The following is a 57,671-nucleotide window of genomic DNA, read 5'->3' on the forward strand; positions in this document are numbered from 1 at the left end:
AATGAAAGAATACCAATATCTGCTTAAGAAAAAAGGAATAAGACAAAGTATGTCAAGGAAGGGGAACTGTTTGGACAACGCGGTCATTGAAAACTTTTTTGGAACGTTAAAATCTGAACTTTTCTATCTTAAAAAGTATAATGATATCAACCAGTTAAAACAAGATATCGAAGAGTATATCTATTACTATAATAACGACAGGATCAAACTAAATCTAAATGGAATGAGCCCGATAAAATATCGAGCTCACCAATGTAATTAATTTTTAACTTGTCCAACCTTTGGGGGTCAGTCCAAAAGGTGGCTTTTGTTTAGTATTTATTTCAGATTAGAACACTTGTTATTTTCGTACCATTCTAACCATTTTTTCTTATCTACCTCATAATCCTCAAACTTTGCGTACGAGTTATTATAATTAAGCATCTTATTATAAGAAACTTGAGTATACTTAGAAATAAACTTTAGTGATGATTGAAAAGATTTTTTATTTCCTTTCCCCAAAACATAGTCTTCAACTCTCTTGATAGAAGTAAAATATTTCTTTTTAAACACCTCATTTTCTATACAATCTTTCGCTATGTTTTTTTTAGTTGCACTACAAGAAAAAAGCATCAGCAATACTAATATATTAAGCCCTATCTTCATTATGGTATTTTTTGTTTTTGAATATTGAGCCCCCTGTTGAAGTAGGCGTTAAAGTTTGCTGAGTTTTTGTGCCGTCCTTCTCTTTAAATACATCTTCATTACCACCAACACCTCTTTTATTTCCATTTACCTTATTTTCAGCTTTCACAGCCTTATTATGAGATTTTTGATAATCTGTATACGTCACATTTCCACTGGCATCAGTTTTTGTAGCGCCTAAATCTCCTGCACCTAATCCTCTGTTTAAGCTCTAATTGGTGAGCATTGATACCGTTTAATGTGCTCACCGAATTGCTCACCTTTTTCTTGCGAAAAAATGAATAATTTGGTGTTTCCAGAAAACGAAAAATCCTGTAAACATTTAGTTTACAGGATTTTAGTTAAATTTAAAACTATTTTTGCGGAATGGACGGGACTCGAATCCTATCTATATATCTTTAATAGTTAGCTTTTTAAATTATACCGACGTAGCCTGCTCACTATATGCTCACCATTTTTTTTTGCCTATTCGACTGTAATTAACTTATTAAAGATAGTGAATAATATTATTTGATGCAATTTTAGGTGACTTATAAATACAAAACCTAATATTTATGATTGATTTTGTTTATTTTCCCAAGCTGGAAAAACATAAACTATCTACCCTCATCGCACTAAAAGTAATTATTCGATAACATACTTATTAATAATTATTCAACTCATACCTTAATTAATGAAACTGGGGTCGATGAATACGATCTTGCAAACGACATGCTGGTCAGATTTGACTAATAGAAACAGAAAGTTGAAAAGGTCTGCATGGTTCACACATCGTACTTTAAACCGATCATTAGTAAACTTTATAAATGGGCGCTAGTAATAAACTCGTTAGACGGAATTAGGTATAGGGCTGGGATACTAGCCACTGTTCAACATTTTCGTTATGTTCCTAAAAAACCTTTGTAGTAGCGAGCTTTCCTCTGTAATAATTTCTGCGTCTGCCTGCATCCCGTTCTTCAGGACTATTTTGCGATCTGCATCTTTATTCTCAAAATGTTCGAAGCTTACTTTTGCAACAAATACACTATCCCGAAAAGCCACATCTGAAATATACGTTAGTCTTCCCCTAATGATACCATATTGTTCATAGGGATAGCTATGCATTTTGACCAAGGTTTTTGCGCCTTTTTTAATTTTTCCCATATTGTATTGCGGAATCTGTATTTCACCGAAGAAGTCTGTATCGCCCGGATTGACAATAAAAATCTCTTGACCTGCTTGTATATTTTGATTTTGTTGGACAATGCCTGCAAAACTAACCTTGCCGTCAACAGGGGCAATTAAAATGTGCTGCATCATCCAGGTATCACTCTCGGTAATACATTGGTTTAAGGCCTGAACAAATTTTGCCTGCTCTTCCGATATTGTATGACGCAAGTCTAAAAGCTCTTTTTCTTTAGCGCTATAAGTTCCCGAGTTATTAAGGATCGCCGTTTCACTCTGCTGCAAAGGGTATTTGGAAGCTAAATATTTGTTTTCCTGCTGTGCAAATTCACTTCGCGAAATGACCTTGTTCTTATACAGCTTCTTATAGGCTTCGTACTCCTCTTCCTGGTTATTATATTCCTGTTGCTGGATTTTCTGCTGTTTTACGATCTGGCTGTTCAACGCTTTGATATTTTTCAGGTCTTTTTCAAGAAACGCCATACGGTTAAGATAATACCCATTTTTGGTGGTAGCCTGAAATTGCAGGTACTGCCCGTAGAAGTTCTGATAGCTGCTCTGCATCTCACCGATATTCAGTCCTTCCGGTAGCACAATTGCTTCAAATTGGTGTCTTGAAATCCGTAACTGCACTTTTTTTAACTCGTGATTCAGCCTCAACACATCCTTAGCGTTTGCAGTACTTTCCAGATACGCCAAAGCTTCTCCGGATTTTACAGTCTGGCCTTCTGAAACAAGCAAATCAGTCAGCTTTCCTGTCTGTTTAGCAAGTACAGTCTTTGGGGCATTAAGGCAGTTAATCTTCAGGCTGGTTTTAACAACATCGGGATAATTAATAAATGAGGATAGTAAGATTATACTGCCCAAAATGCCGAATACCAAGGTAATTCCCCACTTTAATATCCATGAAGGCACCGCAGTAATAATTTCGTCAATTTCCTCGCTGTTAACCTGCGGTTGTAATCTAGTCTCTGGCATAACAATAAAAATTAATCCCCTAATTCCAATTGGTTTTTCACAAGCTGATAATACTCGCCTTTCAAGCTGGTCAATTCAGCGTGTGTTCCCTGTTCTATAATGATACCCTTGTCCAGTACCACTATATTATCGGCGTTTTTGACGGTGCTCAGCCGGTGCGCCACAACGACGACCGTCCGCCCCTTGAAAAAGTTTTCCAAATTCTGCATAATTACCTTTTCATTATTGGAATCCAGGGCGTTGGTGGCCTCATCAAAAAAGATATATTCGGGGTCTTTATATACTGCCCGCGCTATGAGTATCCTTTGCCGTTGCCCCTGGCTGATGCCATTTCCCTCGGTGCCGATCTTTGTATTCAGGCCAAGAGGCAGGCTTTCTATAAAATCTGTAATATTTGCCATGTGGACGGCGTGCCTAAGTTTGACCATATCCGGATATTCATCCCCGACAGCGATATTCTTGGCAATGGTATCTGAAAAAATAAAGCCGTCCTGCATCACCACTCCACATATGCCGCGCCAATAACGAAAGCTGATCTGGTCAAGGTAACCGCTACCGACTTTAATATCACCTTTCTGCGGTTCGTAAAAACGCAGCAATAGTTTTAATATGGTTGTTTTACCGCTTCCGCTCATGCCGACAATAGCCGTGGTTTTACCCTGTGGTATAGTTATGTTTATCTTTGAAAGGACAGCTTCGTTCCCCGCTCCCGGATAAGTAAATGTGATATTGCGTAGAGATAAGCTCATATTATCAGGAAGCTCTTTGACAAAGCTCTTTTCAACCGGCTCCTCGTCTGCGAGTTCTCTTACTTCATTCAAACGTTCCAGCGAAATCTTAGCATCCTGAAGCTGCTGTACAAAGCCCAGCATCTGCTCAATAGGACTGTTAAGCTGGCCGATAATATATTGAACTGCCATCATAGCCCCCAAAGTCAATTGCCCGTCAATAACCGACTTGGCGACCAGAAAGGTGATCAGGATATTTTTACCTTCGTTGATAAAAAAAGTACCCGCCTGTTGGTACTGCCCAAGCTTCAGGCTGGAAATACTAAAACGAAAAAGACCGGCCTGTAGATGCTCCCATTCCCAGCGTTTCTGTTGCTCACAATTATTAAGCTTAATCTCCTGCATCCCATTGATGAGCTGAACTATTGAACTTTGATTTTTGGCAGAGAGATCAAATCGTTTGAGGTCAAGCTTTCGCCTTTTCTTGAGAAATAGTACAACCCAGACACTATATAAAATCGTACTTACCAAAAAAATAAGGAAAATAGTCATGTTGTAATAAGCAAGTACGAAGCTAAACATCACCAGGTTGAACATGGAGAAAATAACACTCAGTGTAGAACCTGTCAAAAAAGATTCTATCCGTTTTTGGTCGTTCATGCGTTGCATGATATCTCCGGTCATTTTCGTGTCAAAGAAGCTGATTGGTAATTTCATCAATTTGATAAGAAAATCGGTCAGGATAGAAATATTGATGCGTGTACTGATATGCAACAGTATCCAGGACCTGATAAAGTCTACACTCATCCGGCCAATGAAAAGCATGGTCTGGGCAATTAAAATAATATAAATAAAATTCAGGTTTCTTGTATTGATCCCGATGTCCACGACAGACTGGGTAAGAAAAGGCAAGATCAACTGTAAGAGACTCCCAACGCCAAGACCGACTAAGATCTGGACCACCAATGCTCTATGCGGCTTTAGGTAACCAAGCAGATAAGAAAGATCTAATTGTTTCGCACCATCTCCCTGTTGCTCATAGAATTCCGGCGTGGGGGTAATAATTAGCCCAAACCCGTCAAGACTGCCATCATAAGCTTTTCCAATCCAGTATTGCATCAATTCACTTTCAGAGTACGTTATCAGCCCATTTCCCGGGTCGGCAACATAATACCGGCCATTCTTTATCTTATAAAGTACCACAAAATGGTTTTTATTCCAATGCAATATAATCGGGAGCTCAACTTCATTTAAAAGTTCAATGTCCAGACGTGCGCCGTTAGCCCTGAAGCCAATCTTCTCTGCCGCCTCGCTGATGCCCAAAAGCGAAACACCCGCACGGTTGATACCAGAGAGGTCTCGCAGCTTTTGCAGGCTAAAGTTTTTGCCATAATGCTTCGCTATCATGCGCAGACATGTCGGGCCACAGTCCATTTGATCGGGCTGCTGGTAGTAGACGAAGGACTTCAATATAGGGTAGTTTACAGGTAAATAAAACTTAAAATAAACGTTTGTAAGGACGTGCGATCATCATTTGGGAAAAAGCTCCTGGAGCTTCTTTTCCAGCATCTCACCTCGCAGGTCCTGCGCAATGACCTTTCCTGTAGGATCTACGAGAAAATTTGATGGAATCGCTGTGACGCCGAAAAGTGATTTAGCCCTTTCATCGAAATCACTGACATTCGACCATAAATCTATACCATCTTTGTGCACGGCAGTGATCCACTTATTCCTGTCTCTTTCGTGATCAAGGGTCACGCTTAAAATATCAAAGCCTTTCAATTTATATTTTTGGAAAGCTTTAATCAGAGCGGGATTTTCATCCCTGCATGGACCACACCAGCTCGCCCAGAAATCCAGCAATAGATACTTTCCTTTGTAATCTGTCAGCGCAATCCCTCTTTTCCCTGTTGTATCCTGCAAAACAAGATCAGGTATTTTTTCCTGTACTTTTACGAATGCTTTTGCTTCAACAATTTTAACAGACAATATCTTCGCAGAAGGGAAACTTTTTATTCCTGTATCAAGCGATTGATAGAGTGAACGGATAAAATCGGGCTTAGACTTTATTCTTGGAGACGCGATTGGCGTCATCGCATATTTCCAAAGGGCATATAACCCAAGTGGTGATGATTTATACTCGAGAGCATTTTTTTTATATACGTTTTCTTCAATAACAGTAGCAAGGGAATCTTTTAATCGGGATATTTCACCTTCGACCTGTTCAATTGACCTGTTTTCATAGCTAACATTTTTGAGTAAGGAATCCCTTTTAGATTTAATGGAACGCTCCTGCCTTTCCATTTCCAAAAATTGCCGGGTGATAGATGTTTTGTTCCTAATTTCGGGCCGTAAGCCATCTTTAAAATAGAGCTCTTGTGTGGAAGGTCCCGTCCAGAAACTTATCGACGTTGACTTCGATTTTTTCCAATGAAAAATAAAGCTGAGGAGCATCGGTTCCTCCAGATCCATCGCAAAAGACAGTTTACCACCGTTAATGCCGCCAGTATCATATCTCGTGGGAGCACCGCTGATGGTATTGATCACAACACCTATCTTTTGAACAGAGTCCTGCAAATCTCTTAAATCCGCAGTGACGCTCAAAGAACCTTGATTACTTGGCTGAGCAAATAAAAATGGTGATTGGAAATAGATCAGGAAACATAACGTTAATAATCGCATGCTACTTACTTATTTTGCAAAAAGGCGGTCCATTCTTTTCTTTAATTCGACTCCCTGCCTAGTCTCTCTTAATTTTGGGGAAAGCAATTGATAATATACCCTGGGATCTCTACCCTGAGCCTCAAGCCGTTGACGCAGGGGAAGTTCGTACATCATTACAACAGCTTGTACCTGAAGAAGACTCATGGGTGAATCGGGATATTTTTTAAAAAATCCAGCTTCTTTATCATTATCTAACATCTGGTAATATTCTTCCATTTCTTTGGTCAGCTTCCCATCCTTTGTAATGCTTGCAGATCCTACAGAATCCTTATTCTTTATTTCGAGGGTTATATCTTCCACAACGATATGACGTGCCTTTACAGACCAGATGCCCTCCCTTACCTTGGAAATTGTTTCCGGCATTGTGATGTTTGCCCTATCATCAACGAAAATATACGCAGTCTTTAAAATATCATCACCCAAGTCAACTGTCCCCCTGAATTCCGCAGACCCATCTTTAACCGGGACAATCACGAACTTTCCCGGATCTTCAGTCGAGCTCAGATTTTTAGGTATTGCTAAATAAGCATACTTGGCCTTAACATTAGCCCCCAGGAGTGCCTTGACATGATAGTTGACCATTTGGCCACACGTGACAATAGGCAAGAGCAACAGGAAGAGGATTTTGATACATTTCATATTACTTATAATTTATTTATTAAGGTAGGAAAAATAACAGGTCATGCGACCTGTTATTTTTTTTAATTTAAGTAGTTGAAACGGCACTGCACACACGATCTGCTTGATCTAAACTTATTCCGTACGCAAGGCTGCAATTAAAACAGATTTCGTAACTGTTCCAATTACCAGTTGCGCATACATTTCCTCCGCTTACATTTTTCATCTCAACTTTGCTGAGCAACTTTACTTTTTTCATTTTTTAAAGGTTTAGGTTGTTTGCCCTCCGGAAGTGAAAGCGCACACACGAGCCGCTTGTTCTGGAGCTGTTCCGTACAGAATACTGCAATTATAACAGATATCATAACTGTTCCAATTACCTGTTGTACATACATTTCCACCGGTTACATTTTTCATCTCAGCTTTGCTGAGTAACTTTACTTTTTTCATTTTTTAAAGGTTTACGTTGTTGTAAATATTTTTGTCGTCCATCACGCAGGAGCAACTTCAGCGATGCAGGTAAACGCCGGCATTCGTTTTTCGGACAGCTTCGTTGCAACTTATCTGCCCTTTTTGCGCAAAAATTTCTTTCAACTTCGATTCGCTATGTCTCTATCAGATATTTCAGTTCAGAAGAAATCTGAGATCTTCAGGACTATATACACTCGGCAACTTATAACCGTTTATGAGAATGGTCGGCGTAAAAGTAATATCCGCCATTTCACACCACTCTTTTTGTATTTTCCTCACATTGTGACTGTTATCATTGTCAGCTATTGGATATTTAACAGACCAGTTTTCATAGGTTTCTTTTTTCGAATACCAGTGTGCCAACGCCTGTCCAGCAAGCTCCTTGTCATCTGCTAAGGTCAGTGCCGATAAATGCCGCGCGGCTTTCGTGCGAAAATCATCATCCCGGTCGGGTGTTGAAAAAAGGACTTTTACCAGTATATCCTTTTTAGTTTTCAATAAGTCTTCCATAAGGGTGTGTGCTTTAGCACATGGATCACAGTATGGATTGCTGACCATAGTAATTACTGTTGAAGCGGTTGGATTTCCCAATAAAATAGGAAAAAGCTCATCACCGACTGCATATCTAGGCTGGCTGGTTAAAACCTGTCGGAACAGGAAAGTATTATATTTAAACTTATTCAATTGTTGCTTGAACGGTCTCACTGCTCGCTTAAATGACATTTTCAACAATGACCATACGACAATGGGCGTCAAAAAAGAAATGGGCAGCATATATAAGAGCGCTACGTCAAATGTTTTACCGAAAGAATGAAAACTCACATTCACCAGAAACTCAGCCCAAAGCACAATTTGGATAAGAGAACATAAGATACACCACTGCTTATTCCAAAACTGGTAGCTTATTGACCAGATGGTATACGGTAACGCGAGCACATTCAACCATCCCAGTAAACCGATAGAAGAAGGATATATCAGCAATAGTAAGAACGAGCCCGTAAAATAATATAATCCGATCTCACTCCAGCTCAACCAGGAAGACAATTGCGCGAACTTCGATTTTAAGATGGTATCACAACCGCCCTTACCGCCTAGGCTGCATAGATTTTGTACAAATGAATTTCTTGGGTTTACACGCTGGATAAGCAATAACATGCTAATTGCGCAGCCAATACATTTGATCAGGCACACAGCGAGATAACCTTCTGAAAAAGAATGAGAAATAATTGTTAATCCAAGGATTGAAAGTCCTAAAACAAAAGCAGCAGGATAAAGCATTTTTTGTAGAAAACCAAATACATACTGTCCCAGATAGCCCTCCTCACCGCTCCGATCGGTTTTTTCCGCGTAAAGTGCAACCCCATCCCATCTTTCAAGAAAAATATTTTCATTCATTAAAGCATGTTTCTGGTATTCATCGCTATAATGGACATGCTCTCCTTCAATACGATGTACAAGGATAAACCTTCCGCCCTGCTCCGGGAAATGTGCTGTAAAAGGAAATAATAGGTCATCACGGTCATAATCCGTTTTGTCAATTTTATAGGCGTCGTTTTTTACATTCCACTTATCTAAACAGTCACTCAATGATAAAATACTGGGATATTCAGGATGTTCCTGTACACAATTCTCCGTCGTCAGGTTGGTCACCCTAACCTGCAAGTGTTTTACAAGGTCAGTAGCAATACTTTCCAGGTTTTGTTTCTGTGTTGTAAAGAGATTCATGTTAAGTTGTGCTCGCTTATATTGTTCAGGTAATTTATAAGAAGGCTCCAAATAAAATTTTTGTAGAATAGGCCACGCTTGCCTCCCTCTTTGCTTTCACTAAGTTTCTCACTTTTTATCTCTAATCAAAGGGGCCAGAACCACAATTACACCAAACCGCCTCTCAGATGGACGACATACCTACTATTGATTGACCAACACGAAAAAAAACTGATAAGAAATGCTTTTTTTATGATGAAATCGAAGCGCCCAGGCGTTCTTTATCGAACAGAAATTTCGAAAAAAAATCCTAAATGACACTTTCGACTCACAAAAACTACGTGGAATCGCAGAAAATCTGTAGCGCAATTGGATCAGGTCAGATATATTTTTTTATAGCCGTTGGAATTTCTATTTAAAAGATGTACCGACCATACACGTATTTCGTCCTGAAATATAACCGTTTGGTGTATTACACTTGGAAACTATACTAATAAATTATACTTTTAATTAATTTCACAGATACTTTATACCTATTATTATGAACAACAAGAAACTAATAAAAAGAGTACAATTCGTTTTCAAAAGAAAGTCGATCATGAACCTTACAAAAGAGCAAATGCGACAAATTTACGGTGGAGACACTACGGTAACAACCGGTCTATCTAGCGAACCTACTTGTGTGGAAAACAAACCAACGGTTGGTACTGTCAGCAACTAATAAAGTTAGGCACGCATTATTAAATCATAAAAACTGAATACTGATAAAAATCACTATGTCCAAATATCTAAGGAAGCTCGTTCCATTTTTTTTTATTTTCATTTTTTTTTCTTCAAAAGCCCAAAACTGCAATTGTGGGGACAATTTTAAGTTCGTTGTCGAAAGAATAAAAAAAAATTATGCTGGTTATAGCGACAAGGTAAATTTATCAAACAAACACAAATTTGAAAGATTTACCGATAGTCTACAGAATGAAGCCAATAAAGCAGCTACCTATCAGTGCCTGCCGGTTTTGAGGATATGGCTTGCTTTCTTTAATGATAAGCACCTTGGTGTCACTTACGACGATAGTGGCTACAGCAAGGAACAAATTAGAGCCTATTATTCGAAAGAGGAGAAAACGAATTGGACAGATTCGCTCTTCGCTTCTTATCTAAACAAAAAGCAAAGTGGTCGGGACAGCTTGGAAGGCTTGTGGAAAGATCAGTCTGGAGCTTACCAGATAGGGATAGTCAGGGACAAAGGAAACAAAAATGATTTCATTGGCTTTATTATTAAGGCTGACGGTGCGCGATGGGTGCCCGGGCAGGTAAAACTAAAGATTTCCAAAAAAGGCAGCCAGTATTTCCTTAAGTATTATAGAGCTGTTGATCACTCGCTTAATTCTCTTTCATTTAATAAAAGAAAAGATACATTAATACTTGGCGATGCCAATGTTACTGCAAAATGGTATAGAAACTCAGTTATTGTTCCTCAGTCCTCTCAAAATGAGCAGAACTCTGCCGTATCTTCGGTGTTTAGGATTTTGGATGACAAAACCTGTTTATTTGAGATGCCTGCATTTGCATCATTAGAGAATGTAAAAGTGATGGATAGTCTTATCAAAAAAAACGCTGGTGAACTGGACAAACGAGATCATTTAATAATCGACCTTAGAAACAATTATGGCGGCTCAGTGCTCGGTTATGATAAATTGATTCCGTATCTCTATACAAATCCTATTTTAACTGAAGGCGCAAACGTACTGGCCACCGAAGAAAATATCCGGGATTATTATGGCAAGATCCCATCAAATGCTTCCGACACCAGAAAAAAGGTACTGGAGAGAAATCTCAGTATTCTCAAAGCACACGTTGGTGAGCTTTATCCTTTATATCCTGTAGATACGGTCAGAATGCCTAAAGTCTTAAGTTATCCAAAATATGTATCTCTTATCGTCAACAAGAGCACGGCGAGTGCTGCGGAACTTTTCATCTTACAGGCAAAACAAAGCTCTAAGGTAAAAATTTACGGCACTAACTCATCCGGGGCTATAGACTATTTGGAAGTGGTAAGGGCTGAACTGCCTTGCGGTTTTTATCGCCTTGGTTATCCGGCCTGTAAATCATTAAGATTGCCCGGGCAGCCACTGGATAACATTGGAATCAAGCCTGATATAGAAATTCCACTCAAAATATCTGACTGGATAGATTTTGTAAGAACGAACAGGACAAAATAAAAAACATGAAAAAAAATCACAGAATAATACTATTCCATGTCATTTTTTGGTTGGTGTATATGCTGATAAGTACCCTTATTGAATTTGCCCTTAATCCGAAAGACTATGCATTTAGTATCGGAGATTTTTTCTTTAGCCAGTTTGCCAATATCTGTACCTTCTACCTATGCATTTTTGTATTCGCTAAATATGTCAGTCCGTTAAAAATCATTCCCCTAATAATTGCGATAATTGCTGTTTACCTGTTTTCATATGTACACTGGTTTGTAACAGCGTACCATATCCGGCCTTTGATAAAAGCCAATGGCGGCCCTACCACCACTTTTCATGTTTGGACGTTTGCAATTGCCGTTCTTTGGTTATACATTAAATATTCATTTTTTGCCTTCGGGTATTATTACTCCAACGAAACCATTAAACATCAAAAAAGGCTTCGCATTATCGAAAAAGAAAAGCACCACGCGGAGTATGCCTTCCTCAGAGCCCAGATCAATCCCCATTTTTTAAACAATACGCTTAATTTTTTCTATGCTAAATCATTGCCGCTGTCTTCAGAACTGGCCGACGGAATTATGACGCTGAGTGAGATCATGCACTATTCTTTAAAACAAGACAGGGAGGACGAGACCACATTGATCGAAGAAGAGATTGCACACATCAGGAATGTGATCAACATTAACCAGCTCCGTTTTAACCATGAACTGCAAGTACTTTTCGAGGTAAACGGCCGTACTGCAAATGCACGTATTATCCCCCTGATCCTGATTACCATCGTCGAGAATGTATTAAAACACGGTAATTGTACCGATGAGTCAAACCCAGCGAAAATCATCCTGAACATTAGTGAAGAGGAAGGTTATGTACAGTTGAAAACCTATAACGCAAAGAAAAAAGGCCCTAAAGAGTTATCCAGTGGCATAGGCATGGAAAATATCAGAAAACGGTTAAGCCATCATTACGGAAAAGATTCTCAGCTCTGTATCCAAGAAACAGAAACTGATTACACGCTTGAAATGATTTTATTTCAGATCTACCACAACAAGGCAACAGCATACAATACCAGTAAACATTCCCCTTTATTTCCGGCAGTACTTACCAAGCCACAATATCCTTTACCATGATAAACTGTATTATTGTTGATGATGAAGCGCATGCTATAGAAGTTTTACAGCATCATATCAAATCTATTCCCCAGCTTAACTTAATTGCCAGTTTTACAAAACCCACTGAAGCCATTACCTTTCTGAGTGGACAGCAGGTGGACCTGATATTTCTGGACATCCATATGCCGGAAATATCCGGGATAGAATTCATTCAAACCGTCCGCCACGAAAATTATCATTTTATCCTGACCACCGCGTACCGTGAATTTGCTCCTGATGGATTTGATCTCGATGTTGTGGATTACCTTATTAAACCCATACCCCTGACCCGATTTTTGCAGGCTGTTACAAAAGCCCAAAAGGCAATCAGCCAGTCTAAAACAGATTGGGTTAAAAACCCCATAGAAACTGAATATTTCATGGTGAAAGGACAGATTAAAGGCAAGATGATTAAAATCAACCTCATCGATATTGATTACATCGAGGGTATGAAAAATTATGTGGCGTTTCATCACAACGGCATTCGTACAGTCGCCCTGACCACCATGAAGGACATCGAAGGAAAGTTACCTAAGCAATATTTTATCAGGGTTCAAAAGTCTTTCATCATTGCCATAAATAAAATCACTGCCCTTGATGGGAACCGCGTTATACTTAAAGATGTCTCTTCGGAAATTTTAATTGGTGAAACCTATAAGCAACATTTCCTGGAAACAATCAAGAAAAAGCAGATTATATGATTATTCGCTAAGGGAATACATTTTAACCAGAATCTTTTACATTTAACTATGGAACTGACCTATTACATTGTTGATGATGAAAATCATTGTATCGCTTCAACTACTGACCACATTAGGCAGGTTTCATAGCGCTGAAGGGTACTTCTTTCATATTCCCTTCCGATGAGGCTTTTGATTTTTGAGTTGTGATCTTCAAATACGGCGACGAGCGTCTTTGACTGAAGAGCTTTACCAATAAATCGGTTTTTAACCGTTTCTGCTGTAACGTGTTCGTCTCCTACCGACATTACCTGATGAAGTTCCTGGGCCTTCGACTGTAACTTATCCAGATAAGCATTCAAAAGCCTGGTATCTTCTTTAGTACCTGAAGCCCGCCCAGCCTGTGCGTTCCAGCGATTGGGATCACAGGACTTACTTGTTGAGGTTTCTGCCCGTTTACATTCAACCGTAAACCTTAAATAAATGGTTACCGGACCGTTTTTGTAAGTGGAGCGCTTTTTTAAATAAAAAAGCAGATTCATGTTTGTTCTCATGACAAATGAATAAAGTGAAACAAAATTGTTAATTCTGTCACTTACAGTCAAGATTTTTGATGATTGAACTAGCTTATAAACAACTATTTAAGCTACAATTGGTGAGCATTCATATCGTTTAATGTGCTCACCGAATTGCTCACCTTTTTTTTGCAAAAAAATGAATATTTTGGTGTTTCAAGAAAACGAAAAAGCCTGTAAACATTTAGTTTACAGGCTTTTAGTTAAATTTAAAACTATTTTCGCGGAATGGACGGAACATTATTGGATTTCGGGCTGCAAAAAAGACGGAGATGACAGGCTCTACGGAGAAAGAATCCCAATTCATATTGACGAAGATGTAAGGGAAGAATATTGGAAAGATATTCGAAACCGCCCAAACAATACGAATACCAAAGCAATAAATACAAAATGATCTAGGGGCAGTACCGTACCTTTAACAGCGGTTTTGCAAAATTGGCCCATAATCATCTAAATCTTTCCAGTTTTTTAATAAATTTATCCTAACCAGCAACTTCGCAAAGCCATGGGAAATGATAACATTTAACCCTACCGAAGTTCATAGGAAGAAGTCTAATTAAAAATAAATATAATGAGTTTAAAAACAACAATTACAAATAGCGTTGATTATAATGTTTGGGTAACAGAACAATTAGTAGCCTGGCTACAAAATTACCCCGAAGCATTACTGCAAAAAGAATGTCCATCCAGTTTTAATAGCATAGCAAAAACACTTAAGCATATTAGCGACACCCAATTGTATTGGTCATCAATGATTCGTGAAACGACAACACCTACTTTTGATTACATTGCTAATGAAGTGAATCTTAAAACTGAAATGGTAAATTTGGTAAGTGAAGCTAAAATTTTAGCAACATATGTGAAGGAGAACAACGAAGCCATGGGTGAAACCTATTTAATAGAATCGGAATGGTTTTCATCAAATTTTCCAAAATACGAATACTTGCAACATTTAATAATTCATACAACCTATCATCGTGGACAAATTGTAAGCATTGGGCATAATATAGGTGTTACAAAAGCACCTATGATGGATTATAATTTTTGGAATGTAATCAACCAATAAAATAGAACATACAAAATAACATTATGGATGATAAAGCAAAAAAAAAGTATAGCATTGGCTCGATAGTATCAGCAGATTTAACAGTGCCAAATGCAACTGTGTTAAAAGATTTTTATAAACAGGTAATCGGATGGACTTCTGAAGAACTAAAAATGGAAGGCAATCAAGAGTATTCTGACTATATATTGAAAGACTCCGATGGCAATTGGACGGCTGGGATTTGTCATGCCCAAGGGGTAAACTCGGGCATTCCGCCACAATGGATAGTGTACATTAATGTTAAGGACATAAAAGACAGTGTAGAAAAATGTAAAAAATTGGGCGGAAAGGTAATCAAAGAAACCTTTGACAATAACGGCAATTACATATACGCTATGCTGGAAGACCCTTTTGGAGCTGTACTGGCTGTTACTCATGTAGCCAATGAGTAAAATACTGTTTAAAAATATTTTATTTTTACTGACGAATATAATTATGCATATAGATTATATAATTATACGAAAAATGAGAAAACAGCGAGCCATTACGGGTTAGGCAAAGGCAGGCTTAAGTGCAAAATTCAAGTATAGTTCTTCAATTGAACTTTAGTTATAATATCGGCTTTTGTACTTCGATTTCTCACCCGAACGCAAGGTGCCAATACCTTAGTTTCAATTTTAACAGGCAAACCATAAAATGACACACCCGCAAAATTTCACTTTTATAAAAACAGACAAAAAATTAATAAAATTAAATTTTGACGACATTTTGTTTATAAAAGGACTGGGAAACTATGTAGAAATATTTGTAAAAAACAACAAAAAGTATGTTTACTACAAAACTTTAAAAGACCTTATTGACAAATTGCCTGATGAATTTATGAGGGTTCATAACTCAAACATTGTGAATCTGAAAAATGTGGAATATTTAGAAGATAATCATTTAATTATTGGCGAACATAAAATCACAATAGCAAAAAGTTACAAAGATTGTCTGTTAAGCAGCATTGACGAATTGTTACTCTAAATAAGAAATTTGATGGATTACATAAAAATTTAAGCGAACTAAATAACTTATTTTTTTGGACAAAATTATCTGAGTTGCTTTGTAAAAAAAGATTATGAAACGATTTTTATTTTACTTAACGACTTTGGCATTTATGACAACAGGGGATTTAAAAGCACAAAACAAATCATTTGAAAATGATGTAAAAACAATTGACGCATTAATGAAAGCAAGCTATGAAGTTGTTTCAGGCGAAAAGGGAGCAAAACGACAATGGGAAAGAGATAACTATTTACATCATCCAAAAGCAGTATATTCACATTTTGACAGAGAACAGAAGAAGCAAGCAACTATGACGTTAGAAGAATTTCATAAAGAAACTGATGAAATGGTTTTTGGCACAGCTTTTTATGAAAGTGAAGTTAATCGAGAGGTTAACGTTTTTGGCACTATTGCACAGGTTTGGAGTACTTATGAAACGAGATTAAAAAAAGGCGGAACAATTGAAAGAAGAGGAATAAATAGCATTCAGCTAATTTTTGATAATAATCGCTGGTACATCATCTCTTGGACATTTTGTGGAGAAACGGACAAAAATATAATTCCGAAAACATTTGACAGAAATTAACAAAAAAACTGCCACTAACATGGGTTTAACTTACCCCCCATAATAAAAGAGATACCATATCAACCTAACGGATACAAAAACAGGCTGACCGTGATTTGCTATTCGGGCAGGTGACAGAAAAAACAAAAAGCCAACCCTTCGCATTTTCTAAGGTTTCTTTCATCCAGCTAGACAAATGGCACATTTGGTTTTGCCCCAACACAGGAGCAAATGCTTCACGAAACCAAAAAAGCCGTTTTTTTTCCGGAGCGCCAAAGAACTCCTGGTTAAATACCTCAAAGGTCAATGCCTGTAACCAAGAAAAAGCTACCTGAACTTCAGAAAGAGTTTAGCGCCTTCTTTTTAGAGCGGAGGAGAATTATGGAATTAAGTCAATGTTAAATAAAGACCAGAAACAATCCAGGTTTGAATTAGAAATGATTTAACAAAATTTAACTAAAAAATTAGGTGTAATGCCGTAATTTAGTTTTAACTAATCGTTTTCAAATTAACAACTGGAAAATTTATGCTCAAATTCCTCCTCTTCTCTCCTATAACACTAAAAGTGCATCAACTTTTTGGTAATCGGCTTTTTGCTGCTCAAACAACACCTCAATTTTAAAAGAATTATATAAAAGTACTTCCCTGTTAACCATAACATTGAACCAGGGAAAATAATATGCGCTCTCCAGGAAGGTACTCAAGGGTACTTTCCTTTTATTATTTTATAATGATCTTTTGTGCACAGGGCAAACCATCTGACCGTTTTTGATGTTATATTTTTCTGAAACTAATTCCTTTATCAAAACGGGTTAACATGAAAAATAGAATTTTCTGCACAGCAATACTTTCATCCATTATTCTTTTCGGATGCCAGTCTGATTCAGGTTCGAAAAAGCAAGGAGAAGATACAACACTTACTACTAAAAGCGGAACCATAGATTTACCTGCACCCGATACCAATGCAGCCAAAAATAAATTTAGCAAGGTTATCGATTGGCCTGAAGGTAAAACACCCATTGCCCCAGGTGGTTTTGTGGTAACCAGATTTGCTTCAAACATTAAAAGTCCGCGCAATACTTATATTACCCCAAATGGGGATGTACTGGTAGCGCTTTCTAATTCGGAAAGGAGTACTGCAGAAGCGGTTGCCAATGCAGTAACCGGCAAAGCTAAATCTGAAGTACCCGGTAAAAGTGCCAACACGATTTTACTATACCGCGATGAGAATAAAGATGGCAAGCCCGAAACTGTTACCACTTTTTTGAACGGGCTCAACCAGCCTTACGGAATGCTGATTATTGGCAATTCATTTTATGTAGCCAATACCGATGGCTTGTGGCAATATCCATATAAAACCGGCGAGACCAAAATCACCGCTACTGGCAAAAAAATCCTGAGTCTCCCAGCCGGTGGATATAACAATCATTGGACGAGAAATTTAATTGCCAATATGGATAAAAGCAAAATTTATATTACCGTTGGGTCGGGGAGTAATGTTGGTGAAAATGGAATGGAAAATGAAGTAAGACGGGCCAATATATTAGAAATCAATCCAGATGGGACAGGTGAGAAAATTTATGCAAGTGGTTTGCGTAACCCCGTGGGAGTAGATTGGGCGCCAACTACAAACATACTTTGGACGGCTGTAAATGAACGCGATGGATTGGGGGATGATCTTGTTCCCGATTATATTACCAGTGTTAAACCCGGGGCCTTTTACGGATGGCCGTATTCTTATTTTGGTCAAAATGAAGATCCCCGCTTAAAAGGTAAACATCCGGAGCTGGTTAAAAAAGCAATTGTACCTGATGTTGCAGTAGGTGCGCATACCGCCTCTTTGGGCTTAGCTTTTTACAAAGGCACAAAATTCCCTCAAAAATATCAGGGAGGTGCATTTATAGGTCAGCATGGGTCGTGGAACCGCTCTGCCATTTCCGGATACAAAGTTGCATTTGTGCCCTTCAAAGATGGAAAGCCAGCAGGCAAACCAGAGGATTTCTTAACTGGTTTTGTGGCTGATGCTGATAAGGCCGAAGTTTATGGCAGGCCTGTCGGTGTTACTTTAACGCCCGATGGAGCATTACTGGTTGCCGATGATGTTAGTGGCATAATTTGGAGGGTTGCTGCTAAATAGTTTACAAAATAACCACAGGTTAGCAGAATATGCGTTAAATTTATCTGCCAATCTGTGGTTAAACTATCAATTATCATTCTATTGAAACAGAACCTTACCCTACTCTTGACTTTATTTTCCTTTACCGGTTTAGCGCAAACGATAAAACCCGATTCGACCAAAAAACTCGAAGAAGTTACCGTTAAAGGCTATTACAACTCGCATTCATTATTAAGGTCGGTATCAGCCGTAACTTTGATTGATAGCAATTTAATCGGAAATCAGCAGAGCAGTTCCTTAGTGAGCACTTTAAATACTGTTCCTGGCGTAAGAATGGAAGAACGTTCGCCGGGCAGCTATCGTTTATCGCTTCGTGGCAGTTTACTCCGATCTCCTTTTGGTATTCGAAATATTAAAATTTACATTGATGATTTCCCCTTAACTGATGCAGGTGGAAATACCTACCTAAATGCCTTAGATGTTTCTGCGGTAGGTATGATGGAGATTTATAAGGGACCGGAAGCCAGTATTTTTGGTGCAAATACAGGTGGTGCTATTTTGATTAATCCTCCCAGGATAAACCACAATGAAATTAATATTTCAGCTATTGGCGGTTCTTATGGTCTTTTGCATCAAACGGCATCAATCAAACAGCAATATAAAAAGTATAGTTTCAGCTTTAGCGAAGGATATCAGAGAAGCGATGGGTATCGGCAAAACAGTGCAATGGGTAGAAAATACTTTCAAACACTGCAGCAATGGAATTATAGCAACGCTGGCAGTTTAAAGGCTTTTGCTTTTTACAGCGATTTAAACTACGAAACACCAGGTGGATTAACGGCTGCGCAATTAGATCAAAACCCTAAACTGGCCCGTCCGGCAACACCAACACTACCTGGCGCCATTTCACAGCAAGCTGCCATTTACAATAAAACCATTTTCGGGGGAATATCCAATTCGTACCAGATCAATAAACACCTAAAGCATGTTATTGCTTTGTTTACCTCGTATACCGATTTCAAGAACCCGTTTATAACTAATTACGAAAAGCGCTACGAAAGTACGCTTGGATTAAGAACATTTTTAGAATACGCTCAGGCAAAAGAAGACATTAAATTTAATGCTCAAATAGGATTAGAAAGTTCTGCTACCAAAAGTCAGATTAAAAACTTTAATAACAACAGTGGGGAAGCTACCTCCATGCAAGCTTCAGACCGCTTAAAAGCTGGTCAGGATTTTGCTTACTTCAGATTAAACTTCGACATCAACAATAAATTTCTGATCGAACTTGCATCGAGTTTAAACTTTTTTAGCTACGACTATGAAAGCTACTTCCCTGCAACAATTGCAACAAAAGAGCGCAAGTTTAATACCCAATTTATGCCAAAGGCCGCATTATCTTACTTAATCGCAAATGACTTCTCTGTCAGGGCTTCTATAAGTAAAGGTTATTCAACGCCCACCATTGCAGAAGTGCGGTCGTCTGATAACAACATCAACAATAACCTGCAAGCAGAGTCAGGCTGGAATTATGAACTGGGCTTAAGGTATAAAACAGGTAATAACCGTTTTTACGCCAACGGAAATATATTTCATTACGAGTTAAAAAATGCTATTGTAAGAAGGCTAAATCAAAATGACACTGAATATTTCATAAATGCAGGCGGAACCAAACAAGAAGGAATTGAGCTGGAAACAGCCTTATGGATCATCAAAAACAATACTTCATGGTTAACAGGATTACAGCTAAGAAGCAATTATACCTGGAGCCAATTTAAATTTGAAGATTTTGTAAGCGGCACTAGCAATTATGCGGGTAACCAACTTACCGGTGTTCCAAAAAATATATGGGTTAATAGTCTCGAATTTAACTTCAAGAAAGAACTTTACCTCTTTGCTCAACACAACTACACCTCAGCCATTCCGCTAAATGATGCCAATACCACCTTCTCTAAAAGATACCATCTTCTTGAAGTAAAAGCCGGAATAAAAAACCTAAGGTTAAGCAGAACCCGTCTTGATTTATTTGCAGGCTTAAACAATCTACTAAATATTGATTACAGCTTAGGCAATGATTTAAACGCCGCAAATGGGAGGTATTTTAACCCAGCGCCAGGAATTAATTTTTATACGGGCCTCTCTATTCAATTGTAATCTTTAAATCGCATCATATAAATTGAACATCTATATGATGCGAGTATGCTATAAGCTAAAAGGCTTCTTGTTTTTCTCTTTCCCTGATGATCACATCACTAACTACTATTTCTATTGCATAGCGTTTTTTACCGTCTGTACCATCATAAATATTTGTTTGTAACCTGCCTTCTATAGTTAAGCCTGTACCCTTTTTAACCTGAGTTTCGGCAATTTTGAATACCATACTTATAGTTATGAAACCCAGAATGCGAATACATACATTTTCTGCTATGAATGCGGTTATTTAATTTTAGGTGAAGACAGGTACTTGCTGGTAAAAAAAGAGGAAAAGCTGTAGTTGGCCTAGCTCAAAATACTTTGGTTTGCTAGTGTTATTTCCAGTATAAAAAGACACATATAATCTCCCCGAAAATTTCGCAGAAAGCGCTGATTTGTAATTTATTCAGCGTTAATCTGTGTGATCAGCGGGAAATTAATAACCATTATACAGTTAACTTATCACTGGATTTAAACACCTAAAATTTGTAGAAGGCTAAGCGTATGATTTTTTTATTCAGGAATAGATAGCTAGTTTTATCAACTTATGATCAACTATAACAATAAGCTTTTTAAACCGATAAAGAACACAGAAAATGGTGAAACATCAAACCAAACCGTTTTTAAATATAAACAAACCGGAAATATCCTTACTGCTGAATATACAGGCGGAAAAATTATTTTTGGTCATTTGATTGGCTTAGTTGATGAAAAAGGCAACATCGAAATGCGCTATCACCAGGTAAATAATCAAGGTGAGCTCATGACCGGAATCTGCCATTCAAAGCCAGAACAATTAGCCAATGGCAAAATCAGACTTCATGAAACCTGGCAGTGGACATCGGGAGATAAATCGAAAGGGCAATCAATCATCGAAGAACAATAGAGGCTTGATTGGTTAAAGCTAAAAGCGGTGCTTTTTCTTTTACTAAAACATCAAACACAAGCCCCCATTTTTGCCTATTTTTTTTCATCCCTTATAATATATGTCAGTATGCCTCCAAAAGAAAATCCCATAAATCGAATACCGTCTATATTACGAACCGCATTCAACTTAGTTTACAGCCCGCTTGATTATCAAATAAATAACCTGCAAACAGAAAGTGAAAGTCAGGAATATGCAGCCTGCACTTTTGAATTAAACAGGTTAAAAATCAAACATCGCCTTTCTAAAATCACCCCAACTAAAACCGGGCAATTTGTAAGCATATGGAAGCGGAATGAAGCAGGAATTACTACTCCGTTTAATGATCAGGATGATTTTGACCTGTTAATAATATCTGCCAATAGTGTTGACCGATCTGGCCAGTTTATTTTTCCAAAAGCCATATTGGCACAACATCAAATTATTACCAAAAATGGAATAGAAGGCAAAAGAGGGATTAGGGTTTATCCTCCCTGGGATACAGTAACAAATAAACAGGCAGAGAAAACCCAACAGTGGCAAGCGCCTTATTTTCTTCGGATTGACGTTAATGAAAATATCGACCTGGGAAGGGCGAAGAAATTAATCGGCAATGGAATTAAACAAACAGAATTTTAAAATCCCGGTTAAACTTAGCAAGTTTCGGGTAGTTTACCCTTTCTTTCCAAACTACTTTTGGATATAAATTATTCAAGGCCATGAAAGCACAAGAAGAAATCAATTTCAATCGTATAGCTGAAGCCATTAGCTATATCAAGGCGAATTTTAAAACACAGCCTGGTTTAGAAGAAATTGCAGAGAAAGTAAATTTAAGCCCTTTTCATTTCCAAAGATTATTTAGCGAATGGGCCGGCACTACCCCTAAGCGTTTTTTGCAGTACATCAGCATTGGTTATGCCAAAGAAATGCTGAAAGAAAACCAAAGTTTATTCGATACCGCATTGGAAACCGGTTTATCAGGAACCAGCAGGCTGCACGATCTTTTTGTAAACATTGAAGGGATGACACCGGGAGAATATAAAAACGGCGGCGAAAACCTCCACATCAATTATAGTTTTGCAGAAAGTCCGTTCGGTAATATCATTGTTGCCAGCACCTCAAAAGGAATCTGCCATATCGCTTTTTATGACGACGAAAACATTGCTTTGGCGAATTTGCAACGCCAATTCCCAGCAGCTCAATATCAGCAGATATTGGATAAAGAACAACAAAATGCTTTATATATTTTCAGTCACGATTGGAGCAAATTGCACCAGATTAAACTGCATTTAAAGGGTACTGATTTTCAATTAAAAGTTTGGGAAGCTTTGTTAAAAATCCCTATGGGTAAATTGGCTACTTACGGCAACATTGCCAAACAATTACAAAATCCTAGCGCATCCAGAGCGGTGGGCACGGCAATTGGAGATAATCCGGTAGCGTTTCTCATTCCTTGTCACCGGGTAATACAATCAAGCGGTGCCTTGGGCGGCTACCATTGGGGAGTGAACAGAAAAACAGCCATAATTGGTTGGGAAGCCGCAAAAACTAATGTTTAACCCGTATGATCAAACATGCAGATATTTCTACGGAAGAACTCAAAAAACACTTTAAAAACAAAGATATTTGCCTTGGCGGAAATGCCCGATTGAAGATTTACGGATTACTTAAATGCAGATCGGGAAAGCGGATAAAGAAAGAAAACCGTGTATTTTTCCGTTCTGTAGATGAAGCGCTTCAACATGGCTATCGTCCTTGCGGGCATTGCTTAAAAACAGCATATAAACAATGGATTTATTCAACACCACAATAGATGTTAACCAAAATCTGCTCCCGTACGGAGGAACAGTAAATTATTATGGCAAATTATTCGAGGTATCGGAAGCCGATCATTATTTTGATGTACTGATGAATACCGTTGAATGGAAGAATGATGAAGCTTTTATTATGGGCAAACACATTATCACCAAACGAAAAGTAGCCTGGTATGGAGATGAAGCCTATTCTTATACCTACTCCAATAAATCGAAAATGGCCCTACCATGGACAAAGGAATTACTGGAGTTAAAAAAAATATCAGAGAAACAAACAGGTACCGCATTTAACTCTTGTTTACTTAACTTATACCACAATGGTGATGAAGGAATGGCTTATCATAGTGATGATGAAAAGGCGTTAGCAAAAGATTCTGCCATTGCATCATTAAGTTTCGGTGCAGAACGAAAGTTTCTTTTCAAACACAAAAAAACTAAAGAAACGGTAACCTTATTTTTAGAAAATGGAAGTTTATTGGTGATGAAAGATGAAACACAAACCAATTGGCTGCACCGCCTTCCACCAACCAAAAAAGTAAGTAAGCCACGGATAAACCTAACCTTTAGAACAATGGTTGTTTAGTTTAAATGGGTTTAGATATTGTCATTGCGAGAAGGCTTTTTCAGCCGACGAAGCAATCTTTATAACAAGGATCACAAGTATGAAAGATTGCTTCGTTATTCCTCCTGGAAATGACGACCTTTCTATTGGAGTCTGTTAATGGTAACCTGTCGAAGGACAAATATTTTTGTCTCCGACCAATAAAAGTCTTCGACAGGCTTAGATTGACAACAATTCTAATTGAGTTAAGGCATAGTATTACCCCGGCCAATAAAATTTCAAAAAATCTTAGTGTTTAAACTCCTTAATATCTACAATGCGGTCATCATCAGCATTTTTCTTTAAGAAAGATGTTCCATTTGCATTCGTTACCCAGGTATAATCTCTTTGAATGTTCCCAACAAGGGTTTCAGGTTCATTTATTAATGCTGCTGGCAATTGCAGGTTAAAAGTTTCGCCCGTTGCCGTATTTACCTGGTACAAAGAATTGGCGGTTAAAAAGGCTAATGTGGTTTTATCGCTAGAGTACATAAAAAATTTCCCCTGGATACGTTCATCAGGGTTTTGTCTCTTAATAGGATAAACCCTTGAATTTATAGTTGTGATAAAAAAATCGTTATTCACCAAAATATTACTACGTGTTAATTCCTCTAAACCGTTTGTATATTTTTTATCTTCAGCACCTTTTGATGGTTTATTCAAGCTCACCACTTCGGTTTTTCCATCATTAACAGCAATGATATAAAACGGAGCCATTTTACCTGTTTCATTAGCAACCTGTACTAACACAGCTGTTTTTTGTGTGTTGATGAATGAAGCAACAATAAATTTCTGTGCAGCGGCATTTGGGGCATCGTCAACAATAATAGTGGTATCTTTATATTGAATGGCGAAGCGATCGGCTGCTGCCACAGCACCAGAATCTGTTTTTACGATAGTAAGTACATTTTTCTTCGATTTTGGGAAAACATTAAAATCGTCACTGGCAGCAAAAGGTCTTGCCTTGTAGGCTTTTTCAGATTTACCGCAGCCAAATAAAACAACGGAAAGTAAGAGTGCATAAAGCGTAATTTTCATAGGTATAGCTATTTATTTTTTTGCTAATTTATAATCTTTATTGCGCTTATTTTATCAAAGTCACCAGAAAATTACCGCATCTGCTTAAAAAGTGCAACAGATTGTATTTTATGCTGATATTCAGCTATCTATTAATTATAAAGACCACAGCCTCTGGTATTTGCTTCTCCTTCAGATTCAAACTCCTTCCCCTCTGTGTTTTGGTGGCAGAATTTGACTACTTCAGACTAAATTCCTTATTTTTGATTAACAGATAACCAATGGCAAACACATCAAATTTTTTCGCTAAAAATAAAAGCGTAATCTTATATGGGGTTTTCCTGGCTGCACTATTGTTTTTGCTGAAGTGGCTTGAACTTCGTTTCATGATCATCGACCATGCGTTCGAAATTTATGCTGGTTCGATAGCCGTTATCTTTACAACTTTAGGCATTTGGCTCGCGCTTAAATTAACCAGGCCCAAAACCATACTGATCGAAAAAGAAATTTTTACCGGGAAGCCTGAAACATTTATCCTCAACGAAAAAGAGCTGACAAAACTCAATATCAGTAAAAGAGAGCTGGAGGTTTTGCAGCTCATGTCTGCAGGTTTAAGCAACCAGGAAATTGCGTTAAAGTTATTCGTTTCTTTAAACACCATAAAAACACACAACGCCAGGCTTTTCGAAAAACTGGAAGTTAAACGCAGAACACAGGCTATAGAAACAGCCAAAAGACTCAGTATTATTCCTTAATGGACTAACACATTGGTATTAAAAAACAACCGATCTGAAAAATCACCCTAAAGTATGAGGGTTAAAAAAAATAATCGAAGCAATTTTGTGGTGTAAATCTTTTAAAATTATAAACAGATGAAAAAGAACGTAATTGTATTTGGATTAATCGCCGGCTTAATTGTATCAACCTTGATGGTGCTCTCTATGGCGAGATGTTATAGCGACCCGAACCTTGAGCACAGCATGCTTATCGGCTATGCCTCAATGGTATTGGCTTTTTCCTTTATTTTTGTCGGGATAAAAAACTACCGCGATAAATACAACGATGGATTAATCACTTTTGGCAAGGCATTTAAAATCGGGGCATTAATCAGTTTAGTAGCTTCTACCATATATGTTATTGTCTGGTTGATTGATTATTACGTATTTATGCCCGATTTTATGGATAAATATGTTGTCCAGGCACTTAGAGAAGCCAAAGCAGCTGGTGCATCGGCAGCTGAGCTGACAACTAAGACAAAAGAACTGGCTTCCAGTCAGGAAATGTATAAAAACCCAGTCATGGTAGTTCTATTTACTTATATGGAAATACTGCCTGTAGGGATATTGATCTCATTGGTAGCAGCACTTATTCTGAAAAGAAAACAAGGCACTCCATTAGGTGTAAAAACCGCTTAACATACCTGTTAATCTGATCTCCTTTTATTAATTTTAAGCCATTAAAAAACAGCTATGTATACGATACCCTTTACCAATATAGATTGGAGTCAGATAGAAAAAGTAGAATACCCTGGCGAAACAGGCACAGCAACATGGCAAACCTTAAACCTGGACGGCTTAAGGATCAGGATTGTAACCTATTCTGCGGGCTACCTTGCCGATCATTGGTGCCAGAAAGGCCACATTGTACATTGTTTGGCAGGTAGCTTTGTAAGTGAAATGGAAGATGGAGCAACATTCGCGCTTAGCGCGGGGATGACATATGTGGTTTCTGACGATTTAAGTTCGCACCGGTCAGTATCACAGGAAAGCGTGAAACTTTTAATCATTGATGGCAGCTTTTTAAAACCAAAAGGCACTTAAAGTGATTTATTAAGTACCACCCCATTTCGCAGTTATTATAAAAAATAAAATGATGCTGGTTAAATCACTTTTGGGTGAATTTCTTCATGAAGCAGAAAACACCCGCAAACTTTTAAATGCAATACCAAACAGTGCTTTGGATTTTATACCCTCAGCACATTCCTGGACTACGGCCCAATTGGCATCGCACATTGCTGAAATCTACGATTGGTATCCCGGAACTTTCCATGGTAACGAATTTAACATGGATACCTATAAGCGTGACGAGGTAGATATCAGCGATATCGAAAACATTATTGGCAAATTTGAACGGGCCTTTAACAGGGCCAAAGAAAGTATCGAATCGGCCACCGACAAAAGCATGTTCGAAGACTGGAAAATGACCGCTGGAGGTAAAACGGTTCTCCAGCCCATGCCAAGGATCCAGGTAATACGGGGATTTTTAATGAACCATATTTATCACCACCGTGGCGAAATGATTGTATACCTGCGTTCAACAGGGAATAAGGTACCAAGTATGTACGGGCCCATTTACGAAGACAGTCTTAGATAAGGTTCACAAATTATCTTAATTTTGAACAAAAGATTATAAATGAAGATTTTTGCCGAAACCGAACGTTTAATTTTACGCGAATTGCTACCTACAGATGCCGAGGGCATGTTTGAAATGGATGGTGATCCTGAAGTGCACCTTTACCTGGGCAATAATCCTGTAAAATCAATCGAACAAAGTATCCCAGAAATCGAATTTATCAGAAAGCAATATATCCAAAACGGTATTGGCAGATGGGCTGTTACCGAAAAAGCAACAGGTAATTTTGTAGGTTGGTCGGGCTTAAAACTAATTAAAGAATCTACCAATAACCATATTAATTATTACGATCTGGGCTATCGGTTCAGTAAACGGTTTTGGGGCAAGGGCTATGCTACAGAAGCTGCAGCGGCGGCACGAGACTATGGTTTTAATGAACTAAATCTGCATGAAATTATTGGCATAGCAGATATCGATAACCTGGGATCTATCCATGTTCTGGAAAAAGTGGGTTTAAAACGGATCTCTATTTTCGATTACCATGACATAAAACATCACTGGATGAAGATTGAAAAGCCAGTTTAGCGCTTTCAAAAAGCAATTTTGTCTTTTTATGGTTTAGTTTTTGATGTTAAAAAGGAAATCATTTAAACCTTACATTATGAAACACCTAATCTTCTGTGGAATGCTGATCTTATTATTGAGTTCTTGTAAAGAAAAATTAGACCCGGCAAGCTTTAACAATACCAAATGGGAGTTAACTGAACTATCTGGCTTAACATTACCAAGCACAGCAAAAGCAACCCTAAACTTTGCAGACAGTCTGAAAGTCAGTGGAAAATCGTTTTGTAACAATTACGGCGGTCAGGGAGAAATTGCAGATAATAAAATAACCGTTAAAAATGTTTTTGGTACAAAAATGTTCTGTCAGGAAACTGATGCAGCCGAACGCGCTTACTTACATGCCCTTAATCAGGTTAATGGTGCTAAAATAATTGATAATAAGCTGCATTTGTTAAATGGCGATAAAACCTTACTGGTTTTCACCAAAACAAACTAGAATCTTTACATGCATAAAAGGCTGAATAAAGTATTTTTACTATTTTCGGCCTTTTGAGTTTAACGCAGGAGTAATGCCATCGATAACAGAAGATCTGAAGTTTTTTTTCTCGACCATAAGAAAAGCATTTAATTTATTTCAACAGAATGATCCCTTACGCCTGGCTGGCGCTACTGCTTTTTTTACCAATTTCGCCTTACCCCCAATATTAATTATCCTGATCAGGCTGTTTGGTATGTTTACCGATAGACGTTTATTGGCTACACACCTTTTCGAACGCCTGGCCAGTATTCTCGACAATGAGAGTATTTTACAGATCAGAACTACATTAAGAAACATCCGGGGTATTGATCAGGCCTGGTATGTTACTTTGTTCAGTTTTATATTTTTCCTTTTTGTAGCTACCACCCTATTCAATGTGATTAAAAACTCTTTGGAGCAGATCTGGAACATTGGCCAAAAAGATAAAAAAGGGATCATCAATACCCTTAAATCGAGGGCGATATCCGTTACGATTATCTTATTTGCCGGCATATTATTTTTTATCGGTTTACTGGCCGATAGTGTGCAGGCTTATATTGGTGCCTATCTAAAAAACGGTGCTCCTTCTTTCGAATTGATTTTGACTTCCATAATCAACCAATTGGTTTTTGTAATCATCGTTACCACCTGGTTTACCATACTTTTTAGGTATTTAACAAACGGGCGCCCAACCTGGCGGGCGGCAATTTCCGGCGGCCTGTTAACCGGATGCCTATTTACAGCAGGAAAATATATTTTAAGGATTTTATTGCCACTGAGTAACATCAGCAACATTTATGGATCAGCAGGTTCAATTATTGTAATTATGCTTTTCGTATTCTACTCTTCGTTGATATTTTATTTTGGTGCATCTTTTATTAAAGCGCTCAGTATTGGCAGAGCAACCCCCATTATACCCAAAAATGGATCGTTTGCTTATGAGCTTACGGAAGTTGACCTGGAAAAAGAGGATTAATAAGAAAGGGAGATAAAATTGATTTTATCTCCCTTTCTTATTAATTAGGTTCACTTAACTAGTAGTATCGTCATGCTGAACTTGTTTCAGCATCTATCATACTAAAAAAGACCCTGAAATGAATTCAGGGTGACGCATCGTAGGAAATAACCAACTAAAATTACAAAATCCTATAACCTAAGCCAACTGTAAATAAGTTTAACTTAGTGCCTGGATAACCTGCTTTATTGATTTTAGATAATCCAAGTTCGTAACGTGCATCGAAGCTTAATTTTTTAAGGTCTAAACCTGCTCCAAACTGCCAGGCCAAAGCCTGATTTTTAAAGTCGGCCCTAAAAACGCTCCCTGCTGCCTGACCAAAACTTTGATTTTCATCTAATATTAATGAAAACATCGGTCCGGTGTTTAAACGGAGGCCAATACCAGCAGCACCAAACTTAGTACCTACCAATAATGGCACATCTAAACTTGTAAAACGCACTTTATTTACTTCTCCCGTTGACTCACTTACCAAATCTGCTTTTTTGCCCGACACATAAAGCTCTGGCTGGAAGTAAACACCTGCAGCACCTACCCTGGCCCAAAGGCCACCATAAAAACCTGCGCGGTTGTTACTGTTAAAAGTATTTTCACTATCAAATTTCGAAAAATTTGCACCAGCTTTAATGCCCAGCTGGAAAGATGGCAGTACCTGTGCGCTGGCGAATAAGCCAACAAGCAAAAAGGCAACGGTTAAAGATAAAAATTTCATATGCGATTAATTTTAGCTGGTGGCGTTGTTAATGGCTTCTTGTTCTTTTAAAGCATCAACATTGTTTTTATCACCAAAGTTTTGTGTTTTACCTGCAAAGTAATCTAAAATTCCCGAGATAGTATCTAAGTTATCAGCTAAATTTTGATGAATATCCGGTAAATCTTTTTCAAGGCGATTATCGCCCAATTCGATATTATCGACTTCAATTTTACCAATTTTCTGAATAAGTGCCTGCTGAGAGTTTTGCAAATCTTCCAATTCACGCACGATCTTTTCCATTAATTCAAACTTCTTTAAAGTATTCATAGGTCTTATTTTTTAGTTCAACTATTCTGTATAAACCCCTTAACCCCTATTTTGTTTTATTTGCCCAATCTTTTAACAAAACAGATTTGGAAATACCGAAAACAACTAATAAATTAGTTTAAAATTAACAATTATGAAAAAGCTTCTAATATTTTTGTCCTTATTTAGCTTAGGTTTAGCAGGCTACACACAAAATACAAGCGCTGTTGACAAGGAGAAGCTTTTCGATTTTTATCAGACCCAGCGTTATGGCGATGCTGCTCAATACCTCAAGGGTATTTATAGAGAAGAAGTGAACGATTTCAAAACCCTCAGCCAGATTGGCTATTGTTTTTTAATGGCTGGTAATAATGTAGAAGCCGAAAAATTTTATAGTAAAGCTTATACGCTGCAGCCACAAAACCTGCCTATTCTTTTCAGTCTCGGTAGTATCAACACCAAAAGAGGTAATACTGAAAAGGCCAAACTGTATTACGGTGAAATTGTGAAAATAGACAGTAATAATTTTAATGTGTACAAACTGCTGGCTAATTTGTACAGTTCTCCAAAGGATGATTCACTTAAACTCATCTACCTCTTGAAGGCTAATCTGATCAATCCGTTAGAGGGCGATGTTGCTACCGATCTGGCTGAGGTGCATGCTGCTTATCAGCAATATGAAAAAGCTTACGATGTACTTAATATTGCCATTAAGGGAGATAGTGATAATCTCGTGCTGCAAAGAGCGAAACTTCCCATTGCCAACCAGCTTAAAAAGTACAGCGAAGTAATTGCATCAGGAGAGAAACTGTTGAAAGATGGTGCCGACGCAGGGGTGATAAAAGATGTTGCAAAAGCTTATTATTATACCAGGAAGTATCAGAAAGCGATTGATCTTTTTAAACAATTGGAGGTAGCAGCGATGGAAAATGAGGCTACGCTATACTATACATCACTCAGTTATCGCGCTTTAAAAAATTATCCGCAGGCGGCTATTTATACTAGGAAAACTATAGACGAAGCTATTTCACCCAATACTTCAAGCTATTATTCTTTATTGGGACTGGTTTATGAAGAAAACAACCAACTCACATTGGCAAACGCCGCTTACAAAAAAGGTCTGCAATTTAAAGCAACAGCAACTTTATATTATCGCTTGGCCGTATTTTACGATACCCGTTTAAAGCAGGAAAAAAATGCACTTAAATATTATAACCTTTATTTAAAAAGCAAGCCCAGCTTAACCGATGATAAAGAAGAAATTAAATTTTCAAAGGATAGAATTGCGCAGCTAAACCTTACTGATTAAACCAGATCCTCGAAAACAGGTTTTACATTGTCCCAAAATTCATCTAAGGCAATTATTCTGGGTTTAAAAAACGAGATTAATGTAGGCCAGTGCTGTTGATTAAAGATGCTCACTCCCGTAATGCTGATCGAAATCTGTGATACCGTTTTACCAAAATCATCAGTTGCATCTTTGATCCAGTCCCACTCTTCGTTTATGGTATTGGTAAACAGGAGCTTAAACTCTTCAAACTGTTCGAAGATGAGATGCCTGATATCAGTATCGGGATGCGACAGCTGAATGCTGATAAAGGCTTTTTTACCATCAACATCCATTTTAAAGAAGATATTCTTCACACCCGTTTTGTAGTTCGTCCAGTTTACGGTAGAACCACTTGCTGAAGGGACGGGTTTCATATATTGCCCGAAACTGATCCAAAACTGTTGGCGCAGACGGGCTGCTTCTTCTTTACTGTACATTTATCTTTTTACTGCATCTCACAGAGACCTTATCATTATTAAACTAAACCGTCATTCCCGCGCAGGCGGGAATCTTAAAGCTAATTGCATTAAGATTCCCAATCAAGTTGGAAATGACGACCCTTCGAAAATTTAAAATAGTGACACAATCTCTTTTAACGAAGCTGCAATTATAAGCGATTAATATTTATATTCAAAATGATAGCTACCTGAGCCTATTTCTTCTTTTTTATCAGTTTTCGGCAATACTACGGTAGCGGTTGCATTGGCCGGAACGGTTACGTCGAGTTTAAAAAACCCATCTGCAATTGTCCACGATGATTTAACAGTACCATACACCGTCTCCAGTTCTGCCGATGCGCTGGTTAATTTCCCTCCTGGTCTCGGTGCAATTAAAATGGTTTTGTAACCTGGTTGTGCTGATACCGGATTAATGCCGGCAATATTTTTATACATCCAATCGCCGATAGCTCCGTAGGCATAATGGTTAAAAGAATTCATATCAGCCGTTTGGAAAGACCCATCCTGTTTAATACCGTCCCAGCGCTCCCAGATGGTGGTTGCTCCCATTTTAACCGGATATAACCACGAAGGGTAACTTTCCTGCAGTAACAGATTGTAAGCTACATCTTCGTGTCCAAAGCGGCTTAATACGTGGCAAAGGTATGGCGTGCCCAAAAAACCTGTAGTCAGGTGGTTTCCGTAATCTTTTACATTATCAACCAATCTTTGTGCAGCCTGTGCACGTAAGTTGTCAGGCAGCATATCAAACTGTAAGGCCAATACATATGCTGTTTGGGTGTTGGAGATCAACTTTCCATTCGGCGTCATATTTTCTTTGATATAAGCCGCTTTAATCTGCTCCAATAATGCATTGTATTTGGTTACATCCTCTGTTTTGCCCAATACCTTTGCTGCATTTATAAGCAACTGTGTAGAATGCGCATAAAATGTTTGGGCAATCATATACTTGTCCGTCACCGCGGCACGGCCATCATTATCATCATTAGGACGGTAAAACAACCAATCGCCAAAGTGAAAACCGGTGTTCCAAAGATTGTTCTTCGCCACTGAAGAAATATAATCAACCCACTTTTTCATACTGCCATACTGCGTTTCCAATATGCCTTTATCTCCATACGAAACATACATATCCCAGGGGATAATAGTGGCGACATCGGCCCAACCAGCAGAACCTGCGTCATTTTGGTTCAGCACATTTGGAACAACAAAAGGAACGCTGCCATTAGGAAGCTGATCTGCAGAAACATCTTTTAGCCATTTGGTAAAAAAGCCCGATACATCCATGTTATATGCAGCTGTTGTGGCAAATGCCTGTGCATCACCCGTCCAACCCAAACGTTCGTCTCTTTGCGGACAATCTGTTGGCACATCAACAAAATTTCCTTTCTGTCCCCATGAAATATTGTGCTGCAGTTGATTTAGCAAAGGGTTTGAAGTCGTGAATTTTCCGGTGGTTTTCATATCCGAATAAACAGCTACGGCGGTAAGGTTTTCCAATTTTAGTTCGCCAGGGTACCCATCTATTTTGACGTACCTAAACCCCTGAAAAGAAAAATGAGGTTCGAATACCTGTTCGGTTCCACCTTTTAAAATATAATTGTTCTGCTGTTTTGCCGACCGGAGGTTAGTGGTATAAAAATTTCCTTCTTTGGTTAATACCTCAGCATGGCTAATGGTAATTTTGCTACCTGCTGCACCTTTGGCTTTTAACATTACCCAGCCCACTAAGTTCTGCCCAAAATCAACCACGGTTTCACCTTTTGGGGTCTTAAATATTTTTAAGGCTTTAAACGTTTCGTGTTTGCTTACCTGCGGTCCGCTCATCCCAACCAGCTTTTCCGGGCCCTTGGCGAGTTCCTGCACAGGTTTCCAGGAAGTGTTTTCTTTAAAGCCAGTATTACTCCAGCCTTGGGGCTCTAAACGGGCATCGTAGGTTTCTCCGTCATAAATATTGGAGGCAAGTATTGGCCCATAACCTGTTTTCCAGCTGTTATCGCTTATAATGGTTTCTGTGGTTCCGTCAGTATATTTTACTTCCAGTTGTATCAATAAAGCTCTGGTATCGCCATAAAATTGTTTTTGATTACTAAACCCGATACGTCCTTTGTACCAGCCATCGCCTAACGAAACACCAATTACATTGGCCCCTTTCTTTAGTGATTGCTTAACATCGTAAACCTGATATTGAATATGATCTTTATAACTTGTCCACCCTGGTGCAAAATAAGCGTTGCTAACCCGTCCGCCGTTAATATTGGCCTCATACAAACCCTTAGCAGTTATGTAAGCCATTGCAGATTTTACATCTTTTTTCAGGTTAAATTCTTTTCTGAATAGTGGACTGGCCAGCGAAGTATCTTTTCCTATTACCGAAATCCATTTTGCACTCCAGTCTTCAGGTTTTAAACCTGTTTGAAAAAACTGAACCGGCGACCATGCAGATGTATTTCCGTGGTTATCTTTTACCCTAACCTGCCAGTAATATTTGGTTTTTGAGGATAATCCGGGGCCATCATAGGCAATCAATACCGATTGATCATCTTTTACCGCAGCCTTCCATAAAACTTTATCAATATTTGCTGTTGTACCCAGTCTGATTTCGTAACTGCGCTGTTTGGTGTTTTTTAGATCCGAAACAATTTTCCAGCTAAATCTGGGTTTTGGATTATCAATACTAAAAGGATTTACTAAATGCTCAACGGTGAAATCTTTTACCGAGATTTTCTGTGCTAAAACATTCGTTGTAAATAAAAGAAATAAGGCAAGGGTAGTTATTGTGCCTGAGGTACAGGAATTCTTGTTCATATTGGTTAGCGTTAATTTTTAGTCTTAACTACACGATAATCAGAAATATTATTTAACCAACCGTCCTGTACTGTTATGAAAAATTAAGCGTTAGCACAACGGCAATAATTTAATAAAACACCACTTATCAAACTAACAACAACAAACGAGCAACAAAAATAAAGATTATCGATTCATTAACCGGGCAACATATTTGCCTATAATATCGAACTCTAAATTTACCGTATCGCCAACTTCAACTTCCTGTAAATTGGTATGTTCGAAGGTATAAGGGATGATAAATACTGAAAACTCGTCCGCCTGAGAATTTACAACAGTTAAGCTGATACCGTTTACACAGGCAGAACCTTTTTCTACTGTTACATTTCCGGCCGAAGCATCGTATTTAAAGCGGTACTCCCAACTTCCATCCAGTGCTTCACGTTTCACGCAAACAGCAGTCTGGTCTACATGCCCCTGCACAATATGACCATCTAAACGGGCATTCATCTGCATGCAGCGCTCAAGGTTAACTTTACTGCCTACTTTTAAACCATCGAGATTGGTTTTGTTTAGCGTTTCATCTATAGCGGTAACGGTATGCGTTCCATCATTTAAAGCCACCACTGTCAGGCACACTCCATTATGGGCTACACTCTGGTCGATTTTCAGCTCATGGCTAATTGCAGAAGAGATGGTAAAGTGGATGTTGGTATGATCGTTTTTAATGGCAGTAACTTCGCCAAGCGTTTCTATAATTCCTGTGAACATTTATAATGTATTTTTTTTACATCGTCATTCCCGCGCAGGCGGGAATCTTAATCCCCCATACAAATCCTACCGAGGGATTACGATTCCCAATCAAGTTGGGAATGACGATCGCGCTAAATCTATTCTTTAATATTTCAATCTATTTTTTCTCCAATCGGAGCTATTTTTAACTGCTGCACCACCCAACTCCACTTCCTTTTTATCAAACAGTTTTGCAGCAATTACCGCGGCAATTAAGGCTTCTGTTTCATCCTGTACCTTTAAGTTTTCTGGCTTAAAGTATTTACCTACAAAATGCGTATCGAAATTACCCGTTTTAAAAGCCTCGTGCTGCATCACAAATTTACCAAAACCTAAAGTAGTTTCTATCCCCGTAATATCATATTCTTCAATTGCTCTCACCATTCGAGCAATCGCTTCTTCCCTATCTTTCCCATAAGTGATCAGTTTGGCGATCATAGGATCATAATAAATCGGGATTTCCATGCCCTGCTCAAAGCCATCATCAACCCTTACTCCATTGCCTTTGGGCGTATTGTAAGTCTGCAAAGTACCAATATCAGGCAGGAAATTATTGGCCGGATCTTCTGCATAAACTCGAAGTTCTATAGCATGTCCACTAATTTTCAAATCCTCCTGTTTAAAACTAAGTCTTTCGCCTGAGGCTATTTTCAGCTGTTCTTTTACCAGATCTATACCTGTAATTAATTCGGTTACGGGATGTTCTACCTGCAATCGGGTATTCATTTCCAGGAAAAAGAAATCGAGGTTTTCGTCCAAAATAAACTCAACAGTACCTGCACCGCTATAATTAACCGAACGGGCCACATCTACTGCGCATTTACCCATCTGCTGCCTGATTTCTTCGGTTAAAACCGACGAGGGTGCTTCTTCTACTACTTTTTGATGACGGCGCTGAATAGAGCATTCCCTTTCAAAAAGATGAACAATATTGCCATGGCTATCGCCCAAAACCTGTATTTCGATATGTCTCGGCGAGGTAACATATCGTTCGATAAAAACAGCCCCATCACCAAAGGCCGAGGTAGCCTCACTTACCGCAAGCTGCATCTGTTCTTCAAAATCTTCAGCCCGCTCTACAATACGCATACCCTTGCCCCCGCCACCTGCAGCAGCTTTGATCAATATGGGGAAACCAACTTCGATGGCACGCTGTTTTGCCTCTCCTACATCCTGAATGGCTTCTTCCGTTCCAGGAACCATCGGGATGTTATATTTTAATGCTGCCGCCTTTGCTGAAAGTTTATTGCCCATGGTTTCCATGGCTTCTGGCGACGGACCGACCAAAATCAACCCTGCATCGGCAACTTTCTGTGCAAAACCTGCATTTTCAGACAAAAAACCATAGCCTGGATGAATGGCCTCTGCGCCGGTTAATTTACAGGCTTCGATAATCTTCTCTCCTACCAGGTAACTTTGGTTGGATGGAGCCGGCCCGATACAAACCGCCTCATCAGCATAACGTACATGCAGCGCATTACGATCTGCTTCTGAAAAAACAGCAACTGTTTTGATGCCCATTTCCTTCGCAGAGCGCATAATGCGCAAAGCGATTTCGCCACGGTTAGCGATTAAAAGTTTAGAGATTGGGGTTATGAGTTTGGAGTGGTTAGGCATTTGGCTAGACTTATAATCTTATTAAACCGGACTATTGACCATTAACTATTTAACTATTGACTAAAAACTTCGGACTTCCGTCTCCGGGTCTCCCGACTATACCTACAAATGTAATATTATTTCGATAGCCTGATCGATCATTTCTGCACTCAGATCCAGGTGTGTAACCAAACGGATTGTACTTGCACTGGTGGTATTGCAATGGAGTCCTTTTTCTTTCAATTGATGTACAATTTTCTCTGCCGAACCTTTTTCTACTTCAAAAACAACAATATTGGTCTCAACAGGCATTACCGATTTTACATATTTTGCCATGGCCAGTGCATTTGCCAAAGCCTGCGCATGGGCATGATCGTCTTTTAAGCGTGTTACATGATGATTGAGCGCATAAATGCCAGCAGCAGCCAAAAACCCTGCCTGGCGCATGCCTCCGCCAAAAGCTTTTCTAATTTTCCGGGCTTTATGAATCATTTGCTTGCTGCCCAATAGCACAGAGCCAACTGGTGCACCAAGTCCTTTAGATAGGCAGACCGAAATCCCATCAAAATATTTGCCGTACTCGCCTGCCTCATCGCCTGTAGCCACAAGTGCATTAAAAATACGCGCACCGTCTAAATGCAGTTTCAATCCTTTTATATTACAGAGGTGATGGATCGGGGCAATCTGTGATAAGGTATAGCAGCTTCCGCCACCTTTATTTACTGTATTTTCCAAAACAACCAAACTGGAGTTGGGGTAATGGATGTTATCTTCGTTAATTTCAGGTTCAATCAGTTCTGGTGTCAAAATTCCGCGTTCACCATACAACAATCTTACCGATGCGCCCGAGTGATAAGCAATGCCGCCAATTTCGTAGCGGTAAACATGTGCGGTCTGATCGCAGATCACCTCATCCATGGGCTGGGTAAAACACTTGATCGCAATCTGGTTGGTCATCGTTCCTGACGGGCAAAATAATCCAGCTTCCATATTAAAGGTCGAAGCCAGTTTTGTCTCCAACGCATGCACCGTTTCATCTTCACCAAAAACGTCGTCGCCCACTTTTGCATTCATCATGGCATCTAACATTCCGGCAGAAGGTTTGGTTACCGTATCACTCCTGAAATCTAAAAATCTGTTGTTCATTTCGCTATCTGGTTGTAAAATATTGTTGATGTTAAAAAAAAAGACCAATGCCTTTCCTGGTATAATTTTAAGGTTTTTCGGCGATTAAACGCCCTATATAGTGTATTTTTTACACACTTAATTTTCGACAACAACAAATTGTTAAAAAATTATTAAAAAAAAGGATACAAAATATAAGACTTTTTATACTTTTATCGTGCTAAAACCAAAAATAAATAAAATGATAGTAATTGCAGACGGCGGATCTACCAAAACAAATTGGTGTTTGATTAACGAGGCCGGCAGAAAAATTTACTTTAACACCGAAGGTTACAATCCATATTTTTCAAAAGGAGAGTACATTGTAAAGTCTTTGAATGAGACTCTTCCAGACCACTTGGAAAGAGAGAAATTAACAGCAGTTTATTACTACGGTGCCGGCTGTTCAACACCTGCAAATGTTAAGATTGTGGCTGATGCCATGCAACAGATCTTTACCAATGCAACCATTTTTGTAGGTCATGATTTACTTGCTTCATCTAGAGCACTCCTTGGAAACGAGCCAGGATTTGCAGCTATTTTAGGCACAGGTACAAATTCATGCCTTTATGATGGATCTGAGATTACCATGAACATCGATTCATTAGGTTATTTCCTGGGTGATGAAGGTAGCGGTTCGTACATCGGTAAACGCATTTTAAGCGATTACATGAAAGGCTACATGCCGAAAGGGCTACGTGAAGCTTTTTACGATAACTACGCTTTAACCAACGAAGATATTTTCGATAACATTTATAACAAGCCACTGCCAAACCGTTTCTGCGCAAGCTTTAGTAAATTCTTATACGATTTTAAAGATAACTACGAAGATTATGCTTTTGCTACCATTGACTATGCTTTTACTGCATTTTTCGAAGCATTGGTAATCCACTACCCTAACTATAAAGACCACAAATTAAACTGTGTGGGTTCTGTAGGTTATAGTTTCCGTGATATTTTAAGTATCGTGGCCGACCGTTACGAAATGGGCGTAGGCAAAATTATCCGCTCACCTATAGATGATCTGGTACATTACCACCTGGAGCTAGCCCCTAAGGTTTAGTTGGGAGTTTTCAGTTTGGAGCTTCCCAGCCCGGAATCTTTAGTCCAGAGTCGTATAAAATATAATACACAAGCAAAAAATCCCCGATTTAAATTCAAATCGGGGATTTTTTTTATATAACAAGTTTAATTATTTTTTGCTTTCTTTCAACTCTCCGCTTCACGCTTAAGGCTCTCCGCTAGAACGAGATCTCCTTCCCAAAAAGTTTAGCGTATTTTCGCTTATCAAAACGGTACAAAGTAGCCGCACGGTAAGAAACACCTTTTTGTTTTTCATCAAGCTCTTTTAGTACACCAAAACTCACAATTTTCTTTCTAAAGTTCCTCTTATCGAGTTTTTTACCCAAAACCAGCTCATAAACATGCTGCAATTGTGTTAAGGTAAATTTCTCTGGCAGGAGTTCGAAAGCAATTGGCTGGTGTTTAATCCGGCGTTTTATTTTTTCTAACCCTTTATCGTAAATTTTCTGGTGATCGAAAGCCAGTTTAGGCAGATCGGTAATCGGCAGCCAATTGGCCCGTTTAGCATAAGTACTGATGGGGCGTAGTTCTTTATCACCGCCCAAACGGATCAAAGCATAATAAGCCAAAGTAATTACTCTTCCTTGCGGGTGCCTGTGCGGATCGCCAAAAGCATAATACTGCTCCATGTAAATACCGCGCAAACCGGTAAGTTCGTACAAAATGCGAGAGGCTGATTGATCTAAACTCTCATCAGGACCAACAATGTTACCGGGCAGTGCCCACCAATCTTTAAACGGTTCTTCATTCCTTTCGATCAGCAGGATTTTTAATTCCTTACCATCAAATCCAAACAAAACGCAATCTATCGAGAATACAGAATCTAAATGAGGTAAAATTTGTTCCAAAGTAAAATTTAGTTATTTTAAGCAGATAAAGGTATGACTTTCAATATTAAGTAAAAAAAATAAAATAAATTACTTAGTGTAAAAAATACACACTATATTCGTATTATAAAGATGGAGCCAAATATAAAAAATATAGCCGTATTAACTTCTGGAGGCGATGCCCCTGGAATGAATGCTGCAATCAGAGCTGTTGTACGTACCGGAATTTACCATGGCATTAACATGTTTGGTGTAATGCAAGGTTACCAGGGTTTAATTACCGACAACATAAAACCAATGGACGCCCGTTCTGTAAGTAATATTTTACACTTGGGTGGTACCATATTAAAAACTGCACGCTGTTTAGAGTTTAAAACAGACGAAGGTCAACAGATTGCCTACAATAACTTAAAGAAAAACGGTATTGATGGACTAGTGGTAATCGGTGGCGACGGAACATTCACCGGAGCGAAACGTTTTTCGGAAACTTTTGGAGTTAAGGTAATCGGTATACCGGGTACAATTGATAACGACTTAGTTGGATCTGACTTTACCCTGGGTTACGATACTGCGATTAACACAGTAATCGAAGCGATCGATAAAATAAGAGATACTGCCGATGCGCATGACCGTTTGTTCTTTATAGAAGTAATGGGCCGCGATTCGGGATGTATTGCATTAAGAAGTTCGATTGCCAGTGGTGCCGAAGCTGTTTTGTTACCTGAAAGAGAAACCAGCGTTAACGAATTGATTAATAAACTGGCCTTAGGCGCAGCTACAAAAAAATCATCGAGTATTGTTATTGTGGCCGAAGGTCATAAACAAGGCGGCGCTTATGATATTGCTAAAAAGGTAAAAGAAACTTTTGATCATTACGATACCAAAGTAACCATTCTTGGCCACCTTCAACGTGGTGGTAGCCCAAGCAGTTTCGACAGAATTTTGGGCAGTCGTTTAGGTTTTGCCGCAGTAAATGCGTTAATTGCAGGCCAAACGGAGCAAATGGTAGGCTTAAAAGGAAACGAAATAAAATTAACCAGCATAAGAGAGGCTTTAACCGCTCATTCTTTTAAACTCGAGCCCGATTTAATGGAAATGACAGAGGTACTTTCAATATAATATGGTAGCAGTTGTTTATAGCGGATCGAAAACAGCATTTTGGAAAATAACACAAAATGGACAGGTAGTGGCACATTGCAATACTACTGGCTTAAACCCCTGCTTTGTTGATCCAAAAATGATCTTACAGATCTTAAACAAAAAAGTTGCTTTGGTTAACAATGCAGAAAACATAAAGAAAATTTATTTCTTTGCAGCCGGAGCATCATCAGCAGACAGAAAAGAGGAATTGGCAAAAACCCTTGCATCATTTTTCAAATACAGCAAAATTGTTGTAGAGAATGATTTATTCGGTGCCGCCAAAGCCGCCTGTTATGATCGGCCTGGTATTGTTGGCATGTTGGGCAGTGGTGCACATTGCGCTTACTTTGATGGAAAAAAGCCAGTAAACAATAACTTTGGATTAGGTTACATCTTAGGCGACGAAGGTTCTTCAAATTACTTTGGAAAAATACTGCTTAGGGAATTCTTGAGCCTTAAAATGCCTAAAGACATTGAAACCAAATTCACATTGACCTACAATCTAGACCGCCCTCAAATATTAGAACGCATTTACAATAAGCCGCAGGCGAATATATTTTTAACCTCATTTTTTGATTTCTTTACCCAAAACAGCAAACACGAATATATCCGTAAGCTGATTGATGGAGGATTTGAAAAATATATCGAAACTTATGTTTTGCCGATGGCAGAAAAATACAACGACCGGGAGATACATATTGTAGGTAAAGTAGGTGCCGAGCTCGAAGACCGGTTAAGGTTGGTAGCAGGCAGATACGACATAAAAATTAAAAGCATTATTAAAGAACCAATACAAAATTTATTAAAACATTACATTAATTAACAGAACAATGAGCAAAATTGGAATAAACGGCTTTGGCCGTATTGGCCGACTGGTTTTCAGAGCCGCATTAAAAAGAGGATTAGATATTGTAGCGATTAACGATTTGATCGAGCCAGATTATATGGCCTACATGTTAAAATATGATACTACACATGGCAAATTTGATGGCACTATTGAAGTTGTTGATGGTAATTTAGTGGTTAATGGTAAAACAATCCGCGTAACCGCAGAAAGAAATCCAGCTGATTTAAAATGGGATGCTGTAGGTGTTGAAGTAGTAATCGAATCTACAGGTTTATTCTTAACCCGTGCCGATGCTGAGAAACACATTGCTGCAGGTGCTAAAAAAGTAGTTTTCTCTGCTCCTGCTAAAGATGGCGATATCCCTACTTATGTAATGGGCGTAAACCACCATAAATTAACTGCAGATCAAACTATTGTTTCTAATGCATCTTGTACTACAAACTGTTTAGCACCAATTGCTAAAGTTTTAAACGATAACTTTGGTATTGTTGAAGGTTTAATGAGTACAATCCATGCTGTAACTGCAACTCAAAAAACAGTTGATGGTCCTTCTGCTAAAGACTGGAGAGGTGGCCGTGGCGGTTTCTCTAACATCATCCCTTCTTCTACTGGTGCTGCTAAAGCAGTAGGCATGGTTTTACCTGAATTAAAAGGTAAATTAACCGGTATGTCTTTCCGTGTTCCTGTTGCTGACGTTTCAGTAGTAGATTTAACTGCACGTTTAGAAAAACCAGCTACTTATGAGCAAATTAAAGCAGCTATGAAAGCTGCTTCTGAGGGCGAATTAAAAGGCGTGTTGGCTTATACTGAAGACGAAGTTGTTTCTTCTGACTTTATTGGTGACGATCACGCATCTATTTTTGATGCAAAAGCAGGTATCTCACTGAACGATAATTTCGTTAAAGTGGTATCTTGGTACGATAACGAATGGGGATATTCTTCTGCACTAGCTAAATTTGTAGAATATTACGCAAGTTTGTAACAAAAAAGTGCTTTAAGCGCTTTTCTAGACTATATAAAAGGCAACATTATTCATTTAATGTTGCCTTTTTGTTTTAAACACAATTTTCACCTATAAAATTTCATTTCAAAACCACATCTAAAATTTATTTTATTCAATTTTTACATCAAAAATTCACTTAACAACTCATAATACCTAAAAAATAACCCATAAATTTCGTAAAACTCACTTTTTACCAAGGATTAAACAAACGTTTGACTAAATCGTACCATAAATTGACAATATTTAACAATTACTTAACATATTTTTCTGCTATATTTGCAACACAGTCGTTTTAAACACCAAAATCTCTTACAAAAGGGCAGGTAAATAAAAAATGACAAAAAAAATACTTAAATTTTTCTTAGTGTATTTTTTACACTATCAAATTTTTTACTATATTTGTAGAGTAATAAACGGAACGATGTTTATCACTACTAAAAAAGATAAATCATTTTCTTGAAAAACTCCGGTTTAGATAGAAGATTAAAGACAAAGCCTGGCTCATAACAGGTTTATATTTGGTTAGAAAAAAGAGACAAGTCTGGATAGATTGTCTCTTTTCTTATTTCAGGGGTATTTGTAATACAATAGCATTAAAAATTCTTTGAACGCGAAACCTTATTTATAATCCGCTACATGATCCACAAGCGGCATGCATAAACTGTAAGGCCTTTAAATTTCAATGATCAGTTCCTTTTGATAACCGTTATATTTTTCACTAATATATCCATGGGGGTTACAAATAACTTCAGTTTCATCAACATTATATCTTACAGGAGTATGAACATGACCATGAATCCAGCAAGCAGGCTTGTATTTGATAATGACATCTTCAAGATCTGATGCATAGGCTGAAGCAACCGGATCCGCTCTATACTCTTCTGGTACAGATCTTATACTTGGCGCATGATGGGTAATAATAACGTTTTTATATCTCTTTGATTCTTCAAGGCTTTTCTGCAGCCATTTTTTAGAAATCTGATGGATTTTATAGGTGTCGATTGTCCTTAACTTTGAGTATGTGGTATCCCTTCTAATCATCCGGTAATCATTCATTTTACTCTGACAAATTATACCATATTCTATCGGATTACCGAATAGCGAAAAATCTGTCCATAAAGTCGCCCCATGAAACCTTATCCCTTCGAGCTCCATGCTATCATTCTCCAACACGCTGACATTAGAACCTCTTGACGCTTCTATTATTTTATTGAGCGTGTTGGGATATGTTCCTTTATAATATTCGTGATTGCCTAAAACGTAAATTACAGGTTTGTCTGGAATACTTTCTTTAATCCATTCTATACCTTTTGTCCCTAAATTGATGTCGCCTGCCAGAATGACCAGATCAGCATTTTTGAAAGTTAATTCCGAAACACCAAATTCCTGATGCAGATCACTTATTACCTGTATTTTCATTATTTAATTTTATTGCCACAAAATACAATTGATGCTACAAAGAAAAGTACTTTTAATAGGTTTGCCATCAATAACCGGAGCTTTCCAACCCTTTAATGTTAAAAGTTTAGCCCTCATTTTAGCTTCACAATCTTTAGTGAGGCTTTCATCGGGGAAACCAACATCGGTTATATCTCCCTTTTCGTTGATATATAACAGCATCTTTAATTTAGTTGGAGGATATCCGCTGTTCCTAAAATCCTCCTTGTTCATTAAGGGCATAACTTCACTACTCAAATACCTATAAAATCCACTCATCCCATTTTTTGTATAAGTAGGCATAGTGCTTGCAAAGTCAGGTTGAGGAATAACTACTGTAGATGTGCTGGTTTTGATCTGCGCGTAACCATTGTATGAGCCCAGTGCGATTAAACAAAAAAAAATAGAGATGCGTTTTTCATATCATGAAGATAATAAAAATGATTACAATACTTCTATCCCCAAATGCTTGTAAGGTATAAAAGCAGCATCATTAGGGTCGGTTTCAGTTATAATTGCATCTACATCGGTCACCGGACAAACATAATAAGGCTCTACGGTATTTATTTTTTCGAGCGCCGAAAGCGCAATGGTTTTCTGCGCTTGGTTGATCATGATGTTGTTCAACTGTGCATCTTCATATATAATTGAGGTAATGCCCATGCTGTGATGCACACTGCAAATCCCTAACATACAGATATCAGCCCTCACTTTCTTAAAGGTATCAATGGTTTCTTGTCCCATAGTAGTAAATGCCGTTTTATGCAATCTTCCACCAGCAAATATTACTTCGGCATTGGGGTGATCTTCCAAAATATTGGCAACAGGAAAGCTATTGGTAATAATGGTGATTTTTAAATCTTTAGGCAATGCGGCAGCCAACGCTACTACCGATGTACCACCATCGAAAAACACTACCTGACCATCTTTCAAAAACGCTAAGGCTTTGTTTGCAATAACCTGTTTGTGCTGCTGATTGTACTTTTCCCTATCCCGGTAATGCTGTGGAATGGGCGAATGGGCAATTGCGCCACCCCTAACCGCCCTGAGCAGCCCTTGCATATCGAGTTCCTTAATATCACGGCGTACAGTATCTTCTGATACATTTAACAATGTGCTCAATTCGTTCAACCGCACCTTGGTGTCTTTTTCCAGGGTATTAATAATGATCTGTAGACGCTCTTCTTTTACCATACCAATGCAATATATTGCAAATATATAAATTTATCAGGATTATAATTTGCAATATATTGCAAAATTAAATATTTTTGTTGCAAAATACAGCAAATCATGAGAAAAACAATAGGCATTGATATGGACGGCGTTCTCGCGGACATAGAAGACCATATACTTCAGACCTATCAGACAGAAACAGGCATTTCACTTACCCGCAATGATATAAAAGGCAAATCGGAAGAAGAACTTTTTCCGGACAGGGCAATGGTAATGAAGATCTGCAATAGAACAGGCTTTTTCAGGAACCTGCCGGTTATGGAAGGCGCTGTTGAAGCCGTAAAGAAACTAATGGAAGACTACGAGATCTATATCGTTTCAGCCGCCATGGAATTCCCCTTATCGCTCTTCGAAAAACGCGAGTGGCTTGCAGAGCACTTCCCTTTTATCGGCTGGAAGAATATCATTTTTTGCGGCGATAAGAGTCTAATAGATACCGATTATTTAATTGACGACCATTGTAAAAACCTTGATTTTTGTAAGGGAAAAGCCTTAATGTTTACAGCATTTCACAATATAGAAAAAGATCATCACCAAAGGATAAATCACTGGAACGAGGTATCAGCATTATTGAAGGAACTTGAAGAGACAAATCTTGCAATCGTCTAATTAACATTTAGCCCCTTCATATCACATGCCTGGAATAAAAAAAAGGATGTAACCGCTGGCTACATCCTCTATCTAAATTAACGCTCTCAACTAGAAGTTGATATAAGGCTCTCACCCCTTATGCCTACAATATTACGGCAGAAAGATTAAGATTTGATGAAGATTTTAATTAAAACAACAAAAAGTATTAGTCACCTCCACAACCACCACAGCTACCACAAGAACTTCCACACGAACCACAAGAACTGGCTCCTCCGCCATCTCCCCCTCTACCTCTTTCGTAACTTACCAATGGAACAAGAGTTGCGGTTAACACAGCCGATCCATATAAAAAGTAACTCCACCGCCAATCCTGTTCATCTTTTATTACAGGCAAAATTGCCGACTTATACAAATCAGGAATGGTACGGGTACAAAACTGCTGATTTAGCACATAAAGGTGTTTAATCATAAAAATCACCAAAAACCCTGTCAGAAGTGCGATCTCAAAAATGGGTTTATCCCTTACAATACCTGTAGTTAAGCGAATGAGCGGAAACATAATAAGTGTTGCAAAAACTATAAAATTTAAGTAAAACAGTCGTGCAAACTGTTTCGACTGACTAAAATACCATTTAAATGCATCCATACTTTTGGCGGTGTTTCTGAAAATCGCTCTTGTCTGCAATTGCCCTAGCAATTCTGGATAGAAGACTTCGCCCCTATCTTTTAACACCGAAACAACCTGAAGCTGCTCTCCGGAGAGGTTATCTATATCCTTTGAAATATAAATACGGCGATGGGCATTTACCTTTAGTATACCTGCATGAATAAGTTCGCTTATGGGCCCGTTTATTACCTCGGCAAGTTGTTGTCTTTTAAGATAAACCAGCTCAAATGGTTTAAGATGGCAAACGAACGACTGCCGATCGAAATCGCGCGCAATCTGTTTAAATCTATTTTGGTATATAAACTGAGTATTACATAGGCAGGGAGCGCCAACCCGAGAAAACCCAAAATAAAATAGGGATTATCAATATGGATATAAACAGGTTTAAGCAAGTAATAAGAAGGAACTGTAAGCAAGATGAAAACCAGTACACCGTATAAGACAAAAAACCAGTTTTAAGTTTGGCCGGTTCGAGTTTCAAGCCGGCCAACATGGTATCATATTCCCAAATCGCTTTGGGCTGTGCTCCAAAATGTTCATGATAAATGCGACTCGTCCGTTCTTTTGCCAGTCTAAACTGTTCTGCCTGCTCTTTTTGGTGTGTAGAGGGCACATGCTGGATCTGCCTACCAACTAGCGCACAAAAAACCTGATAAGATTGTGTAAAAATGAGGTGCTGATGCCAAACCGTATCGACAATGGCAGAAGGGGAAACCATTACATCAGAAATGGCCGCCATATACATAAATTTTTTATATTCTAATATGGCTTTTTCGGTAAAGTCTTTTGTCCATTGGTTTTCACTAGCCAACCTGATCGAAAAGTTATATTCGCCCGGTGGATGATCGAAATCAAATTGCTGTATGCTTTTCCAGAGGGTATCATTCATATCCAAATGCCACTACTTTTCAAATTCCAGCCACTTTCCTATCTTTTTCCAGGGAATGCCAAGTAACATAATTAATAATCCAACTACTACCTCCATACATAAATATACTACTAATCAGAAACATTAACAATATTGAATGAAGGCTTAACTGGGTATATAAACACTGGCAGACTGAAACAAAATAAGCCTCCCTTAAAAGAGAGGCTTACGAGTGTAATCTAAATCGTCCCGTTGATTTAATTTTTACTTACCCAAATTTAAACACAAATATGATGTTTAATATATGCAATTTAAGATTGTACATCAATATGTAAAAGTGTATAATATTATGTAAACATAGCGTTTAAAATGAGTATTCTTTCCGTACGAATCGACCTATCCTGTTATGATTGGCCGGGAAACAATTTTTTTATTTAATTACACCAGCTCCCTTACCAACTTACTGCGTATGCGGCTAAGTGTTTCCATGCGCATACCTAAATAACTGGCTATGCACCTCAATGGCACTCTAGATATATCAAAAGAGTTTAGTTCCAAGAATTTTTCATAACGCCTTTCAGCCGAAGGGATTCGAGCTATTATGGCCCGCTCTGAGGCGGCATGATACTGGAGCGCTAAAATCTTTCTGCCAATAACATTCGTTTCCTGATAACTGGCGTAAAGCTTATCAATCAATAAGTGTGGGATGGCAACCAATTCTGAATTTTCCAATGCCTGCAAATATTCGATTGAAGGTTGAATGTTTTCATCGGGATGTTGAATCGCTCCAACAAATTCGGTCCCTAAACTGATCCAAGTAGTAATCTCTTTATTACCATCTTTAATAAAACCTCTTACCAAGCCTGATACTACAAAAAAAACATATTCATTATTATCAATAGGAGATAAAATGTATTTATTTTTCTTAATTAGAAGAGTATCTACATTTTTTTCTATTTCCTGGATAAATCCAGGGGTTATAGGGCATAAACTGCTGAAATAATTTAATACAGCGTTTACTAAAAATACCTTGCGGGATTCGAGCATACACAAATAGGGATAGAATTTAGACCCTTAAGTATAGCCATTTTTAACGGAATATAAAAATAAAGTAGATTATTAAGACAATTATGATGTTTAAATGCCTTTTTTATAAGGATTTCTTAATATTTTGAAGCACAAACTGATATCCGGGTAAAAATTCTAAGTTTAGTCTTATTAACAACGAATAGAATATGCCTGGCAGAGGCTGACAATCTAAAAAAGAACGTAACAAATAAGGCGAAACGTTTTTATAACATTCATTTCGTTCATTTTTTTTTACAAAAAAAAGCAAATGCGCGCAGCCCGCACAGAGAAATGCCAATTTTAAAAGTAACACTTTGGTCTTCTGCTTTTTGCAGTTTGCAGATAATAACCAATAGATATTTCGTGTGAGCCATAATCATAGCTACCGAATTTATTTAAACTATAATCGTAACCATAGCCAATCCGGAGGTTTTCGCGGACAAAAAACTCGGTAACCAATCCGATTGCACTCCTTGCCCTTAAATCGCTTTGTAATGCTGGCTTAGGATAAAATTTTACGGAGGTTCTATACGCAGCACCTAACCAAATTTTTTCTTTGATCATTAAAAAAGCATTAAGATCCAACGAGGTTGGCCCGTTCAGATCATCTTTGATCAAAAAAGTAGGTTTGAACATAAAATCATTGTTCACTGGAAATACCATTCCCGCCGTTAAATAAAAATGCGGTTTAGAAGTAATACTTAAGAGATTATTATCCCTAAAAACAGGAAGGTATTGTGTAAGCAGGTTATTGGCAGAGAAACCGATAAAGAATTTTGCGTTCGAATAATGCACTCCTGCCCTAATATCGGGCACAATACGGCTTTCATATCCTGTAGGAATCTTGTTGTCGCCAGTTTCATTTGGATCTAACAAACTTCCGTTAAGCCCCATCTGCATTACCCCTACTCCAACGCCAAAAGCAAGTACATTGGTTTCGGTACGGTCTAGCTTAATGCGGTACGCAAAATTTCCTGATAGGTTTAACGAGTTCTGTGCCCCGATTTTATCTTTCGACACCAATAGACCCAAGCCTAAACTTTCTTCCTTAACCGCTTCATCTACCGATATGGAAAGCGTTTGGGGAGCGCCCTGAATACCCGTCCATTGGGCTCGGACAAAAGCCTGCATATATAGCTCTTCTTTGTAGCCTGCATAAGCCGGGTTGATATATAAACCATTGAACATATATTGTCCAAACTGGGCATTCTGCTGAGCGAACAGACAAAGGCAGATTAAATTAAATAATGCCGTTACAACAATCTTTTTCATCTGTATAATTTAGTTTCATACCCTTATATGTTAAATCCACTTACCTGATCACGGTAACATAACCTTTAAATTCCTGCCATTGAGCACTTGCAGTTTTTACCTTAAGCACATAGAAATACGTTCCATCTACCAAACCGTTAGCTGTCCAGTCGTTTAAATAGCTATCTTTCTCATAAACGGTACTTCCCCACCGGTTAATAATGGTGAGCTGATTTTCGCTATATCGGTCTAAGCGTTCAATAAAAAAGGTTTCATTTTTTCCATCGCCGTTTGGCGTAAACACATTAGGTATTTTAAGCCCAGTAATTTCTTTGGTATCAACCGATATATTGTTTGATGGATCGGGATCTATTTCGTTGATGGTAACCCTGGCGCTATTAACAACATTACCAGGTTTCATTGCCCTTACATTAATGATCAGCTCAACAAAACTGCCATTGGCAAGTGATGGGATCGCCCAGGAAACTGTCTTGGTCTGATCGTTATAACTTGCGGTGCCCACAATAGTTGGATCGACACTTACAAAGGTTAGATTTTCTGGAAGGTCATCCTTTACCTGTATGTTGGTAGCTTCACCGAGTCCGTTATTGCGCACCAATAAATTATATTTAAACACCTCAGTATTGATTACCTGTCTGCTTTCAGATCTTTTAACTATGGAAACATCTGCTGATATGGCCGTCTCCATCACCACTTCCATTTCTTCGGACAGATCAGAGCTACAGCCGCCTAAGCTAAAAGTAATAACAGTATATTTCCCCGCAGTGCTAACCACATAATCTTGCTCGGTAGCACCTGATATAGCATTTCCATTTCTGAACCATTGATAAGAGGTAGCACCTGTACCGTTGGCCCTCAATTTAACAGTAACGCCTGGTTTAAGATTAAGCGTATTGGGATTATTAGATTGCGCAAAGCATGCTGCTGCAGAAAGCAGCAGCACACCGAGCACAATTATCCCTAATCTGTTAAACATCATAATGGTTAGAGCTTATAAAAATAACACTCTATGGCGCGACAGCGATAGTTGCTTTACCTGGTTTAACAGTAACAGTGATTGCTTTAAATGCAGTTGCAGTACAACTTGTAGAAGGTACAATAGTAGCAGATCCAACTGAATATTTACCTTCGGCAGTAAACACATATGCCTCAGGCGTAACTCCTGCTTTTAAAGTAAACAATTCGTTGTTTGTACCTGATGATGCACCAACAGTTGTTAGATCAGTAACCGCTACGCCACCTTTGGTTACAGACCATGTATAAACCAACGAAACACCTGTTGGTAGCGTAAGTCCAGCATCCTTGCTTGCAGTAATTACCGTGGTTGCAGTCTGATCAGTACAATAAACACTTCCTGGCGCATTTACAGCAATTGCAGGAGGAGGAAGTTTTTCCACAACAGTATTGTCTGAAGCATCACTAGGACAAAGATTTGCATCAGCTGGTACAACCTGTACAGAATAAGTATGTGTTCCGGTGGCTAGTGTTGCGGGAACGTTATAGATTGCATCAGCAGCGGTAGCATATATAACAGGAGCCTGCGGAGTACCATCTACCGACCAGATAATTTTATCGTTAGCAGCAGGGGTATAATCCGTAAATGTTGGGGTAAGTTTTACTGTACCTGTTCCACACAGGTATACATTTGGCGTTTGTGCAAAAGCACCCAGCGGTAATAAGAACATTAAGAATACAAAGATTCTTAGATTTCGTTTTGTAGATTTTTTTGTCATAATGTTAATTTGTTAGGGATGAATAATTTATTTTCTTTTTAATTAATAGATACTGTAGGTTTATGTGGCACAAGCTTTACTCTAAAACTAAAAGGAATAGCCCGTTCGCAGCCGTTTGCATTTTTAATGGTCAATACCCCTTGATATACTGCTACCGGTGTATTTGATGGAACGTTGATTGTAATTTCATTTGCTGGTAAAGCTTGGTTTGAAACATTCGAAATTGGTCCAGCTACCCAGGTGATGCTATAAATAATGGGGTCGAAAACCGGGTTAGCGTAAGCAATTTTGGTGGTACTAAGTCCTTCGCAAATTCCCGGATCTGGCTCTAAAGTCAAATTTGGCTGTGGATTTACGGTTAAATTAAAATCAACTTTTTTTCCGCAATACGTCGCATCATCAGCAACGGTGTAACTGATGACAGTGCTTCCAGCTGTAATTGCAATAACTTTGCCTGTAGGATCTATTGTTGCAATAGCTGCATCGCTACTGCTCCAAATGCCAGAAGGATTATCATTGGTTAAAGTAGTGGTAGTTCCTTCGCAGATGGTATTTACGCCAATAATCGGATTTACAACAGCAATAGGTTTAACATTTACCAATACTGCTTTACGGCCCCCAACATTCTTACAGCCCGTTAATGTATTAATAGCTTCTGCATAGTAGGTCGTGTTTGCATTAAGAGCGGGCGTTGTATAGGTTGCCCCTGTATTAAATGGTGTAACTCCATTGGAGGCAGCATACCAATTGTATGTATATTGGGCGATATCGGAATTGCTGACCGCTAACGCAGCTGTTGCTCCACTGCAGATTGTTGTACCCGGAACATCGAGCGGAGGTAATGGATTAACCTTTAATTTTACACGGAGTCTTTCAGAAACCCCTGTTACGCAATAGGTTCTGCTACCTTGTACATAATAACTATAATCTCCGGCAAGTAGCGAGGATGGAGGAGTATAATTTTCTCCGGTATGCAACAAATTGCCCCCCGTTTCTGCATCATACCATTTATATTCTGTACAGGACTGTGGATTGTTAATGGAAAAGGTAGTGGTTTCTCCTTGGCAGATGGTCCTGGCATCCTCAGCGATAGGATCAATCAGTGTGCGTGGCTTAGCCAATTTCCTTTTAATGTCATAAATCTGAAGTGAGCCCAGCACACCGGCCAATCCACCGGTAGTGATTTCTAAACGGTCGTAAACCTCGCTAATCGGAAAGGTGAGTATATATTTATCTGTGGAACCCGGAAAAAGCCTAAGGTTTAGAAAAGTCCCTGTATTATCGAAGGCATCGCCCGCTTTGACCCCATTTAAATAAGGCTGTATGGTAAATCCGGTCAGCAGATTCAAATCCAACAACCCACCGCCCGGCTTGCCTAAAATTATACTTACTGAGTCGCCAGGCTGCGAAGGCTTGTTAAATATTGCCGTCAGGTATATTTTGTTTAATACCGAGACCCCAACATCCATCAGCGCATAGCTATCTTTATCGCTATCTATCGAATTGAAAGGATCAGTTACCTTTCCGGTTGCATTTAACACCCCGCCAATAACAGTAGGCTGTACTCCCGACAGCACATCAATTACCTCATCACAATCAATCTTATCAGTAGTCGTTTCCATAATGTAGGCATGGAAAAGCTTTGTAGACAACGCTACCGAGAGTAAATTGCCTGATACCTTTACATAAATCCCGTTATATATCTGGCTAGGCGTGAGTGTAATCTCAACCTCTCCCGAACCGCTAATTACACCGGCTATATTGGTAGCGTTATAAATCGGAACAATAGTTGCTTCATATCCCGCATCATGACCCGGACCAAGTAATCCCAATAGTGGCCAATCAGCAGCAACCGTGTGTAAACCTGTAAATGTTCCTATCTCTACGCCGCTTAAAACGCTTAACACTTCGGTGGGGAGTGAAATTTTTATGGTAACAGGAGTATTGGCAGGAATTGATCTGGGTGAACCACCGGCAGCATTAAACTGTAAGAATTGGGTCGAAGATGCCAATCCTGCCAGGCCAAGTCCAACGCCTAATGTTGATGCATCTTTAACCTGTCCATTAACAGCATTTCCTGCATCTGAAATGGTACCCATAATTAAAGACCCACCCAATACCTTAAATCCGTATTGGATTGATCCTTGAAAATCTGCGTAAGTACGCTTTGTATTTTCACACTGTGCTACAACCTGCGCACGCAAATACGTGGGCATAAGAAAAAGCACAAGCACCAAGAAAGATAGACAAGAGCGTCCTTTCAATTGCTTAAAGTAAAGAGAAAAAATAAATAGTTTGTTTGTTCGTTGATACAAAAGTACGGAGGCACATAGGCAAATTAGCCGTTCATTTCATTCATTACCCCTCTCACAGTACTATAAAGCCCGTTTTATTGATGTTTATCAACAAAACTAAAGAATTCAAAAACTACAGACCTCCGGGCAGATAGCCTATGTGAAAATATTCCAACAACTTAGCATAACCGATTTTTTTTGCTGGTAAAAAGAACTTGAAATATCAATCGGTAAGAATAATTGATGGCAAAGAGACTGCCATATTTTTTTTAGCAGATAATACTTGCAAGAGAAAAGAGTTATTGTATCTTTGCACCCTCTCTGGAAGCTTCCACTCCAGAGTTTAAGAAAGCCTTCCAGCAATGGGAGGCTTTTCTTATTTAAGACATTTTAGAAAAAATTGAGGTTTTGGCGTGATATAAAAACCTATATCGCGCCAAACTATGTTTTTATATGCGGTTTTGGCGTAAAATAGGGACCAATAATATTTTACTTGGTCTTAAAAATCACTACAGCCAAGGGTGGCAGATCGATAACTATCGAGTATTCCTGTCCATTGTAATTTTCCAGATCAGGAATGATATCCCCTCTGTTATTAATACCGCCTCCATAATAAACAATGTCATCGGTATTAAAAATTTCTGTCCATTTGGTTTTAAAAGGTACCCCGATTCTATAATTTTCACGCACCACTGGCGTTAAGTTTATCGCAATAACCAAAGTATCTTTTGCTTTTGGTCCTTTGCGCATAAATGTGAAGACAGATTCGTTTGCATTATCGGCATCGAGCCATTGAAAGCCTTCATAACTAAAATTGAAATGATACAATGCCGGTTCTTTGCGGTACAGGAAGTTTAAAGCCTTAACGGTTTCCTGCATGCCCTTGTGCGGTGCATATTGAAGCAAATGCCAATCTAGTGATTGCGTAAAGTTCCATTCGTTGGTTTCGCCAAACTCATTCCCCATAAACAGCAGTTTTGCTCCCGGATGGGTGAACATATAACCATAAAGTGCCCTTAAATTTGCAAATTTCTGCCAGTCATCTCCAGGCATTTTATACAACATTGGCGATTTACCGTGTACGACTTCATCATGAGAGAAAGGCAACATAAAATTTTCGGTAAAGGCATAAGTCATGCTAAAGCTCAACTGATGGTGGTGGTGTTTCCGGCCGAGGGTTTCTACTTTAAAATACTTTAAGGTATCGTTCATCCAGCCCATCATCCATTTCATGCCGAAACCCAATCCGCCAGCATGTACCGGATGGGTTACACCAGGATAGGTACTGCTTTCTTCGGCAATGGTCTGTACACCATCAAAATTTCCATAAACGGCAACATTCAGGTCCTGCAAAAACTGTATTGCCCCAAAGTTTTCACTTCCACCATATTCGTTTGTTGCGGCATCTCCATCTTCTCTGGAGAAATTGAAATATAACATCGATGCTACGGCATCTACCCTTAGGCCATCTGCATGATATTGGTCAATCCAAAACATGGCATTACTAATCAAAAAAGAGCGTACTTCGTTTCGATCATAATTGAAAATATATGATTTCCAGTCTGGATGAAAGCCTTTCCGCATATCGGCGTGTTCGTACAGATGTGTTCCATCAAACTCATACAAACCATGCCTATCACCTGGGAAATGAGAAGGAACCCAATCCAATATCACTGCAATATCTGCTTTATGGAGCGCATCAATCAGATACATTAAATCCTGCGGGGAACCATAACGCGAACTTGCACCAAAATAACCTGTAATCTGATAACCCCAGCTGGGGAAATACGGAAACTCCATTACAGGCATCAGTTCTACATGCGTAAAACCCATTTCCTTTACATAAGGCACTAGCCTGCCAGCAACTTCCCTGCAGTTCAAAACACGTTCTGGATTATCCGGATCGCGCTCCCAGGAGCCTAGATGTATCTCATATACCGAGATGGGTTGATCCAAAGCATTTATTTTTGCTCTTTTTTTAAGCCAGGCTTTATCTTTCCAGGTATAATCGGTATCCCAAACAATACAAGCTGTTTGTGGCGGATGTTCCCATCTTCTGGCATAAGGATCGCCTTTTAAATGCTCAGATTCATCAAAACCTTTAACAAAATATTTATAAACCTCGCCCTTTGCAATTCCAGGGATAAAACCTTCCCAGATACCCGATTTATCCCACCGTACGCTCAGCGGATGTGAAGCGTTGTTCCAATCGTTAAAATTACCCACTACACTTACACGGATGGCATTTGGAGCCCAAACCGAAAAATAAGTCCCAGCGGTTCCATCAACAGTAATTAAATGTGAGCCCATTTTCTCATAAAGCCTAAAATGCTTTCCTACAAGAAAAAGATCGATATCGTAATCGGTAAATAAACTGTGTATCCAAACGGATTGCTGTTGATCAGTTTTTGGTTGGGATGTTTTTTTTACAGGAACTTTTTTTGCTGCTGGCATAGGTATTTTGGTTAGATTAGATGAAACCCCAAATACCAAACAGCATTTGGGGCTCAATGTTTACAGACTCAAGATCTGTATTTCTAAAAAGTTCTTATTGCATTTAAAATGCAGGATATCCTGATCATCGGTATAAAAGTCTTTCACCTCTTTGTTATCGATAATGATCTTTTTGACCTGGAATTTTACGCCGATAACATTGCAAACATAAAATTCATAATTAGGCGTATACAATCCTTCATTACGCTGGTTCACTTTAATGGCCTGGGTATCGCCTTTTACAGTGAATTTCTTTTCCAGATAAATATCCTGCTCATAGGCAAACGTATCGCCATGATCTTCGTACATGTATGAATTAACCTCATAATCGCTATGATAAATATTTAAGACTACTTCGGTAATCGATTTTTCATCAACATATTGCATTACCGGATATTCTGGCAAAACTGTACCTGCCCTTACAAACATTGGCATACTGTCTATCTTCGCATCAACCGTATATTCGTTGCCGCCATCCAGGATTTCGTTGGTCCAGAAATTATACCAGGTGCCTTTTGGGAGGTAAACTTTTCTAGATATTGCACCCTGTT

The 57,671-nt window shown here is 38.6% G+C and carries 61 protein-coding genes (1 of these 61 running past the window's edge); 29 read left to right on the forward strand and 32 right to left on the reverse strand.

Features of this window, described 5'->3' with window-relative positions:
• On the forward strand, positions 1-262 hold a 262-nt coding region (locus EYS08_RS11115; protein WP_131029031.1), incomplete at its 5' end, for an IS3 family transposase.
• A 56-nt stretch (positions 263-318) separates the two neighbouring features.
• Here the strand turns inward: EYS08_RS11115 and EYS08_RS11120 are convergent.
• From EYS08_RS11120 to EYS08_RS11150, 9 genes are all read right to left on the reverse strand, one after another.
• Entirely contained in the window at positions 319-645 is a 327-nt protein-coding gene (locus EYS08_RS11120; protein ID WP_131030104.1) for a hypothetical protein, read from the reverse strand.
• Positions 629-793, reverse strand: a complete 165-nt coding sequence (locus EYS08_RS25695) for a hypothetical protein (RefSeq protein WP_165456425.1) — start codon at positions 791-793, stop codon at positions 629-631. Before EYS08_RS25695 ends, EYS08_RS11120 begins: the two co-directional genes overlap by 17 nt.
• A gap of 749 nt (positions 794-1,542) precedes the next feature.
• Complete coding sequence (locus tag EYS08_RS11125) at positions 1,543-2,826, reverse strand: HlyD family secretion protein (RefSeq protein WP_131030105.1); 1,284 nt, start codon at positions 2,824-2,826, stop codon at positions 1,543-1,545.
• 11 nt (positions 2,827-2,837) lie between these two features.
• Positions 2,838-5,024: a peptidase domain-containing ABC transporter gene (locus EYS08_RS11130; RefSeq protein ID WP_131030106.1), complete on the reverse strand. Its 2,187-nt coding sequence runs from the start codon at positions 5,022-5,024 to the stop codon at positions 2,838-2,840.
• Positions 5,025-5,084: 60 nt separating this feature from the next.
• Positions 5,085-6,236 carry a TlpA family protein disulfide reductase gene (locus EYS08_RS11135; RefSeq protein WP_131030107.1) on the reverse strand — a complete coding sequence of 384 codons (1,152 nt, stop codon included), beginning with the start codon at positions 6,234-6,236 and terminating at the stop codon, positions 5,085-5,087.
• Positions 6,237-6,245: 9 nt separating this feature from the next.
• Complete coding sequence (locus tag EYS08_RS11140) at positions 6,246-6,917, reverse strand: hypothetical protein (protein ID WP_131030108.1); 672 nt, start codon at positions 6,915-6,917, stop codon at positions 6,246-6,248.
• Positions 6,918-6,984: 67 nt separating this feature from the next.
• Positions 6,985-7,155: a hypothetical protein gene (locus EYS08_RS25700; RefSeq protein ID WP_165456426.1), complete on the reverse strand. Its 171-nt coding sequence runs from the start codon at positions 7,153-7,155 to the stop codon at positions 6,985-6,987.
• An 11-nt stretch (positions 7,156-7,166) separates the two neighbouring features.
• Positions 7,167-7,346, reverse strand: a complete 180-nt coding sequence (locus EYS08_RS11145) for a hypothetical protein (RefSeq protein WP_131030109.1) — start codon at positions 7,344-7,346, stop codon at positions 7,167-7,169.
• 174 nt (positions 7,347-7,520) lie between these two features.
• Positions 7,521-9,092 (reverse strand): thioredoxin domain-containing protein, encoded by a 1,572-nt coding sequence (locus EYS08_RS11150; RefSeq protein ID WP_131030110.1) that lies wholly within the window; start codon positions 9,090-9,092, stop codon positions 7,521-7,523.
• Between the two features lie 755 nt (positions 9,093-9,847).
• Here EYS08_RS11150 and EYS08_RS11155 point away from each other — a divergent pair.
• The 3 genes from EYS08_RS11155 to EYS08_RS11165 are packed head-to-tail and all read left to right on the forward strand — an operon-like array spanning position 9,848 to position 13,133.
• Complete coding sequence (locus EYS08_RS11155; RefSeq protein WP_131030111.1) at positions 9,848-11,290, forward strand: S41 family peptidase; 1,443 nt, start codon at positions 9,848-9,850, stop codon at positions 11,288-11,290.
• A gap of 5 nt (positions 11,291-11,295) precedes the next feature.
• On the forward strand, positions 11,296-12,411 hold the full coding sequence (locus EYS08_RS11160; RefSeq protein WP_131030112.1) for a sensor histidine kinase: 1,116 nt from the start codon (positions 11,296-11,298) through the stop codon (positions 12,409-12,411).
• Positions 12,408-13,133 (forward strand): LytR/AlgR family response regulator transcription factor, encoded by a 726-nt coding sequence (locus EYS08_RS11165; protein ID WP_131030113.1) that lies wholly within the window; start codon positions 12,408-12,410, stop codon positions 13,131-13,133. The genes EYS08_RS11160 and EYS08_RS11165 overlap by 4 nt, the downstream gene beginning before the upstream one ends.
• 83 nt (positions 13,134-13,216) lie before the next feature.
• Here EYS08_RS11165 and EYS08_RS11170 read toward each other — a convergent pair whose 3' ends face one another.
• Positions 13,217-13,666: an Arm DNA-binding domain-containing protein gene (locus tag EYS08_RS11170; RefSeq protein ID WP_244215928.1), complete on the reverse strand. Its 450-nt coding sequence runs from the start codon at positions 13,664-13,666 to the stop codon at positions 13,217-13,219.
• A gap of 160 nt (positions 13,667-13,826) precedes the next feature.
• Here EYS08_RS11170 and EYS08_RS11175 point away from each other — a divergent pair, with 160 nt between their 5' ends.
• The 7 genes from EYS08_RS11175 to EYS08_RS11205 all read left to right on the forward strand — a co-directional run bounded on the left by EYS08_RS11175 (position 13,827) and on the right by EYS08_RS11205 (position 20,614).
• Positions 13,827-14,081 (forward strand): hypothetical protein, encoded by a 255-nt coding sequence (locus tag EYS08_RS11175; protein ID WP_131030115.1) that lies wholly within the window; start codon positions 13,827-13,829, stop codon positions 14,079-14,081.
• A gap of 177 nt (positions 14,082-14,258) precedes the next feature.
• Entirely contained in the window at positions 14,259-14,753 is a 495-nt protein-coding gene (locus EYS08_RS11180; protein WP_131030116.1) for a DinB family protein, read from the forward strand.
• 23 nt (positions 14,754-14,776) lie between these two features.
• On the forward strand, positions 14,777-15,184 hold the full coding sequence (locus EYS08_RS11185; protein ID WP_131030117.1) for a VOC family protein: 408 nt from the start codon (positions 14,777-14,779) through the stop codon (positions 15,182-15,184).
• A gap of 244 nt (positions 15,185-15,428) precedes the next feature.
• Complete coding sequence (locus tag EYS08_RS11190) at positions 15,429-15,758, forward strand: LytR/AlgR family response regulator transcription factor (RefSeq protein WP_131030118.1); 330 nt, start codon at positions 15,429-15,431, stop codon at positions 15,756-15,758.
• 94 nt (positions 15,759-15,852) lie between these two features.
• Positions 15,853-16,365, forward strand: a complete 513-nt coding sequence (locus tag EYS08_RS11195) for a hypothetical protein (RefSeq protein WP_244215929.1) — start codon at positions 15,853-15,855, stop codon at positions 16,363-16,365.
• A 796-nt stretch (positions 16,366-17,161) separates the two neighbouring features.
• Positions 17,162-18,481, forward strand: coding sequence for a PQQ-dependent sugar dehydrogenase (locus EYS08_RS11200; protein ID WP_131030119.1), 1,320 nt, complete (start codon positions 17,162-17,164; stop codon positions 18,479-18,481).
• A gap of 54 nt (positions 18,482-18,535) precedes the next feature.
• Entirely contained in the window at positions 18,536-20,614 is a 2,079-nt protein-coding gene (locus tag EYS08_RS11205; RefSeq protein ID WP_244215930.1) for a TonB-dependent receptor, read from the forward strand.
• Positions 20,615-20,669: 55 nt separating this feature from the next.
• Here EYS08_RS11205 and EYS08_RS11210 read toward each other — a convergent pair whose 3' ends face one another.
• Positions 20,670-20,840 (reverse strand): single-stranded DNA-binding protein, encoded by a 171-nt coding sequence (locus tag EYS08_RS11210; protein WP_131030120.1) that lies wholly within the window; start codon positions 20,838-20,840, stop codon positions 20,670-20,672.
• 360 nt (positions 20,841-21,200) lie between these two features.
• Here EYS08_RS11210 and EYS08_RS11215 point away from each other — a divergent pair, with 360 nt between their 5' ends.
• The 5 genes from EYS08_RS11215 (at position 21,201) to EYS08_RS11235 (ending at position 23,954) form a co-directional block, all read left to right on the forward strand.
• Positions 21,201-21,539: a n-acetylglutamate synthase gene (locus EYS08_RS11215; RefSeq protein WP_131030121.1), complete on the forward strand. Its 339-nt coding sequence runs from the start codon at positions 21,201-21,203 to the stop codon at positions 21,537-21,539.
• A gap of 108 nt (positions 21,540-21,647) precedes the next feature.
• Positions 21,648-22,196 carry a MepB family protein gene (locus tag EYS08_RS11220; RefSeq protein WP_131030122.1) on the forward strand — a complete coding sequence of 183 codons (549 nt, stop codon included), beginning with the start codon at positions 21,648-21,650 and terminating at the stop codon, positions 22,194-22,196.
• Positions 22,197-22,276: 80 nt separating this feature from the next.
• Complete coding sequence (locus tag EYS08_RS11225) at positions 22,277-23,116, forward strand: methylated-DNA--[protein]-cysteine S-methyltransferase (protein WP_131030123.1); 840 nt, start codon at positions 22,277-22,279, stop codon at positions 23,114-23,116.
• A gap of 5 nt (positions 23,117-23,121) precedes the next feature.
• Complete coding sequence (locus tag EYS08_RS11230; protein ID WP_131030124.1) at positions 23,122-23,370, forward strand: Ada metal-binding domain-containing protein; 249 nt, start codon at positions 23,122-23,124, stop codon at positions 23,368-23,370.
• Positions 23,346-23,954: an alpha-ketoglutarate-dependent dioxygenase AlkB family protein gene (locus EYS08_RS11235; protein ID WP_131030125.1), complete on the forward strand. Its 609-nt coding sequence runs from the start codon at positions 23,346-23,348 to the stop codon at positions 23,952-23,954. The genes EYS08_RS11230 and EYS08_RS11235 overlap by 25 nt, the downstream gene beginning before the upstream one ends.
• A gap of 267 nt (positions 23,955-24,221) precedes the next feature.
• On the opposite strand, the gene EYS08_RS11240 is transcribed toward EYS08_RS11235, so the two are convergent.
• On the reverse strand, positions 24,222-25,010 hold the full coding sequence (locus EYS08_RS11240) for a hypothetical protein (RefSeq protein ID WP_131030126.1): 789 nt from the start codon (positions 25,008-25,010) through the stop codon (positions 24,222-24,224).
• Positions 25,011-25,270: 260 nt separating this feature from the next.
• Here EYS08_RS11240 and EYS08_RS11245 point away from each other — a divergent pair, with 260 nt between their 5' ends.
• The 7 genes from EYS08_RS11245 to EYS08_RS11275 all read left to right on the forward strand — a co-directional run bounded on the left by EYS08_RS11245 (position 25,271) and on the right by EYS08_RS11275 (position 29,398).
• Positions 25,271-25,744 carry a response regulator transcription factor gene (locus EYS08_RS11245; RefSeq protein ID WP_131030127.1) on the forward strand — a complete coding sequence of 158 codons (474 nt, stop codon included), beginning with the start codon at positions 25,271-25,273 and terminating at the stop codon, positions 25,742-25,744.
• 117 nt (positions 25,745-25,861) lie between these two features.
• Positions 25,862-26,404 carry a DUF4199 domain-containing protein gene (locus EYS08_RS11250; protein ID WP_131030128.1) on the forward strand — a complete coding sequence of 181 codons (543 nt, stop codon included), beginning with the start codon at positions 25,862-25,864 and terminating at the stop codon, positions 26,402-26,404.
• 54 nt (positions 26,405-26,458) lie between these two features.
• Positions 26,459-26,809 (forward strand): DHCW motif cupin fold protein, encoded by a 351-nt coding sequence (locus EYS08_RS11255; RefSeq protein ID WP_131030129.1) that lies wholly within the window; start codon positions 26,459-26,461, stop codon positions 26,807-26,809.
• A 49-nt stretch (positions 26,810-26,858) separates the two neighbouring features.
• Positions 26,859-27,362 carry a DinB family protein gene (locus EYS08_RS11260; protein ID WP_244215931.1) on the forward strand — a complete coding sequence of 168 codons (504 nt, stop codon included), beginning with the start codon at positions 26,859-26,861 and terminating at the stop codon, positions 27,360-27,362.
• 39 nt (positions 27,363-27,401) lie between these two features.
• Complete coding sequence (locus EYS08_RS11265) at positions 27,402-27,926, forward strand: GNAT family N-acetyltransferase (protein WP_131030130.1); 525 nt, start codon at positions 27,402-27,404, stop codon at positions 27,924-27,926.
• Positions 27,927-28,002: 76 nt separating this feature from the next.
• Positions 28,003-28,401, forward strand: a complete 399-nt coding sequence (locus EYS08_RS11270) for an META domain-containing protein (protein WP_165456427.1) — start codon at positions 28,003-28,005, stop codon at positions 28,399-28,401.
• Positions 28,402-28,474: 73 nt separating this feature from the next.
• Positions 28,475-29,398, forward strand: coding sequence for a YihY/virulence factor BrkB family protein (locus tag EYS08_RS11275; protein WP_131030132.1), 924 nt, complete (start codon positions 28,475-28,477; stop codon positions 29,396-29,398).
• A gap of 160 nt (positions 29,399-29,558) precedes the next feature.
• Here EYS08_RS11275 and EYS08_RS11280 read toward each other — a convergent pair whose 3' ends face one another.
• Positions 29,559-30,149: a porin family protein gene (locus tag EYS08_RS11280; RefSeq protein ID WP_057932575.1), complete on the reverse strand. Its 591-nt coding sequence runs from the start codon at positions 30,147-30,149 to the stop codon at positions 29,559-29,561.
• Between the two features lie 12 nt (positions 30,150-30,161).
• A complete protein-coding gene (locus tag EYS08_RS11285; protein WP_029277458.1) occupies positions 30,162-30,458 on the reverse strand; it encodes a hypothetical protein in 297 nt (98 codons plus the stop codon).
• A gap of 133 nt (positions 30,459-30,591) precedes the next feature.
• Between EYS08_RS11285 and EYS08_RS11290 the strand changes: the two genes are divergently transcribed.
• On the forward strand, positions 30,592-31,746 hold the full coding sequence (locus EYS08_RS11290) for a tetratricopeptide repeat protein (protein ID WP_131030133.1): 1,155 nt from the start codon (positions 30,592-30,594) through the stop codon (positions 31,744-31,746).
• Here EYS08_RS11290 and EYS08_RS11295 read toward each other — a convergent pair.
• The 5 genes from EYS08_RS11295 to EYS08_RS11315 form a co-directional block, all read right to left on the reverse strand.
• Complete coding sequence (locus tag EYS08_RS11295; RefSeq protein WP_131030134.1) at positions 31,743-32,204, reverse strand: DUF4268 domain-containing protein; 462 nt, start codon at positions 32,202-32,204, stop codon at positions 31,743-31,745. The genes EYS08_RS11290 and EYS08_RS11295 overlap by 4 nt on opposite strands.
• A gap of 180 nt (positions 32,205-32,384) precedes the next feature.
• Positions 32,385-35,033: a glycoside hydrolase family 78 protein gene (locus tag EYS08_RS11300; protein WP_131030135.1), complete on the reverse strand. Its 2,649-nt coding sequence runs from the start codon at positions 35,031-35,033 to the stop codon at positions 32,385-32,387.
• 165 nt (positions 35,034-35,198) lie between these two features.
• A complete protein-coding gene (locus EYS08_RS11305) occupies positions 35,199-35,783 on the reverse strand; it encodes a riboflavin synthase (RefSeq protein WP_116250110.1) in 585 nt (194 codons plus the stop codon).
• Between the two features lie 126 nt (positions 35,784-35,909).
• The gene (accC, locus tag EYS08_RS11310; protein WP_131030136.1) at positions 35,910-37,421 is read right to left on the reverse strand and encodes an acetyl-CoA carboxylase biotin carboxylase subunit; all 1,512 of its coding nucleotides are present in this window, start codon (positions 37,419-37,421) and stop codon (positions 35,910-35,912) included.
• A gap of 102 nt (positions 37,422-37,523) precedes the next feature.
• Positions 37,524-38,546: a threonine aldolase family protein gene (locus EYS08_RS11315; protein ID WP_131030137.1), complete on the reverse strand. Its 1,023-nt coding sequence runs from the start codon at positions 38,544-38,546 to the stop codon at positions 37,524-37,526.
• Positions 38,547-38,766: 220 nt separating this feature from the next.
• Here EYS08_RS11315 and EYS08_RS11320 point away from each other — a divergent pair, with 220 nt between their 5' ends.
• Positions 38,767-39,627, forward strand: coding sequence for an N-acetylglucosamine kinase (locus EYS08_RS11320; protein WP_131030138.1), 861 nt, complete (start codon positions 38,767-38,769; stop codon positions 39,625-39,627).
• A 178-nt stretch (positions 39,628-39,805) separates the two neighbouring features.
• Here EYS08_RS11320 and EYS08_RS11325 read toward each other — a convergent pair whose 3' ends face one another.
• Entirely contained in the window at positions 39,806-40,495 is a 690-nt protein-coding gene (locus EYS08_RS11325; protein ID WP_051692040.1) for an NUDIX hydrolase, read from the reverse strand.
• 111 nt (positions 40,496-40,606) lie between these two features.
• Between EYS08_RS11325 and pfkA the strand changes: the two genes are divergently transcribed.
• From pfkA to gap, 3 genes are read left to right on the forward strand one after another with little or no spacing between them, the layout of a single operon-like run.
• Complete coding sequence (gene pfkA, locus EYS08_RS11330; RefSeq protein WP_131030139.1) at positions 40,607-41,593, forward strand: 6-phosphofructokinase; 987 nt, start codon at positions 40,607-40,609, stop codon at positions 41,591-41,593.
• Between the two features lies 1 nt (position 41,594).
• Positions 41,595-42,437 carry a hypothetical protein gene (locus EYS08_RS11335; protein WP_131030140.1) on the forward strand — a complete coding sequence of 281 codons (843 nt, stop codon included), beginning with the start codon at positions 41,595-41,597 and terminating at the stop codon, positions 42,435-42,437.
• A gap of 7 nt (positions 42,438-42,444) precedes the next feature.
• Positions 42,445-43,443 (forward strand): type I glyceraldehyde-3-phosphate dehydrogenase, encoded by a 999-nt coding sequence (gene gap / locus EYS08_RS11340; protein WP_029280245.1) that lies wholly within the window; start codon positions 42,445-42,447, stop codon positions 43,441-43,443.
• 693 nt (positions 43,444-44,136) lie between these two features.
• On the opposite strand, the gene EYS08_RS11345 is transcribed toward gap, so the two are convergent.
• From EYS08_RS11345 to EYS08_RS11355, 3 genes are all read right to left on the reverse strand, one after another.
• Positions 44,137-44,883, reverse strand: coding sequence for a metallophosphoesterase (locus EYS08_RS11345; RefSeq protein WP_131030141.1), 747 nt, complete (start codon positions 44,881-44,883; stop codon positions 44,137-44,139).
• 9 nt (positions 44,884-44,892) lie between these two features.
• The gene (locus tag EYS08_RS11350) at positions 44,893-45,180 is read right to left on the reverse strand and encodes a hypothetical protein (RefSeq protein WP_131030142.1); all 288 of its coding nucleotides are present in this window, start codon (positions 45,178-45,180) and stop codon (positions 44,893-44,895) included.
• A gap of 165 nt (positions 45,181-45,345) precedes the next feature.
• Positions 45,346-46,095: a DeoR/GlpR family DNA-binding transcription regulator gene (locus tag EYS08_RS11355; protein WP_131030143.1), complete on the reverse strand. Its 750-nt coding sequence runs from the start codon at positions 46,093-46,095 to the stop codon at positions 45,346-45,348.
• A 96-nt stretch (positions 46,096-46,191) separates the two neighbouring features.
• Here EYS08_RS11355 and EYS08_RS11360 point away from each other — a divergent pair, with 96 nt between their 5' ends.
• Positions 46,192-46,743: a 5' nucleotidase, NT5C type gene (locus tag EYS08_RS11360; RefSeq protein WP_131030144.1), complete on the forward strand. Its 552-nt coding sequence runs from the start codon at positions 46,192-46,194 to the stop codon at positions 46,741-46,743.
• Positions 46,744-46,930: 187 nt separating this feature from the next.
• On the opposite strand, the gene EYS08_RS26035 is transcribed toward EYS08_RS11360, so the two are convergent.
• The 9 genes from EYS08_RS26035 to EYS08_RS11405 form a co-directional block, all read right to left on the reverse strand.
• Positions 46,931-47,371, reverse strand: coding sequence for a hypothetical protein (locus tag EYS08_RS26035; protein WP_208745843.1), 441 nt, complete (start codon positions 47,369-47,371; stop codon positions 46,931-46,933).
• Positions 47,372-47,702: 331 nt separating this feature from the next.
• A complete protein-coding gene (locus tag EYS08_RS11370) occupies positions 47,703-48,281 on the reverse strand; it encodes a glycine-rich domain-containing protein (RefSeq protein WP_131030145.1) in 579 nt (192 codons plus the stop codon).
• Between the two features lie 417 nt (positions 48,282-48,698).
• A complete protein-coding gene (locus tag EYS08_RS11375; protein ID WP_131030146.1) occupies positions 48,699-49,307 on the reverse strand; it encodes a Crp/Fnr family transcriptional regulator in 609 nt (202 codons plus the stop codon).
• 321 nt (positions 49,308-49,628) lie between these two features.
• Complete coding sequence (locus EYS08_RS11380) at positions 49,629-50,600, reverse strand: PorP/SprF family type IX secretion system membrane protein (protein ID WP_131030147.1); 972 nt, start codon at positions 50,598-50,600, stop codon at positions 49,629-49,631.
• Between the two features lie 40 nt (positions 50,601-50,640).
• Complete coding sequence (locus EYS08_RS11385) at positions 50,641-51,579, reverse strand: T9SS type B sorting domain-containing protein (protein WP_244215932.1); 939 nt, start codon at positions 51,577-51,579, stop codon at positions 50,641-50,643.
• Positions 51,580-51,607: 28 nt separating this feature from the next.
• Positions 51,608-52,333, reverse strand: a complete 726-nt coding sequence (locus EYS08_RS11390) for a hypothetical protein (RefSeq protein ID WP_131030148.1) — start codon at positions 52,331-52,333, stop codon at positions 51,608-51,610.
• Positions 52,334-52,371: 38 nt separating this feature from the next.
• A complete protein-coding gene (locus EYS08_RS11395; RefSeq protein WP_131030149.1) occupies positions 52,372-54,549 on the reverse strand; it encodes an immunoglobulin domain-containing protein in 2,178 nt (725 codons plus the stop codon).
• A gap of 567 nt (positions 54,550-55,116) precedes the next feature.
• The gene (gene glgB / locus EYS08_RS11400) at positions 55,117-57,081 is read right to left on the reverse strand and encodes a 1,4-alpha-glucan branching protein GlgB (RefSeq protein WP_131030150.1); all 1,965 of its coding nucleotides are present in this window, start codon (positions 57,079-57,081) and stop codon (positions 55,117-55,119) included.
• 60 nt (positions 57,082-57,141) lie between these two features.
• On the reverse strand, positions 57,142-57,671 hold the final stretch of the coding sequence (locus tag EYS08_RS11405; protein WP_131030151.1) for a glycoside hydrolase family 31 protein. 1,933 nt of this gene lie beyond the right edge of the window; only the last 530 of its 2,463 coding nucleotides appear in the window; the start codon falls outside the window, past its right edge; it ends in the stop codon at positions 57,142-57,144.

This window comes from Pedobacter kyonggii (assembly GCF_004310665.1).
GTDB classification, from domain to species: Bacteria; Bacteroidota; Bacteroidia; order Sphingobacteriales; family Sphingobacteriaceae; genus Pedobacter; species Pedobacter kyonggii.

Coding starts and splice junctions, on each gene's coding strand:
- EYS08_RS11120 (WP_131030104.1), bottom strand. CDS start 645: ATGAAGATAGGGCTTAATATATTAGTATTGCTGATGCTTTTTTCTTGT.
- EYS08_RS11125 (WP_131030105.1), bottom strand. CDS start 2,826: ATGCCAGAGACTAGATTACAACCGCAGGTTAACAGCGAGGAAATTGAC.
- EYS08_RS11135 (WP_131030107.1), bottom strand. CDS start 6,236: ATGCGATTATTAACGTTATGTTTCCTGATCTATTTCCAATCACCATTT.
- EYS08_RS11140 (WP_131030108.1), bottom strand. CDS start 6,917: ATGAAATGTATCAAAATCCTCTTCCTGTTGCTCTTGCCTATTGTCACG.
- EYS08_RS25700 (WP_165456426.1), bottom strand. CDS start 7,155: ATGAAAAAAGTAAAGTTGCTCAGCAAAGTTGAGATGAAAAATGTAAGC.
- EYS08_RS11145 (WP_131030109.1), bottom strand. CDS start 7,346: ATGAAAAAAGTAAAGTTACTCAGCAAAGCTGAGATGAAAAATGTAACC.
- EYS08_RS11150 (WP_131030110.1), bottom strand. CDS start 9,092: ATGAATCTCTTTACAACACAGAAACAAAACCTGGAAAGTATTGCTACT.
- EYS08_RS11155 (WP_131030111.1), top strand. CDS start 9,848: ATGTCCAAATATCTAAGGAAGCTCGTTCCATTTTTTTTTATTTTCATT.
- EYS08_RS11160 (WP_131030112.1), top strand. CDS start 11,296: ATGAAAAAAAATCACAGAATAATACTATTCCATGTCATTTTTTGGTTG.
- EYS08_RS11165 (WP_131030113.1), top strand. CDS start 12,408: ATGATAAACTGTATTATTGTTGATGATGAAGCGCATGCTATAGAAGTT.
- EYS08_RS11170 (WP_244215928.1), bottom strand. CDS start 13,666: ATGAGAACAAACATGAATCTGCTTTTTTATTTAAAAAAGCGCTCCACT.
- EYS08_RS11175 (WP_131030115.1), top strand. CDS start 13,827: ATGAATATTTTGGTGTTTCAAGAAAACGAAAAAGCCTGTAAACATTTA.
- EYS08_RS11180 (WP_131030116.1), top strand. CDS start 14,259: ATGAGTTTAAAAACAACAATTACAAATAGCGTTGATTATAATGTTTGG.
- EYS08_RS11185 (WP_131030117.1), top strand. CDS start 14,777: ATGGATGATAAAGCAAAAAAAAAGTATAGCATTGGCTCGATAGTATCA.
- EYS08_RS11190 (WP_131030118.1), top strand. CDS start 15,429: ATGACACACCCGCAAAATTTCACTTTTATAAAAACAGACAAAAAATTA.
- EYS08_RS11195 (WP_244215929.1), top strand. CDS start 15,853: ATGAAACGATTTTTATTTTACTTAACGACTTTGGCATTTATGACAACA.
- EYS08_RS11200 (WP_131030119.1), top strand. CDS start 17,162: ATGAAAAATAGAATTTTCTGCACAGCAATACTTTCATCCATTATTCTT.
- EYS08_RS11210 (WP_131030120.1), bottom strand. CDS start 20,840: ATGGTATTCAAAATTGCCGAAACTCAGGTTAAAAAGGGTACAGGCTTA.
- EYS08_RS11215 (WP_131030121.1), top strand. CDS start 21,201: ATGATCAACTATAACAATAAGCTTTTTAAACCGATAAAGAACACAGAA.
- EYS08_RS11220 (WP_131030122.1), top strand. CDS start 21,648: ATGCCTCCAAAAGAAAATCCCATAAATCGAATACCGTCTATATTACGA.
- EYS08_RS11225 (WP_131030123.1), top strand. CDS start 22,277: ATGAAAGCACAAGAAGAAATCAATTTCAATCGTATAGCTGAAGCCATT.
- EYS08_RS11230 (WP_131030124.1), top strand. CDS start 23,122: ATGATCAAACATGCAGATATTTCTACGGAAGAACTCAAAAAACACTTT.
- EYS08_RS11235 (WP_131030125.1), top strand. CDS start 23,346: ATGGATTTATTCAACACCACAATAGATGTTAACCAAAATCTGCTCCCG.
- EYS08_RS11240 (WP_131030126.1), bottom strand. CDS start 25,010: ATGAAAATTACGCTTTATGCACTCTTACTTTCCGTTGTTTTATTTGGC.
- EYS08_RS11245 (WP_131030127.1), top strand. CDS start 25,271: ATGGCAAACACATCAAATTTTTTCGCTAAAAATAAAAGCGTAATCTTA.
- EYS08_RS11250 (WP_131030128.1), top strand. CDS start 25,862: ATGAAAAAGAACGTAATTGTATTTGGATTAATCGCCGGCTTAATTGTA.
- EYS08_RS11255 (WP_131030129.1), top strand. CDS start 26,459: ATGTATACGATACCCTTTACCAATATAGATTGGAGTCAGATAGAAAAA.
- EYS08_RS11260 (WP_244215931.1), top strand. CDS start 26,859: ATGATGCTGGTTAAATCACTTTTGGGTGAATTTCTTCATGAAGCAGAA.
- EYS08_RS11265 (WP_131030130.1), top strand. CDS start 27,402: ATGAAGATTTTTGCCGAAACCGAACGTTTAATTTTACGCGAATTGCTA.
- EYS08_RS11270 (WP_165456427.1), top strand. CDS start 28,003: ATGAAACACCTAATCTTCTGTGGAATGCTGATCTTATTATTGAGTTCT.
- EYS08_RS11275 (WP_131030132.1), top strand. CDS start 28,475: ATGCCATCGATAACAGAAGATCTGAAGTTTTTTTTCTCGACCATAAGA.
- EYS08_RS11280 (WP_057932575.1), bottom strand. CDS start 30,149: ATGAAATTTTTATCTTTAACCGTTGCCTTTTTGCTTGTTGGCTTATTC.
- EYS08_RS11285 (WP_029277458.1), bottom strand. CDS start 30,458: ATGAATACTTTAAAGAAGTTTGAATTAATGGAAAAGATCGTGCGTGAA.
- EYS08_RS11290 (WP_131030133.1), top strand. CDS start 30,592: ATGAAAAAGCTTCTAATATTTTTGTCCTTATTTAGCTTAGGTTTAGCA.
- EYS08_RS11295 (WP_131030134.1), bottom strand. CDS start 32,204: ATGTACAGTAAAGAAGAAGCAGCCCGTCTGCGCCAACAGTTTTGGATC.
- EYS08_RS11300 (WP_131030135.1), bottom strand. CDS start 35,033: ATGAACAAGAATTCCTGTACCTCAGGCACAATAACTACCCTTGCCTTA.
- EYS08_RS11305 (WP_116250110.1), bottom strand. CDS start 35,783: ATGTTCACAGGAATTATAGAAACGCTTGGCGAAGTTACTGCCATTAAA.
- accC (WP_131030136.1), bottom strand. CDS start 37,421: ATGCCTAACCACTCCAAACTCATAACCCCAATCTCTAAACTTTTAATC.
- EYS08_RS11315 (WP_131030137.1), bottom strand. CDS start 38,546: ATGAACAACAGATTTTTAGATTTCAGGAGTGATACGGTAACCAAACCT.
- EYS08_RS11320 (WP_131030138.1), top strand. CDS start 38,767: ATGATAGTAATTGCAGACGGCGGATCTACCAAAACAAATTGGTGTTTG.
- pfkA (WP_131030139.1), top strand. CDS start 40,607: ATGGAGCCAAATATAAAAAATATAGCCGTATTAACTTCTGGAGGCGAT.
- EYS08_RS11335 (WP_131030140.1), top strand. CDS start 41,595: ATGGTAGCAGTTGTTTATAGCGGATCGAAAACAGCATTTTGGAAAATA.
- gap (WP_029280245.1), top strand. CDS start 42,445: ATGAGCAAAATTGGAATAAACGGCTTTGGCCGTATTGGCCGACTGGTT.
- EYS08_RS11345 (WP_131030141.1), bottom strand. CDS start 44,883: ATGAAAATACAGGTAATAAGTGATCTGCATCAGGAATTTGGTGTTTCG.
- EYS08_RS11350 (WP_131030142.1), bottom strand. CDS start 45,180: ATGAGTGGATTTTATAGGTATTTGAGTAGTGAAGTTATGCCCTTAATG.
- EYS08_RS11355 (WP_131030143.1), bottom strand. CDS start 46,095: ATGGTAAAAGAAGAGCGTCTACAGATCATTATTAATACCCTGGAAAAA.
- EYS08_RS11360 (WP_131030144.1), top strand. CDS start 46,192: ATGAGAAAAACAATAGGCATTGATATGGACGGCGTTCTCGCGGACATA.
- EYS08_RS26035 (WP_208745843.1), bottom strand. CDS start 47,371: ATGGATGCATTTAAATGGTATTTTAGTCAGTCGAAACAGTTTGCACGA.
- EYS08_RS11370 (WP_131030145.1), bottom strand. CDS start 48,281: ATGAATGATACCCTCTGGAAAAGCATACAGCAATTTGATTTCGATCAT.
- EYS08_RS11375 (WP_131030146.1), bottom strand. CDS start 49,307: ATGCTCGAATCCCGCAAGGTATTTTTAGTAAACGCTGTATTAAATTAT.
- EYS08_RS11380 (WP_131030147.1), bottom strand. CDS start 50,600: ATGAAAAAGATTGTTGTAACGGCATTATTTAATTTAATCTGCCTTTGT.
- EYS08_RS11385 (WP_244215932.1), bottom strand. CDS start 51,579: ATGATGTTTAACAGATTAGGGATAATTGTGCTCGGTGTGCTGCTGCTT.
- EYS08_RS11390 (WP_131030148.1), bottom strand. CDS start 52,333: ATGACAAAAAAATCTACAAAACGAAATCTAAGAATCTTTGTATTCTTA.
- EYS08_RS11395 (WP_131030149.1), bottom strand. CDS start 54,549: ATGCCCACGTATTTGCGTGCGCAGGTTGTAGCACAGTGTGAAAATACA.
- glgB (WP_131030150.1), bottom strand. CDS start 57,081: ATGCCAGCAGCAAAAAAAGTTCCTGTAAAAAAAACATCCCAACCAAAA.